The sequence below is a fragment of the Caballeronia sp. LZ008 genome (assembly GCF_031451435.1).
Taxonomy (GTDB): Bacteria; Pseudomonadota; Gammaproteobacteria; order Burkholderiales; family Burkholderiaceae; genus Caballeronia; species Caballeronia zhejiangensis.
Genome location: NZ_JARUXK010000001.1, coordinates 1,645,262 through 1,702,932, shown reverse-complemented (window position 1 = coordinate 1,702,932; position 57,671 = coordinate 1,645,262). Strand labels below are relative to the sequence as shown.

Genomic DNA, 57,671 nt, shown 5'->3' with positions numbered 1-57,671 from the left:
AAGGCTTCAAGTTCAACAATCCGAACGCGAAGGACGAATGCGGCTGCGGCGAATCGTTCCGCGTCTGACGGGAATGACGCCGGCGGTATCGGCAAAAGAGGCGGCGCGTGCCGCCTTTTTCATTCGCGCACACTGAATTCACAGACATAGCATGGCCACGCTCACCGACAGTCACTTCGATCTCTTCGATCTGCCGCAGACCTTCGCCGTCGACCAGCAGAAGCTCGACGACGCTTATCGCACCGTGCAGGCGCAAGTGCATCCGGACCGTTTCGCCGCGGCCGGCGATGCGCAGAAGCGTCTCGCGATGCAGTGGGCCACGCACGCGAACGAGGCGTATCAGACGCTGCGCGATCCGCTGAAGCGCGCGCGCTATATGCTCGCGCAGCGCGGCATCGACGTCGGCGCGGAGAACAACACCGCGATGGAGCCGGCGTTCCTGATGCAGCAGATGGAATGGCGCGAAAATATCGAGGATGCGGCGAACGCGAAGAACATCGGTGCGCTCGAAGCGCTGCTCGACGAACTGCGCGACGAAGAGCGCATTCGCTTCACCAAGCTCGAGGCGCTGATCGACAGCAAGTCGGATCAGGCGGCGGGCGAGGCCGTGCGTCAGTTGATGTTCATCGAACGCGTGGCGCATGAAATCGGCGCGCAGATCGAACGGCTCGAACACTAAAGGCAAACGCGCCGCATACAACCCCATAAGACCAACGATGGCTTTACTGCAAATCTCAGAACCCGGCATGGCGCCGGCGCCGCATCAAAGGCGCGTGGCGGTCGGCATCGATCTCGGCACGACGAACTCGCTCGTCGCGGCCGTGCGCAGCAGCGTGCCCGAAGCGCTGCCCGACGAGGACGGCCACGTGCTGCTGCCGTCGGTCGTGCGCTATCTGGAGAACGGCGGACGGCGCATCGGCCGCGCCGCCAAGGAAGAAGCGGTCATCGATCCGCGCAATACGATCGTCTCGGTCAAGCGTTTCATGGGCCGCGGCAAGAGCGAGGTCGAGGGCGCGGAGAACGCGCCGTACGATTTCATCGACGCGCCGGGCATGGTGCAGATTCGCACCGTCGACGGCGTGAAAAGCCCGGTCGAAGTATCGGCGGAAATTCTCGCGACGCTGCGTTATCGCGCGGAAGACACGCTCGGCGAGGATCTCGTCGGCGCGGTGATCACGGTGCCCGCCTATTTCGACGAAGCCCAGCGTCAGGCGACGAAGGACGCGGCGAAGCTCGCCGGCCTGAACGTGCTGCGCCTGCTCAACGAGCCGACCGCAGCCGCGATCGCTTACGGTCTCGATAACGGCGCGGAAGGCCTCTACGCCGTCTACGACCTCGGCGGCGGCACATTCGATCTGTCGATTCTCAAGCTCACGAAAGGCGTCTTCGAAGTGCTCGCGGCGGGCGGCGATTCCGCGCTCGGCGGCGACGATTTCGATCACGCGCTGTATCGGCACGTCTTGACGGCGGCGGGCGTGTCGGTCGATGCGCCGGAAGACGTGCGCCTGCTGCTCGATCTCGTTCGCAACGCGAAGGAAGCGCTGTCGTCGACGAACGAAACGCGCGTCCAGGCGACGCTCTCGACCGGCCAGCAGATCGATGTCGCCGTGACCGAAGCGGAGTTCGCCGCGCTGACCGAGGCGCTCGTCGCGCGCACGCTCACGCCGACGAAAAAGGCGCTGCGCGATGCGAAGGTCGCCGCGAAGGACATCAAGGGCGTCGTACTGGTTGGCGGCGCCACGCGCATGCCGGTGATCCGCCGCGCGGTCGAAACGTTTTTCGGCCAGCCGCCGCTCATCAATCTCGATCCAGATCAGGTCGTCGCGCTGGGCGCTGCGATTCAGGCCGATCTGCTCGCGGGCAACCGTCGCGGCGAAGGCGACGACTGGCTGCTGCTCGACGTGATTCCGCTGTCGCTCGGCGTCGAAACGATGGGCGGCCTCACCGAGAAAATCATCCCGCGCAATTCGACGATCCCGACCGCGCGCGCGCAGGATTTCACGACCTTCAAGGACGGCCAGACCGCGATGGCGATCCACGTCGTGCAGGGCGAGCGCGAACTCGTGTCCGATTGCCGGTCGCTCGCGCGCTTCGAGTTGCGCGGCATTCCGCCGATGGCGGCGGGCGCGGCGCGCATTCGTGTGACCTATCAGGTCGACGCGGACGGTCTCTTGTCCGTGTTCGCGCGCGAGCAGATGTCGGGCGTGGAGGCGTCGGTGGTCGTGAAGCCGTCGTACGGACTCGCCGACGACGAAGTCGCCCGCATGCTCGAAGAGAGCTTCAAGACCGCCGAGACGGACATGCGCGCGCGTGCGTTGCGCGAGGCGCAGGTGGAAGCGGAGCGTCTCATCGAAGCGACGCACGTTGCGCTCGAAACCGACGGCGAACTGCTCGACGACGATGAACGCGCGCAAATCGTCGCGCTCGTGACCGAACTGGCGGCGCTCGCGAACGGCGATTCGGTCGAGAAGATCGAAGATGCGACGAAGACGCTCGCCACCGGCACCGATGAATTCGCCGCGCGCCGCATGAACAAGAGCATCCGCCGCGCGCTCGCGGGCCGCAAGCTCGACGACGTCTAAATCATCCTATTCGAGAAATTACGAAACATGCCTCAAATCGTTGTGCTGCCTCACGTGGAGCTTTGCCCGGACGGCGCGGTGATCGACGCCGACATCGGCAAGAGCATCTGCGACAATCTTCTGGATCACGGCATCGAGATCGAGCACGCCTGCGAGAAATCGTGCGCGTGCACGACGTGCCACGTCATCATTCGCGAGGGCTTCAACGCGCTCGAGCCGTCCGAGGAAGACGAGGACGATCTGCTCGATAAAGCGTGGGGTCTCGAACCGACATCGCGGTTATCATGTCAGGCAATGGTGCCTGCCGACGAGGATCTGGTGGTCGAGATCCCGCGGTACTCCATCAATCACGCCAAAGAAAATCACTGACAGGAGGCTCGCCCATGAAGTGGACAGATACCCAGGAGATCGCGATGGCACTCACCGACGCGCATCAGGATGTCGATCCCCAATATGTGCGTTTCACTGACCTGCATCGCTGGATCACCGAACTCGACGGTTTCGACGACGATCCCGAAAAGTCCAACGAGAAGATTCTCGAGGCAATCCAGGCGGCCTGGATCGAGGACGCGGACTACTGACCGGTTCTAATTCGCCATGACGGCGGCTTCGTGAGAAGCCGCCGTTTTGTTTTGCGGGCATTCTTTGCGCCGATGCTTCGCATTGCAGAAGTTCAGACCTTCGCGCCGCGCTCCGCGAGCTGTCGCTGCAACGTCGGCCACATTTTGGCGACGGCTTCCTCGCCCGCGAGAATCGATGCATTGCGCTGGCTGAAATCGCTGCTGCTCATCGCGTTGAGGTTGGGGCGGACGACCGCGTTCGCGTATTTGTCGAGCTCGTAGGCCTTGATGGTCTGGCCCATGATCGTGAAGGTCTGCATCAGCACGTCGAACGAGCTCGATGTCAGCCCGCTTTCCGGCCGCGCCGAAATATCGACGGCGATCACATAATCCGCGCCCATCTTGTGCGCGAACGCCGCTGGCACCGGACTCACGAGCCCGCCGTCGACATACTCGCGATCGCCGATCTTCACCGGCTCGAAAATCGACGGCACGCTGCACGACGCCCGCACAGCGACGCCCGTGTTGCCGCGCTGAAAGAGAATCGGCTGGCCGCTCTTCAGATCCGTGGCGACGATGCCGAGCGGCTTCGCCATCTTTTCGATCGGACGGTTGTCGAGCGTCCTGTTCAGGTAGTTCTGCAGCGCGACGCCTTGCAGGATGCCGCGCGCGCGAAAGGGCATCGCCCAGTCGCTGATCGAGGCTTCGTCCATCGTGAGGGCGAGCTTGTTGATCGCGATGCCGCTCATCCCCGATGCGTACAGCGCCGCGATGACCGAGCCGGCGCTCGTGCCCGCGACGAGATCCACGCGCACGTTGCGCGCCTCGAGCGCCTTGATCACGCCGATATGCGCGAAGCCGCGCGCGGCGCCGCCGCCGAGCGCGAGCCCGATACGCATCGGTTGTTGCGGTTCTGCCTTCGGCGGCGCCGGCGGCGTGACGATTGCCGTTTCGCCTGAATTGCCGCCGCTCGTGGTGGTGCAGGCGGCGAGAACGGACGACGCGGCCGCGAGCGAAAACGCGCGGCGCGAAAGACGGGGTGACGATGAACTCAAAGTGTGCTCCAGCGGTGCGGCGGGTTCCGGCAGGCCCGTCGATGCGGGCGGTCGGGGAGATCTTGAAAAGCGCGCACATCATAAAACAAAAGGCGCGCGGACCGGCGCGAAGCGGGCGGCGAGTATAATTTCGTCTCATTTTGCGCGGCATTTCAGCGCCTGGCGCACTGCCATTCATCGAGTAAACAGCAATGACCACCCAAGTCCGCACACGCTTCGCTCCGAGTCCGACCGGCTTCATCCATCTCGGCAACATCCGCTCCGCGCTCTATCCGTGGGCGTTCGCGCGCAAGATGAAGGGCACTTTCGTGCTGCGCATCGAGGACACCGATCTCGAGCGCTCCACCGATGCGTCGGTCGATGCGATTCTCGAAGGCATGGCGTGGCTCGGGCTCGATTTCGACGAAGGCCCGTTCTATCAGATGCAGCGCATGGACCGTTATCGCGAGGTCATCGCGCAGATGATGGAAAAGGGGCTCGCGTATCACTGCTACATGTCGACGGAAGAGCTCGACGCGCTGCGCGAGCGTCAGCGCGCCGCGGGCGAGAAGCCGCGCTACGACGGTACGTGGCGCCCCGAGCCGGGCAAGGTGCTGCCGCCGGTTCCGGAAGGCGTGAAGCCTGTCGTGCGCTTTCGCAATCCGCTCTCGGGCACGGTCGCATGGGACGACGCGGTGAAAGGCCACATCGAAATTTCGAACGAGGAACTCGACGACCTCGTGATCGCGCGCCCCGACGGCACGCCGACGTATAACTTCTGCGTGGTCGTCGACGATCTCGACATGAAGATCACGCATGTGATTCGCGGCGACGATCACGTCAACAACACGCCGCGCCAGATCAACATTCTGCGCGCGCTCGGCGGCGAGGTGCCGGTGTACGCGCATCTGCCGACCGTGCTGAACGAGCAGGGCGAGAAGATGAGCAAGCGCCACGGCGCGATGAGCGTGACGGGCTATCGCGACAATGGCTATCTGCCGGAAGCGGTGGTCAACTATCTGGCGCGCCTCGGCTGGTCGCATGGCGATGCGGAGATTTTCTCGCGCGAGCAGTTCGTCGAATGGTTCGATCTCGAGCATCTCGGCAAGTCGCCCGCGCAGTACGACCACGACAAGCTGAACTGGCTCAACGCGCACTACATCAAGGAAGCGGACAACGCGCGTCTCGCCGAGCTGACGAAGCCGTTCCTGCTGCAGGCCGGTATCGATGCCGCGGCGATCGACGGCGGCGCGCCGCTCGATCAGGTGATCGGGCTCTTGAAGGACCGCGCATCAACGGTGAAGGAAATCGCCGATAACGCCGCCATGTTCTATCGCGAGCCGGTGATCGATGCGGATGCCTTCGCGCAGCACGTCACCGATGCGGTGCGTCCGGCTATCGCGGACCTGCGTGCGGCGCTGGCGAACATCGAGTGGACCAAGGAAGCGATCGCGGCCGCGCTCAAGGCGACGCTCGCCGCGCACAAGCTGAAAATGCCGCAACTCGCGATGCCGGTGCGCCTGCTGGTCGCGGGCACGACCCACACGCCGTCGATCGATGCCGTCCTGATGCTCTTCGGACGCGATGTCGTGTTGGCGCGTCTGGAAAAGGCGCCGGGTTGAGGTCCGCGCAATGGATCGCGGGGCGTGATCCATTGCGCGCATCGGCGTCTGTCGAGGCAAAAAGTTTCACTGAAGTCGTCAGAGGGTATTTACAACTTCGAAAACGCCCTATACAATCTCGTTTCTGTTCTGCAAGGGGGTATAGCTCAGCTGGGAGAGCGCTTGCATGGCATGCAAGAGGTCAGCGGTTCGATCCCGCTTACCTCCACCAAGAACAGCAGAAAGCAGTTGAAGTAGTGCGAAGCTTGTTCTCCGGAAACGGAAGTCGCAAAAAATACTTCACAAGTAACACGAAGTTGTATAGAATTTCGGTCTTCGCTGATCGGCGGCAAGTAGATCAGCGGAGCAGTAGTAAAGACAGAATCACAAGTTTCTGTCCCCTTCGTCTAGAGGCCTAGGACATCACCCTTTCACGGTGAGTACAGGGGTTCGAATCCCCTAGGGGACGCCAAAACATCGGCGGCTGCTAGTAGAAAGCGCTGCAAGTTCACAGGTGACACTGTGAACGGATGAAAAGAAGTGGAGCGGTAGTTCAGTTGGTTAGAATACCGGCCTGTCACGCCGGGGGTCGCGGGTTCGAGCCCCGTCCGCTCCGCCAACACTTGCGAGCAGAAACACTCCGGCTAATGAGAGCCGGTTTTTTTTCGCCGCAGGGTGTGCAGAAGTTGAAGTCCCCTTCGTCTAGAGGCCTAGGACATCACCCTTTCACGGTGAGTACAGGGGTTCGAATCCCCTAGGGGACGCCAGAACATCGGCGGCTGCTAGTCAAAAGCGCTGCAAGTTCACAAGTGACACTGTGAACGATGAAAAGAAGTGGAGCGGTAGTTCAGTTGGTTAGAATACCGGCCTGTCACGCCGGGGGTCGCGGGTTCGAGCCCCGTCCGCTCCGCCAAGCTGTTTTAAGGAAATCCAGCCTTCGGGCTGGATTTTTTTTGCCCGCTTTCCGCCGCTCGCCATATCCGATTCCCTTTCGTACGCGTTCCCTGCGCATTCGACCGTGATAATGGCCATTGCCAGCCCGCGCACACTGTCTTAGTGTTTAGGCACCTGTTTCTCGTGCCCGTGCGATGCTCGACCCGACCGAAGACCTCTCGCTCTATCAACTGCGCCAGGCGAACATGGCGGACTTCGCCTTCGCCGAAGCGCTCACGCACGACAACATGGTGGGCTACTATCGGCGTCACAATCTCGTGTGGCGCGGCGATCTTTTCCTTTCCAGCTGGCGCGAGTCCGAAAATTTCATCCTGCAGGCGGATGGCGTTCCCATTGGCGTCATGCGTGTCACCGAGGAAGACAATTCGCTGCATATTCGCGACGTTCAGATCGCGAAGGGCTATCGTGGACACGGCGCCGGGACCTTTCTGCTTAACACGGCGCATCGATGGGCGAGGGCGCGCGGGCTCGCCGAATGTCAGTTGCGCGTGTTCGTCGATAACCCCGCGGCGCGTCTTTACATTCGGCTCGGATACCGGCCGGCTGGACCGCGGCTCGCGCAGTTCGGCGCAATCCGGCACATGGTGCGGCGCGTCTGAAGAAAGCGCGCACACGCGCTAAGAGCCGTCGATGTCGCGCTCGTCGCGGCCATCGCGGGCGAAAAATGCGCGCGGGCTTTCGCCGAACGCACGGCGAAACATCGCGGAGAATGCGCTCTGGCTCTGATAGCCCAGTTCACGCGCAACTTGCGCGAGCGGACGGCCCTGGCTGAGCAGCGGAATGGCGCGCGCAAGAACGGCCTGCTGACGCCACTGGGAAAAACTCACGCCGAGTTCGCGTCTGAAAAGCCGCGCGATGGTGCGCGAACTCGCGCCGGCCTCCGATGACCACCGCTCCAGATCGGAATGCGACGGATCGGCGAGCACGGCGTTGCACAGGGCGCGCAGGCGCTTCTCGTTCGGCATCGGCACGGAGAGCGGCAGCGGCTGCGAGCGGATGATTTCATCGAGCGCGAGCGTGCCCAGCAGTCGCTCGCGCTGACGCGAGATCGGTTCTTCATCGAGCGCCGCGATGACTTCGCGCAAAAGCGGCGACACCTCGACGACCCGACACGCGCCGAGACCCGCCGGCACGACGCTCGCGTCGACGTAAAGCGTCCGCAGATAAGCGTCCTCGACGATCACGACCTCGTGCGTGACATTGGGCGGCACCCAGATCGCGCGCGAAGGCGGCACCATCCAAGTCGAATCCGCTGTCGCGACACGCAAGACCCCGCGCGACGTATAGGCGACCTGCGCCCACGGATGCGTATGCAGCGCGATCCGCACGCCGTAGGGAACGGGCCGCGAGCGCACGCGAATCGGATGATCGAGCGTCGGCGAATGCTCGACGGGAATGTCGAGATGCTCGACTTCTTCGCCCGACGAGTTCGATTCGACAAACGTGGCCATGTTCGCTCGAGTTGATGGTTGCAGGCGGCCGGATTCATCGACCGCCACGCGCCGATGGTAGCCGAAAGCGCTCGCCCGGGCGCACCGCGAATATTGCCCGGCGCATAATGCCCGTCGTCACCTTTTGCGACAACAGGAGCGTTCTTCCCAATGCAATACGTTTTTGTCTACGGCACGCTGCGCGCGGGCGAGGCCAACGATATCAACCACGCAGCCGCGCGAAACGGCATCGCTACGCCCGAATGGATCGGTGCCGCCCACGTTCGGGGTCAGCTTTTCGACTTCGGCAACTATCCGGGCCTCGTGATCGATGAGAAGGGCGCGCCGATTCGCGGCGATGTCTACCGGATCGAGGACGCGCTCGTGCCCGTGCTCGACGAGATCGAACATGTGTATCCGGGCGTGGAAGGCTTATTCCGCTCGCATCGCCTGCATGTGGAGGTGGAAATCGAGGGGAGAAAGGATCGGGTCGATTGCCTGATCTATCCCGTCGGGGCTGCGTCCGCTGCCGGGCTGCCGTGCATCGAAGGCGGCGACTGGGTGACGCATCGCGCCGAACGCGCCTGAATGCGCGAAGCAGGGAAACTGATTTTGCTCGCGCCGCGGTGAGCCGATGCGTCGACTCACCGCGGCGTGAATGGCCCCGCGCCTTGCAGCGGGAACCGGCTTACTGGCTCGGGGCCGCCGGCTTGCTGTGCGATTTCTTGTGATGCATCGACTTGTGCGAAGAAGGCGTCTGCTCGGTCATCTTTTGGCTTTCCTGACGCGACTGCAGAGCCTGCGCGCGCGACTCGACATCAGCGATTTTGGCGGGATCGGTGCTCATGGTCACGCCTTGATCGCTCTGGGCATACGCGGCCGATGCGACCGCGCTGAGGGACAACAGAACAGCCAGGGACACTTTCTTCATTGTTACCTCCGAGTGGCAGTTGGAACCTGGGAATCGTCTGTCCGATCCGTTGGAACGACACTTGTGTCTGAGCAAAAATCGCTCCCGCTGTGCGGGTAGTCAGCCGCTAACCTCGCGCGTCTGACGATCAGACAACCTGAATCATAAGCCTTGAATCGGGCAAGGGTGTGTCGTGCGTCTGTCCGAAAAGCGGACGCGCATGATCGAGCACAAGCGTCGAATTATTTTCCAGTGCTTATCAATGCGCTTCGCTCCCGAATCACGAGGCGCTAATAGAGATGCAGCCAGCGATACACGTCGAAGCGCGCGAGCCCGACGAGTTCGTGCATCGCGAGCTCGCTGTTCGTGAAGCCCCGCACACGGGGAAAGAACGTCGGGCGAGTGGGCCATACATCCGACACATACGGCACCGGCGCATAGCCGAAAGCCTCGAAAGCACGCAACGCGCGGCGCATGTGATACGCGGATGTGACGACGATCAAACGGTTGTCATGTGCGTGGCCGAGAATACCGGCCACGTTTCGCGCGTTCTGGTAAGTATTGAGGCTTTGATTCTCGCGCACGAGGTCGTCCGCAGCGACGCCTTGCGCAAGCACGTATGGCGCGTAATTGTCGGCTTCGGCCTGCCCGTGATGTTCCGGATCGCCGCCGCTCAGAATCACCTTGCACGACGCGCCGGTTTCTCGGCATTCGCGATACAGCGTTGCCACGGCGTCGATGCGCCGCACCGCGTTGGACTTCGGAACGAGCCCCGCTTCGCTGCGATGCGTGCCGCCGCCCATCAGCACGATCGTCGTCTTCGGTGCGAACGAAGGCACGTCCGTGTGACGATAGCCGTGCTGGGCGAGATCGAGCAAAGGCGTTGCGAACCATCCCGCGCCGATCGCCCATGCGAGCGCCGCCACGATGATCGCAATCTGGATGCGGCGGCGTCGCCATAGTGCGAATAACGCAAAAAAAAGCAGCAATAAAGTGAATAGAACCAATTTGATTGGGGTAACGTATTGGTTTAAGGGCAATTCGTTCCGTCATCGCGTGCTTCGGAACGCATCGGCGGATGTCGCAGCAGAGCGCGTGATTAGCGCGCTGTCAACGGGGGCTTGTAATAGAAAGCAGCACCTAACGCAAGCGGTGGCCAAACATTCGGCTGCGAGTCGTTCGTCGCAATCGGAATTCGGCGCGCCGCGTTTAGTCGACGTCGCGGACCGTCTTGCGACCGTCACGAGCGTCGTCATGGCTGCACAGGAAGAAACAACGAGATGACCACGTATTCCAACGAAGTTGTACTCGAAGCACTTCGCCGAGCGCAGTATCGTCAGGTTCCTTGGGCGAAACGCCCCAACGTTTTCGATCTCTTGCGCGCGCTCGGTTTGCTCGAACTCGCCCGGCAGCGCACCGTGGCGCCCGCGCCCGGATTTCACGCACCGGTCGATATCGCGGTCGTGACCGAACGCGGCAAGCACGAATTCACGCGTCTTTCGCGCGACGAACGTGGCAGCGACTGGGACTTGCGCCGCATGGAACCTTATACGTTCGGTGGTCAGGAGGCGGTCCTGGAGGCGCGAGTCTAGCACTGCCGGACACGTCGGCAGCGAGGCCGGCAGCGGTCGACAGTCGACGCATGGGTCGAGGGAGCGTTGTCGTCGGATGAAAGAGCCGACAATCTGCCTGCAGCCAACGGCAATACCCCAAAAAATTGCCCGTATCGCGAACGACACGGGCATACCGGATCTCACTGTCGCCATGCTGTGCTCATGGCACGAGGTGTGACTGCCGCGCGCCGGAGTGGTTCCGTCAAACGCGCATCGTTCAGACGAACTCAATGATGTTGTGAACGGGCATCGCGTTCGGTATCGGGACGCGCGCGCACGTTGCTCGCGATATCGCCGCGCAGGTCGCCGCGTGGCGCGGGCGGCGTCGCATCGCGATTGCGGCCGGCATTCTGCGGCGCGGCCATCGAAGCCTTCGTGCTGACGTGAAAGTCGGATGCGGGAGGTGGCGGCTGCGCCTGGCTCATCGCCGCAGTGCTCGTCAGCGCGACGAAGGCGCCATGAGCGAGCAGAGTCGATGCCTTCATGGTGAAATCCTCGAAGCCTTCGTGGGGCTTGTTCGATTAATCACCAAGCTATGCCGCGATCCGCCGGGGCGCTGTAAGGAATCGTAAAGAGTTGTTTCGTCGACGACGCAGTGCGCGCGACTGTGCTACGACATCCGAATGCGACAACGCAAAGGGGAGAAAGATTCGCGCAGGCCGCGGCCTGCGCGAGAGGTGAAATGTCTGGGTGAAGCCAGCGAGCGCCGGCTTCGGTCGATGCAAAGAACCGTTCAGGCCATCTTGGCCGGAGCGCGCCACGATTCCGGGTTCGTCCAGAACGCGCCACGCAGGCGATCGCGGCTCGGCGGCGCGGGCGGTTTGGCGGCGCTGGAACCGATGCGTCCGCGCAGCGACACTTCACGGCCGTTGCTGGACAGGCGCTTCACGATCTCGGCCAGCGTGCCGTCTGCCTGCCACTCGTCGAAGCGGCGGCGGCAGGTCGGCGGGGACGGGTAGCGTCCGGGCAGCTTCGACCAGCCTTCGCCCGTCGACAGCACCCACAAAACCGCGTTGACCACGGCCCGCGCTTCGACGCGCGGACGGCCGCGCCGTTCGCTGCGCGCCGGCTCGGAACAGAACAACGCCTCAACCAGCGCCCACTCGTTATCTCTCAAATCGTCGAACAGCACCATATCTCACCTCAGCGAAGCTAACCCCGGTGCGCTGCCCCGCGCCGCGCACTCTGGTCGGAATCCGATGAACGAATACCTGGGAAGGCCAGAGCGATTGCGGCGGACGATGTTCGATGTAACCGCGAATGGCTCCAACCTCTGTGCGCAATGAAATGCGAGAACCGTGCCATGCTTGTTGCTAAATCCGGGAAACCCGCATGGCAGTAGGCTGACGCGATGCCAGCATGGCCCGTATCAGACCCGAAACACACTGATTAAGAAATCGGGACAATCACCAATCAAGTGCAATAGGCCCATCCAGCGTGCGTCGTGAGGATTTGCTGCACCGCAGCGAAACGCGCGTTCGGGCATGAGTTCAGACCAATGCTCGCTATAATTCGTGCATGAATTGTGGATATTGATGAGCATTCTGAATGAACGCGCCATTGAACGTGACGTTGCGGCAACTGCGCGTCTTTATAGCAGTATCGAGGCTGCGCAGCTTCAGCCGCGCAGGCGATGAAATCGGCCTCACGCAGTCGGCGGTCAGCCGGTGCGTGCGCGAGCTGGAAGGGGAGATTGGTCTCAAGCTGATCGACCGGACGACGCGCGAAGTTCAGCTGACCGATGTCGGCGTGAATCTCGTCGGCACGGTGTCGCGCCTGCTGGCCGACCTGGACGAAGCGCTGCGCGAGGTCCGCGATCTCGGCCAGCAGCGCCGCGGACGCGTGATCGTCGCGGCGAGTCCGACGGTCGCCTGCCGGCTGATGCCGCGCGTGATCGCGTCGTGCTTGCGGCAGTTTCCGCTCATCACGCTGAGTCTGCGCGACGACGTCCAGTCAGATGTCCTGCGCAAGGTGAAGTCGGGCGAGGTCGATTTCGGCGTCGTGATCGGCCCGTTTTCCTCCGACGAACTCCACGGCGAACCCGTGATGACCGATTCGTTCTGTCTCGTCGCGCGGCGCGATCATCCGCTCGGGCGCGAGACGGCGGTGCCGTGGGAAGCGCTCGCGGGCGAGCGGCTCGTGATGCTCGACTACGCGTCGGGCAGCCGGCCGATCATCGATGCCGTCATGCAGGAGCACGGCGTCGAGGCGCAAGTGGTGCAGGAACTCGGACACTCGGCGACGGTGTTCGGGCTCGTGGAAGCGGGCGTCGGCGTGAGCGTACTGCCGTGGCTCGCGCTGCCGCTGCCGGCGGATTCGTCGCTGGTCGCGTTGCCGCTCGAACCGCGCGCCGAACGGACCGTGGAGCTCGTGCGGCGGCGCGATCGCTCGCTGTCGCCCGCGGCGGAATCGGTGTGGTCGCTGATCGCCTCGCTGCCGCCGCGTGCGGAAGACCTCGGATAAGCCTCCGTTCATCGCGAAAATCACGGCGCGCGCGTTAGACTTCTTTTTTAAGACAAGACGACGGGGCGAGCGATGAGTGAATCGGAAGGCGCGGTGGTCAGCGAACTGAGTCAATTGGCGGGCGCGCACGCATCGGGTGCGCCGAATGCGCGCGACGCCGTGCGGGCGTTGAGGCCGTCGCAGATCCGCGAGGTCGCAAACGCGGGTTTCGGCGTCGCCGATGTGCTGCCGTTCTGGTTCGGCGAATCGGATCGCGTGACGCCGCAATTCATCCGCGATGCCGCAAGCCGCGCGCTTGCCGATGGCGCCACGTTCTACACGCACAATCTCGGCATCGCCCCGCTGCGCGAATCGCTCAGCCGCTACGTGAGCGCGCTGCACGGCGCGACGACGCCGGCGCACATCGCCGTGACGAGCGCCGGCGTGAACGCGCTGATGCTCGCGGCGCAACTCGTGGTCGGTGCGGGCGATCGCGTCGTCGCCGTGACGCCGCTATGGCCGAATCTCGTCGAGATTCCGAAAATCCTCGGCGCGAGCGTCGATACCGTTTCGCTGACTTACGGCCCGCGTGGCTGGACGCTCGATCTCGACCGCCTGCTCGCGGCGCTCACGCCCAACACGCGCATGCTGATGATCAACTCGCCGAACAACCCGACCGGCTGGACGATGACGCGCGATCAGCAGCGCGCCGTGCTCGCGCATTGCCGCCGTCACGGAATCTGGATCGTCGCGGACGAAGTCTACGAACGCCTGTACTACGGCGATGACGCTCGCGTCGCGCCGTCCTTTCTCGATCTCGCCGCGCGCGACGAGCGCGTGATCGCGGTGAATTCGTTTTCGAAGGCGTGGCTGATGACCGGCTGGCGCCTCGGCTGGCTCGTCGCCCCGACGCAACTGATGGACGATCTCGGCAAGCTGGTCGAGTACAACACGTCGTGCGCGCCGTCGTTCGTGCAGCAGGCGGGCGTCGTCGCGGTGGAAGAGGGCGAGCGCTTTACTCAGGCGCTCGTCGCGGATCTGCGCGCAAGCCGCGATCATCTCGTGCGGGCGCTTCAGGCGATCGAGGGCGTCGACGTGCGCACGCCCGACGGCGCGATGTACCTGTTTTTCTCGCTACCGGGCGCGCAAAACAGCCTCGAACTGGGCAAATCGCTGGTGCGCGAAGCCCGTCTCGGACTTGCGCCGGGCAGCGCGTTCGGCCCGGAAGGCGAAGGCTTCGTGCGCTGGTGCTACGCGTGCGATCCCGCACGGCTGGACGCGGGCGTCGAACGCCTGCAGCGATTCCTGACGGCGCGCGGCGTCGCCTGAGCCGTGCCGATCGACGTCGGCCGCGCACGACCGGCGTCGAGTGAGTCCGGGCGCCGATCAATCGATCACCTTTACGCCCCGGTTGTTTTTGCGTAATATGGCGCTCAGTCACGCGCTTTCGCCTAGGAAAGCGCCACCTCGTCCGGCTGGATGGCCCGGCGTTCGCTCACCGATCGCCCTTTACGCCTCTCCCCGGTGCGTGCTCCCAATCAATATGACCGATTACAATCGGGCGAGCGCGTCTTGAAACTCCGCGTCCAGCTTTATCGTTCGCACCATTTTGGTGGCGTTCGGTCCTGCGCAAGCTCGATTTGAATTGAATCATTGACCATATAGGGTTGACCCAAGCTGCATGAATACCCAAGAGGCGAAGATCGTCCTCGAGACTGCTTTGATTTGCGCGCAGGAACCGCTGAGGCTGAATGAATTGCGCAAGCTGTTCGCCGACGACATTTCGGCGGATACCGTTCGCACGTTGCTCGAAGCGCTCAAGGCCGACTGGTCGGGACGCGGCGTGGAACTGGTCGCGCTTGCCTCGGGCTGGCGTTTTCAGAGCAAGCCCGCGATGCGGGCCTATCTCGACAGGCTGCACCCGGAAAAGCCGCCCAAGTATTCGCGGGCCGTACTCGAGACGCTGGCGATCATTGCCTATCGGCAACCAGTGACGCGGGGCGATATCGAAGAGATCCGCGGCGTGACGGTGAACACGCAGGTCGTGAAGCAACTGGAGGACCGTGGCTGGATCGAGGTGATCGGTCATCGCGACGTGCCGGGCCGCCCGGCACTGTACGCGACGACCAAGCAGTTTCTCGACGATCTCGGACTGACCGCGCTCGACGAGTTGCCCGCGCTGGACAATCCGTCGGCGCAGCTCGAAGCATCGCTGCTCGCGCAGCATTCGATCGAATTTCCCGACAGCATCGCCGGGAATGCGCCGCCGGCGGGCATCGAGCCGCCGGCCACGCCACAAGCGTCGAATGACGGGGAACCTGACGCCCCGGCGCAGGTCTTCGCCGTTGAAGCGCTGGAATCGGCGGAATCCGCCGAACCCGACGCTTCCGCCGATGAGCGCGCGGCCGCCGGGCCGGCGGAGCAAGAACAGACAGAAGAACAGCAGGAAAGACTCGGAACGGAACGTGCGGATGCGCTGGACGAGCGCGCCGCGTCGACAGCCGGGATTCACGCACAGCCTTTGGGCACCGCGCACGATGCGCCCGTTCCGATGCCGCGTGAAGACGAAAGAGATGCGAGTCCATCGAACGAAGCCGAACTGGACGACGACTCCGAAGAACCGAAGGCGCGCCGCGCCTGATGCAATTTGCATGGCCCCTGATCTGGCAATCCGGCTCTCCATAAAGATTATTTCGAGACGACCAGCCGGACCGGTCAGCGGATTTTTTGACGCGCCCGCGACGGGCGCGCGATTCGACATTTGAGGTTGTTTTGACACACTCCCACGACAGCGATTCGCCTGAATCCGCGCGCCCCGTGCACGCCGCGGACGCACCTGAGTCGGCCGATGCCGGCGACAGCACGCGCACCGACCGCGCCGATGAAGGCGGCGAGGGCGATGACCGTCCGCGCCGCGGATTGCGCCGCGGGCCGCGCAGCCTGATCGCACGGCGTCGCGCTGTCGCGAAGACCAAGGGCGCCGACGCTGCGCCAGGCGCGCCGGGCGCCGTCAACGAGACGCCGCCCGATGGCGTCGTGGCGGCACAAGTGCGTACCCCGCGCAAGGATCCGGGCGCGAAGCCGCGCAAGGGCGAAGGGGCGAGTCCGCGCGGCCGCAAGAGCGCGCGCGCGGAAGCGGGCGAAACCGGCGTCGAAGCAGCGGACGAGGCCGGCGTACAGGCCGCCGCGCCCGCGCCGCGCGAAGGCGGCCGGCGCAAGAATCCGCCGCAGCAAAAGCGCGGCAAGCGCAGCGACGCGGGACCGGCGACCGTCGAGAGCGCGGCTGCTGCAGCCGTCGACGACGTGTTCGCCTACGTGACCTCGCCGGCCTTCGACGCCGACAACGGTTCGGCCGGCGTGCGCGCCCCGATGCTGCGACGCGGCCGCAATGCACCGCAAAAGCGCGTGCTGGAACCGGACGAAGACGCGCCGAAGCTGCACAAGGTGCTCGCGGATGCGGGCATGGGTTCGCGGCGCGACATGGAAGAGTTGATCATCGCCGGGCGCGTATCGGTGAACGGCGAGCCGGCGCATATCGGCCAGCGCATCATGCCGACCGATCAGGTGCGCATCAACGGCAAGCCGCTCAAGCGCAAGCTCGCGAGCAAGCCGCCGCGCATCCTGCTGTATCACAAGCCGACGGGCGAGATCGTCAGCCATGCCGACCCGGAAGGGCGTCCGTCCGTGTTCGACAAGCTGCCGTCGATGAAAACCGCCAAATGGCTCGCGGTCGGGCGTCTCGACTTCAATACGGAAGGCCTGCTGTTGCTCACGACGTCCGGCGATCTGGCGAACCGCTTCATGCATCCGCGCTACAGCGTCGAGCGTGAGTACGCGGTGCGCGTGGTCGGACAACTGTCCGAGGCGATGAAGCAGAAGCTGCTGAAAGGCGTCGAGCTCGACGACGGTCCCGCCAACTTCCTGCGCATCCAGGACGGCGGCGGCGAAGGCACGAATCACTGGTATCACGTCGCGCTGGCGGAAGGCCGGAATCGCGAAGTGCGCCGTATGTTCGAGGCGGCCGGCCTGATGGTGAGCCGCCTGATCCGCACGCGTCATGGTCCGATCGCGCTGCCGCGCGGCCTGAAGCGCGGCCGCTGGGAAGAGCTCGAGGACAATCAGGTGCGCAGCCTGATGGCGTCGGTCGGGCTGAAATTGCCGACGGCCGAGAAGGGCGGACGCAGCGCCGCGCCGCGTGTGCAACCCGATCCGATGCAGACGTCGATGGGCTTCATCACGCGCGAGCCGGTGCTGAGCTCGCACTCGCGCATGACGCAGCAGCAGACGCCGGGACGCGGCGGCCGGCGCGGCCAGCCGGGCGGTGTGCCGGGCAGCTTCGGGCTCGGCGGCATGGGCGGATTCGGCGGCAACACGGGCAATGCAGGCAACGGGGGCGGCATGGGCCGTCGCGGCGGCCGGGAGCCGAACGGCAACCGCATCGGCAACGAGCCCAACGGTAATCGCGCTAACGGCGCACGGCCGGGTCCGCGCGGCGCGCGTCCGCAAGGCGGCGGTCCGCAGGGCGCGGGCGGCGCCGGCAAGCGTGCCGCCGGTGGCAACGCACCGCGGGGCAATCGCCAGGGCGGCGGACAGCAGGGCGCTGGCCAGAACAAAGCCGGCGGCGCGGGCCGGGGCGCGCGTAATCGCTCGCGCGGCCGCTGAGCGCGATATGTAAAAAATCGCAAAGACGTCGCCGGGAGAAGTCCAAAAGCGGGATGCGAAGCATCGGTCCGCCCCCGGCGACGAAAATCTCGCGTTTCGCTCTTTCTGATCGTTAGGACAAACCGGCGTGAAACCGGGTCCAACAGGGGCGAAAGTGCGCGTTACGTTTGCGTTTATCCTGAAAAATGGCTAAAATCATGAAGTCGCTGGGCACGTAGTTTTCTTTCGCTGCCCTGAGTGCGACCTCGGTTGAAAAATGTGGGCGTTGCGCCCATTTTTTTTTGGCTATTCGGTTCGGCATCTCGGGAGCAGGGGTGCGCGCCCGCATGAAGGCGCTCGCCCGCAGGTGTTTCGGCGTGGAGCGCGCGAACACCTTGGAGTTACTGTGCAACTGACGGAATTGATTGAAACCACGGTCTCGAGCCTTGGCTACGAGCTTGTCGATCTCGAGCGTTCGGGAGGCGGCATGCTGCGTGTCTACATCGACCAGCCGGCTGGTATCGCGATCGAAGACTGCGAGAAGGTCACCCGTCAGCTCCAATATTTGTTTGAAGTCGAGAACATCGACTACGACCGGCTCGAAGTATCGTCGCCGGGGCTCGACCGCCCGCTCAAGAAACTGGCGGATTTCGAGCGCTTCGCGGGGAGCGAAGTCGCCATTACATTGAAGAAGCCGCTGGACGGGCGCAAGTCGTTCCGCGGCATCCTGCACGCCCCTGACGGCGAAACGATCGGATTGGAATTTGAAGGGAAGGACGGCGCTGCGATGCTCGATTTCACGCTCGCGGACCTCGATAAGGCACGTCTCGTCCCCAAGGTTGACTTTAGGAGCCGCAAACAATGAGTCGCGAAGTATTGATGCTGGCGGATGCGCTGGCACGCGAAAAGAACGTCAACAAGGACGTCGTGTACGCAGCGCTGGAAGCTGCGCTTGCTTCGGCAACGAAGAAGCTCTTCGAGGAAGACGTGGATATTCGTGTCGCCATCGACCGTGAGAGCGGCGAACACGAGACTTTCCGCCGCTGGCGCGTCGTGCCGGACGAGGCCGGCCTGCAAGAGCCGGATCAGGAAATCCTGCTGTTCGAAGCGAAGGAGCAAAAGCCCGACGCGCAGGTGGACGAATTCATCGAGGAGCCGATTCCGTCGATCGAATTCGGCCGTATCGGCGCGCAGGCCGCCAAGCAGGTGATCCTGCAGAAGGTGCGCGACGCCGAGCGCGAACAGATTCTGAACGACTTCCTCGAGCGCGGCGAAAAGATCATGACCGGCTCGGTGAAGCGCCTGGACAAGGGTAATTTCATTGTCGAGTCGGGCCGTGTCGAAGCGCTGCTGCGCCGCGACCAGCTGATTCCGAAGGAAAACCTGCGCGTGGGCGACCGCGTGCGCGCGTACATCGCGAAGGTCGACCGCACCGCGCGCGGCCCGCAGATCGAACTCTCGCGCACCGCGCCCGAGTTCCTGATGAAGCTGTTCGAACTCGAAGTGCCGGAAATCGAGCAAGGTCTGCTGGAAATCAAGGCCGCCGCGCGCGATCCCGGCGTGCGTGCGAAAATCGGCGTGATCGCCTACGACAAGCGCATCGATCCTATCGGCACTTGCGTCGGCATCCGCGGTTCGCGCGTGCAGGCCGTGCGTAACGAGCTCGGTGGCGAGAACGTCGACATCGTGCTATGGTCGGAAGATCCCGCGCAGTTCGTGATCGGCGCTCTCGCGCCGGCAGCCGTCCAGTCGATCGTCGTCGATGAAGAAAAGCATTCGATGGACGTCGTCGTGGACGAAAACGAGCTCGCCGTCGCCATCGGCCGCGCCGGCCAGAACGTGAGGCTCGCGAGCGAACTCACCGGCTGGCAAATCAATATCATGACGCCGGACGAGTCCGCGCTGAAGCAGAACGAAGAGCGTGGCAAGTTGCGCGACCTGTTCATGGCGCGTCTGGATGTGGACGAGGAAGTCGCCGACATCCTGATCGACGAAGGCTTCACGAGTCTCGAAGAAATCGCCTACGTGCCGCTCAACGAAATGCTCGAAATCGAAGCGTTCGACGAAGACACCGTGCACGAGCTGCGCAATCGCTCGCGCGACGCGCTCCTCACGATGGCGATCGCCAACGAAGAGAAGGTGGAAGGCGTCGCGCTCGATTTGAAGAGCCTCGACGGCATGGACAACGAGCTTCTCGCAAAGCTCGCCGAGCACCAGATTCAGACCCGCGACGATCTCGCGGAGCTGGCAGTAGATGAACTGGTCGAAATGACCGGAATGCAAGAGGATGCCGCTAAGGCGTTGATCATGAAAGCACGTGAACACTGGTTCCAGTGAGAAATGACCATGGCGCACTGATATTTGGCGGCCTGTCTGGCCGCGTGACCCCGATCTAACCGCAAGGATTGGTCCTTGCATCAAGAGGAATGAATGGCGAGTAACAACGTAGCCCAATTTGCCGCGGAACTCAAAATGCCTGCGGGCGTCCTGCTCGAGCAGTTGCAGGCGGCTGGCGTCCAGAAAGCGAGCGCGAACGACGACCTGTCCGAGACGGACAAGGCGCGTCTGCTCGATCATTTGCGCAAGTCGCACGGTTCCGCCGACGCCGACAAGCGCAAGATCACTTTGACCCGCCGGCATACGTCGGAAATCAAGCAATCCGACGCAACGGGTAAAGCTCGCACCATTCAGGTCGAGGTGCGCAAGAAGCGTGTTTTCGTGAAACGCGACGAAACCGGTGTGGAGCAGGCCGAGGCCGCGCCGAATCACGTCGAAGAGCCGGAAGTCGACGAAGCCGAACTGCAGCGTCGCGAGGAAGAAGCGCGCCGTGCCGCCGAGCAGCTCGAGCGCGAAGAGCGCGAGCTGAAGGAACAGCAGGCGAAGCTGGAGCGCGAAGAAGCCGAGCGCCGCGCTCGCGAGGAAGCGGCGGAAGCCGAGCGCAGGAAGCAGGAAGAGGAAGCGGCGCGCCGCGCGGCGGCTGCGGCTCAGGCTGCCGAAATCTCGCGTGCGGCGCAGGCTGCGCGTCAGGAAGCGCGCACGCAACCGGCCGTCGAAGCGAAGCCGGAACCGAAGCAGGACGACACCGCGCAGCGCGAAGCCGCCGAAAAGGCAGCGGAAGAGAAGGCTGCGAGCGAGCGTGCCGCGCAGCGTGAAGCCGCGAAGAAGGCGGAAGAAGACGCGAAGGCGAAGGCCGAAAAGGCTCGCCTCGAGCAGGAAGCCATCGCGAAGCGCCGTGCGGCGGCGGAAGCCGAAGCCCGCGCGATCCGCGAAATGATGAACACCCCGCGCAAGGCGCAAGTAAAGGCGCCGGAACCCGCGCCCGCACCGAAGCCCGCCGAAGCGGCGAAGGCCGCCGAAGCGAAGGGCACGCTGCACAAGCCCGCGAAGCCGGAAGGCGCGCAGGCGGCACGTCCCGCAGCGGCGAAGAAGCCGGCTGCAGGCGCGCCGGCACCCGCATCGACGGCTCCCGCAGGCGCCGGCGACAAGAAGAAGGCTGGCAAGGGCGGCTGGCAGCAGGACGACGCATCGAAGCGTCGCGGCATGAAGACGCGTGGCGATTCGAGCGGTGGTGTCGATCGCGGCTGGCGCGGCGGTCCGAAGGGTCGCGGCAAGCATCAGGAACAGACGTCATTCCAGGCGCCGACCGAGCCGATCGTCCGTGAAGTGCACGTGCCGGAAACCATTTCCGTCGCGGACCTCGCGCACAAGATGTCGGTGAAGGCTTCGGAAGTCATCAAGGTGATGATGAAGCTCGGCCAGATGGTCACGATCAACCAGGTGCTGGACCAGGAAACGGCGATGATCGTCGTCGAGGAACTGGGCCATCGCGCGGTCGCGGCGAAGCTGGACGACCCGGAAGCGTTGCTGATCGAAGGCGAAACCACCGAGGAAACGGCAGAGAAGCTGCCGCGTCCGCCGGTTGTCACCGTCATGGGTCACGTCGACCACGGCAAGACCTCGCTGCTGGACTACATCCGTCGCGCGAAAGTGGCGGCGGGCGAAGCGGGCGGCATCACGCAGCATATCGGCGCATATCACGTCGATACGCCGCGCGGCGTCATCACCTTCCTCGACACGCCGGGTCACGAGGCCTTCACGGCCATGCGTGCGCGCGGCGCGAAAGCGACCGACATCGTCATTCTGGTGGTCGCAGCCGACGACGGCGTGATGCCGCAGACGAAGGAAGCGATCGCTCACGCGAAGGCGGGCGGCGTGCCGATCGTCGTTGCGATCAACAAGATCGACAAGCCGGAAGCGAACCCCGACCGCGTGAAGCAGGAACTCGTCGCGGAAGGCGTGGTGCCGGAAGAGTACGGCGGCGATTCGCCGTTCATCGAAGTGTCGGCGAAGACCGGCCGGGGCATCGACGATCTGCTCGAAAACGTGTCGCTGCAAGCCGAAGTGCTGGAACTCACCGCGCCGGTGGAAGCCGCTGCGAAGGGTCTCGTCATCGAAGCGAAGCTGGACAAGGGCAAGGGCCCGGTCGCGACCATTCTGGTGCAGTCGGGCACGCTGAACCGCGGCGACGTGGTTCTCGCGGGCAGCGCCTACGGTCGCGTGCGAGCCATGCTCGACGAAACCGGCAAGCCGACGAAGACGGCGGGTCCGTCGATCCCGGTGGAAATCCAGGGTCTGTCGGAAGTGCCGGCGGCGGGCGAGGAAGTCATCGTGCTGCCGGACGAGCGCAAGGCGCGCGAAATCGCGCTGTTCCGTCAGGGCAAGTTCCGCGACGTCAAGCTTGCGAAGCAACAGGCCGCCAAGCTCGAGAACATGCTCGAGCAGATGGGCGAAGGCGAAGTGCAGAACCTGCCGCTCATCGTCAAGGCGGACGTGCAGGGCTCGCAGGAAGCGCTGGTCCAGTCGCTGCAGAAGCTGTCGACCAACGAGGTGCGCGTGCAGATCGTGCACAGCGCGGTCGGCGCGATCAGCGAATCGGACGTCAACCTGGCGACGGCATCGAAGGCGGTCATCATCGGCTTCAACACGCGTGCGGATGCTCAGGCGCGCAAGGTGGCCGAGGCGAACGGCATCGACATCCGCTACTACAACATCATCTATGACGCAGTGGATGAGGTGAAGGCGGCGATGTCCGGCATGCTCGCGCCGGAGAAGCGCGAAACGGTGACGGGCATGGTCGAGGTGCGCCAGGTCATCCGCGTGCCGAAGGTCGGCCTGATCGCGGGCTGTATGGTCACGGACGGCGTGGTCAAGCGTTCCTCGTCGGTGCGTGTGATCCGCAACAACGTCGTGATTCACACCGGCGAGCTCGATTCGCTCAAGCGCTTCAAGGACGATGTCAAGGAAGTGCGTCAGGGCTTCGAGTGCGGTATGTCGATCAAGAACTTCAGCGATATCGTCGAAGGCGATCAGTTCGAAGTCTTCGAAGTGACGGAAGTGGCTCGCACGCTGTAATGCGCTAGCCGCTGAAAAAAGGGCGGGGTGAGCCTTGCGGCTCGCTCCGCCCTTTTTGCTTCAGGCGGCGCGACAAGAATACGGAAACGAAATCATGGCTAAAAAACGGACATCCGCGAACCGCAACGTGCAGATTGCGGATCAGATCCAGCGCGATCTTTCGGAACTGATGCGCGAGGTGAAAGACCCGCGCGTCGGACTCGTGACGATTCAGAGCGTCGAGCTCACGCCTGACTACGCGCACGCGAAGGTCTACTTCACGACGCTGACGGGCGATCCGAAGCAGACGCAGGAAGGGCTCAATCATGCGGCGGGACATCTGCACAATATGCTGTTCAAGCGCCTGCACATCCACACGGTGCCGACGCTGCATTTCCACTATGACCAGACGATCGAGAAGGCCGTCGAGATGTCGCGCCTGATCGACGAGGCAAACGCGACGCGCGCAAAAGATGACGAAGAAGGTGCGTGAGTGAAGGGCGGTCCGAAGATTCCCCGTCGCGCGCTCGACGGCGTGCTCTTGCTGGACAAGCCGCTCGGGCTGTCGAGCAACGATGCGCTCATCAAGGCAAAGCGGATTTATCTGGCGAAGAAGGCGGGCCACACGGGTACGCTCGATCCGCTCGCAACCGGTCTGCTGCCGTTGTGCTTCGGCGAAGCGACGAAGTTCTCGCAAGACCTGCTCGATGCCGACAAGACTTACGAAGCGACGATGCGCCTCGGTATCCGCACGACGACCGGCGATGCCGAAGGCGAGGCGGTGGATACGCGCGACGTGACGTGCGACGAAGCTGCCGTCGTCGAAGCGATGACGCGGTTCATCGGCGAAATCGTGCAAGTCCCGCCGATGTACTCGGCGCTCAAGCGCGACGGAAAGCCGCTCTACGAATACGCGCGCGCCGGTCAGACGGTCGAGCGTGAGGGCAGGCAAGTGACGATTCACGCGCTGCAGTTGATCGCGTGCGCGCTGCCCCTCGTGACGTTTCGCGTGACGTGCAGCAAGGGCACTTACGTACGGACGCTGGCCGAGGACATCGGCGAAGCGCTCGGCTGCGGCGCGCATCTGACGGCGTTGCGGCGCACCGGTGTCGGCGCGCTGACGCTCGAACACGCGGTCACGCTCGATCAGCTCGCGAGCCTGAGCGAAGCGGAGCGCGACGAGCGGCTTCAGCCCGTCGATGCACTGCTATCCACGTTTCCCGCGGTTCAGTTGAACGACGAAGCGACGCAGCGCTTCCTGCACGGCCAACGTCTGAAGCTCGCGGACGTCGTGAAAACGCGTCTCGAAGCAGGCCGCGTGCGCGTTTATGCGCAAGAAGGCGGCCGTCTGCTGGGCGTGGCGCGCGCGGGCGAGGGTGTGCTCGCGCCGGAACGGCTCATCGTCACGGCGCAATGAAAAAGAGCCCGGTCGATGTCGACCGGGCTCTGTTCTTTTGGGAGCAGTCAGGCGATCAGTGCGCCGCCGATGCCGCCGCCGCCGAATCTCCACCGCCCGAACGCTCGGGCCGCGTGATCCAGATCAGCACGATCAGCGCGACGAAAATCCCCGCCGAAATATAGAACATGTCGTTCACGCCGAGCTGCGCGGCCTGCTGCGTCGCCATGCTGTTATAGAGGCCGACGGTCTGCTCGTGCGTCAGGCCGAGCGCGCCCATCTGCTGCATCGAATTCGCGAACACCGGGTTGTACGAATTGGCGCTTTCGACGAGTTGCGCGTGATGCACGATCGAACGATGCTCCCACGCCGTCGAGAAGATCGACGTGCCGATGCCGCCGCACATGATCCGCACGAAGTTCGACAGCCCCGACGCCGCCGGAATTCGATGTCCCGGCAAGCCCGACAGCGTGATCGACACGAGCGGAATGAAGAAGCCCGCCATGCCGATGCCCTGAATCAGCGTCGGTATCGTGAGCGCCCAAGTGTCGACGCCGGTCGTGTAGCGTGAACGCATCCAGAAACACAGCGCGAAGACGAGGAACGCGGCGGTCGCGATGTAACGCGGATCGGTGCGCGGCAGGAATTTGCCGGTGATCGGAGAAAGCAGGATCGCGAACACGCCGACGGGCGCCATCACGAGACCGGCGTTCGTCGCCGTGTAGCCGATATCCGTCTGCAGCCACAGCGGGAGCAGAACGAGATTGCCGAAGTAGAGCCCGTATCCGATCGACAGCGCGATCGTTCCGCCGGTGAAGTTGCGCAGCTCGAAGAGCGACAAATCCACGACCGGATGCTCCGCCGTCAGCTCCCACACGATGAAGAACGCGAACGCGATCACGGCGATGAGCGCGAGCACGACGATCGTCGTCGAGTTGAACCAGTCGAGATCCTTGCCTTTGTCGAGCATGATCTGCAGCGAGCCGACCCAGACGACGAGCAGCCCGAGCCCGACCGTGTCGATCGGCGCCTTGCGGATCGCGGAATCGCGGTCGCGGAAGATCGCGAACGTAGCGAGCGCCGCCGCGATGCCGACCGGAATGTTCACGTAGAAGATCCACGGCCACGAGATGTTGTCCGAGATCCATCCGCCGAGGACCGGCCCCGCGACCGGCGCGATCAGCGTGGTCATCGACCACATCGATAGCGCCATCGGCGCTTTTTCGCGCGGATAGCTCGCGAGCAGCAGCGTTTGCGACAGCGGGATCATCGGGCCGGCGACGGCGCCCTGGAATACGCGCGCGGCGAGCAGGAAGGGGAGCGTCGGCGCGAGACCGCAGAGCCACGACGCGATCACGAACAGGATGATCGAGCCGAGAAAGAGCCGCACCTGCCCGAGACGCTGCGTGAGCCAGCCGGTCAACGGCACCGAGATCGCGTTGGCGACCGCGAACGACGTGATGACCCACGTGCCCTGATCCGACGACACGCCGAGATCGCCGGAGATCGACGGAATCGAGACGTTCGCGATCGACGTGTCGAGCACGTTCATGAACACCGCGAGCGATACGGCGATCGTCCCGATGACGAGCTTTCCGCCCGACAGCGGCGGATGTACGACGTTTTGCGAAGACATGTGGCGAGTCCGCTTACATCAGCTTGGCGGCCGACGCGGACTTCGTCGCGCGCCCGTGCGCCGGCGACGCGCTCTGCGCCGACGACCCTGCGCCCGCACCCGTACCCGCGTTCTGCTGGATGATGCGCGCGATTTCCTGATCGGCCTGCGCGCCGTAGTTATCGAACACATTCGTCTGGTAGACCGTGTTCTGCGCGTTGCCGAGCTGGCCGCCTTGCTCGTCCTTGATGGTGACGTCGACGTTCATCGACAGGCCGATACGCAGCGGATGCGCTTCCAGTTCCTTCGGATCGAGCTGGATGCGCACCGGCAGGCGCTGCACCACCTTGATCCAGTTGCCGGTCGCATTCTGCGCGGGCAGCAGCGAGAAAGCCGAGCCCGTGCCGGCCGAGAAACCGACCACCTTGCCGTGATACACGACGCCCGAACCGTACAGATCGGCCGTCAGCTCGACCGGCTGGCCGATCCGCATGTGCTTGAGCTGCACTTCCTTGAAGTTCGCATCGACCCACACGGCGTTGAGCGGCACGATCGCCATCAGCGGATTGCCCGGCGACACGCGCTGGCCGACTTGCACCGAGCGCTTGGCGACATAGCCCGTGACCGGCGCGGGCAGCGTGTTGCGCGCGTAGTTGATGTAGGAATCGCGGACCTTCGCGGCGGCGGCGAGCACGTTCGGGTGATCGGCGATCGTCGTGTTGGCCGTGAGCGAGCGGTTCGACGCGAGCTCCTGCTCGGCGGCGTCGAGCGCGGCCTGCGCGCTGCGCACCGCGTCGCGGGCGTGCGAGATTTCTTCCTGCGAGACCGCACCCGTCTGCGCGACCTGCATGCGGCGCTTCAAATCGTCCTGCGCGCGCGACAGATCGGACCGGCGCAACGCGATCTGCGCTTCGTACTGGTTGTTGTTGACGAAGAACGTGCGTACCTGGCGCACAGTCTGCGCGAGATTTGCCTCGGCCTGATCGAGCGCGACCTTGGAGTCGGCCGGATCGAGCGCGACGAGCGGATCGCCTATCTTCACGGTCTGCGTGTCGTCGGCGTTCACCGAGATCACCGTGCCCACGACCTGCGGCGTGATCTGCACGACGTTGCCATTCACGTAGGCGTCGTCGGTGGCTTCGTGGAAGCGCGCGACGAGGAAGTAGTACAGCCCGTACGCGATAGCCGCGATGATGATGACGAGCACGATCAGCGTCATCAGCGCTCGGCGTTTGCCGTTGCTCTGTTTCGGCGCGGGCGCGGCGGCCGCGGCTGCGTTTTGTTGAGGGTCGCTCATGAAAGACTCCGAAAATTCCGTTTTTGGTCCGATGCGTGTTCTTGTGGGCGCTTAGTTCGACGGCGTGGCCTGATTGGCCGCCTGCGTCGTCGTCTGACTTTGTCCGCTGCCGCCGATCGCGAGATTGCTGCTCGTCGCGTCGAATCCGCCGCCGAGCGACTTGATCAGCGCGATCTGCAGATCGGTGCGCTTCAGGCGCAGATTCGTCACGGTCTGCTCGTTGGCGAGGCGGTTTTCGTCGGCGTTGAGCACCTGCAATTGCGGCGACAGGCCGGCCTTGTAGCGGATCACGGCGAGCTGATACGCGCTCGACGCCGCCGCGAGCGCGCGCTGGGCGTCGGCCATTTGCTTGTCGAGCGAGCGGATTGCGGAGATGTTGGTCGCGACATCGTTCATCGCGTTGATGAGCGTCTGGTTGTAGTTCGCGACGTCGCCTTCGAAGTCCGCGTAACGGCCTTTCAACTGCGCGCGCAAGGCGCCGGCGTCGAAGATCGGCAGATGGATCGCCGGACCGGCCTGGATCTGGCGGCTGCTCGCCTGCAGGAAGCGGCTCCAGCCGAACGCGTCGAAACCGAAGGCCGCCGCGAGGTTGATGTCCGGGAAGAACTCGGCCTTCGCTTCCTTGATGTTGTGGGTCGCGGCTTCGACCTGCCAGCGCGCGGCGACGATATCCGGGCGGCGCGCGACGAGATCGGCGGGCACGTTGTCGGGCAGCGTCACGTTGACGTTCGGGTCGATCACGGGTTTCGCGATCTTGAGGCCGCGATCCGGGCCTTTGCCGAGCAGCGCCGCGAGCTGATAGCGGACGGTTTCGATCTGGCCGTCGAGTTCCGTCGAGTTCGTCTGGCTCGTCGCGACGTTGCCCTCCGCCGTGCGGCGCTCGACGTTGGTGTCGAGCCCGGCCGCGACACGCCCGTTCGTGATGCGTCCGACGTCCTGACGGTTCGCGATTTCGCGTTGCGCCACGTCACGCAGCGCGTAGAGCAGCGCGAGCTGGTTGTACGTGCGCGCGACCGACGCCGCAAGCGTCACGCGCGCCTGCTGCATGTCGGCTTCGGCGGCTTTCTGCTGCGATACCGCCATGTTGAGGCGCGAGCGGTTCTTGCCCCACAGATCCAGTTCCCACGACGCGCTCGCGAGCACGTTGTTCTCGCTGAACCACGTCCCGCCATAAGGCGGCGGGAAGAGGGCGTTGGCGGAATAGAGTTCGCGCGTCCACGAATACGAGCCGGTGACCTTCGGATAAAGCGCCGAGCGCGACGTCTCGATATACGACGACGCCTTCGCGATGCGCGCTTGCGCCTGCGCGATGCTCGGATTGTCGGCGAGCGCTTCGTCGATCAGTTGCGGCAGTTGCGGATCGCCGAACTGCTTCGCCCAGTCGAGCGTGGGCCATTGGCCGCCTTGGCCCGGCACGCTTTGCGTGGCCTCGAAGTTTTCCGGCGCGGCGATCTGCTTGTCGCTCGAAATGCCCGAATAGTTCGCGCAGCCGGCGAGCGCAAGCGCGGCCACCGCGGCGGCGACGGCGCGCTTCGCACGGCTTTCGCCGCGCATGGCGGACAGGAAGTGCTGGTTCATATCTCGTCTCTCGAGATGCAAATTAAAGGTGGACGTTGCAATCTTTTTGTAGGGTTGCGATGACGAATTTGCTTGTCATCGCAATGACGTACCAGGCTTATCGTTGCCGCCCAGCAGTGGCGCGACGGATGGATCGCACGAGTTCGCGAGAATCCGCCGCAGCATGCTTTTGAGGAAGCCGACTTCCTCCGGCGTGAAACCGGCAAGCAGGTTGTCCAGTACGCGCGTGAAGATGGCGGGTATCTTTTCCGCGGTCGCGTGACCTTCGTCCGTCAGCGCGAGGCGCACGACGCGCCGGTCTTCCTCGCTGCGCACGCGCGAAAGCAGGCCGCGCTTTTCCAGTCTGTCGATGAGACGCGTGACCGCGCTCGCATCGATGCCGTATTCGCGGGCAATATCCGCCGCCGTCAGGCATTTGCCGACCGCCAGCATGAACAGGATGCTTGCCTGCGTGCTCGTGATGCCCAGTTCGGACGTCGTGTGTTGCGTGACCATGTTCCACATGGTCGAGCGGACCCGGCTGATCAGATAGCCGACGCTCTCGGCGAGCACGTAGTCGCCGATCGCCGCGGATTTCGGAGCGTCGCTCATGAGGATATTTGTGCGATTGCAATAGTTGACTAGGCAGGATTATAGGGAGGCGTTTCGCGGCGTGCAAGGATCTTTTCTGAATATGCTTAACAATCCGCCCGCGCCCGGCCTGCGGTTCGTCGCGACCCGAGGCCGCGGACATGCGGCGGTGCTGGCCCGATTTACGGGTTGAGTCCTATTGCCAGGTTTAGACATCCGTGCGTGCTATACTCTTCGGTTCTCACCGCGCCGGGCCCGCGTAGTCATGCTTGCATGACGCTTTCCAGAGGGGGCTTGCCGAGCCACGGAGTCTCGCAACAGAAGGGACTCGCTCTTACGGCGCACAACCAAGACACTTTCTATGACTCGCGCCCTCCGCAATATCGCCATCATTGCCCACGTCGACCACGGCAAGACCACGCTCGTCGACCAGTTGCTCCGCCAGTCGGGCACCTTCCGGGAAAACCAACAGGTCGCCGAGCGGGTCATGGACTCGAACGACATCGAAAAGGAACGTGGCATCACGATCCTGGCGAAGAACTGCGCCGTCGAATACGAAGGCACGCACATCAACATCGTCGATACGCCGGGACACGCGGACTTCGGCGGTGAAGTGGAGCGCGTGCTGTCGATGGTCGACTCCGTGCTGCTGCTCGTCGACGCCGTCGAAGGCCCGATGCCGCAAACGCGCTTCGTCACGAAGAAGGCGCTGGCGCTCGGCCTGAAGCCGATCGTCGTCGTCAACAAGGTGGACCGTCCGGGCGCGCGTATCGACTGGGTGATCAACCAGACCTTCGATCTGTTCGACAAGCTCGGCGCGACCGAAGAGCAGCTCGACTTCCCGATCGTCTACGCGTCGGGTCTCAACGGCTTCGCCGGCCTCGAACCCGATGTCCGCGAAGGCACGATGCGCCCGCTGTTCGAAGCCATTCTCGAACACGTTCCCGTGCGTCCGGCCGATCCGGACGGTCCTTTGCAGCTTCAGATCACGTCGCTCGACTACAACTCGTACGTCGGCCGTATCGGCGTGGGCCGTGTCGCGCGTGGCCGTATCCGCCCGGGCATGCAGGTCGCCGTGCGCTCGGGTCCGGACGGCGCGATCCTGAATCGCAAGATCAATCAGGTGCTGTCGTTCCACGGCCTTGAGCGCGTGCAGGTGGAAGAGGCGCAGGCCGGCGATATCGTGCTCATCAACGGTATCGAGGAAATCGGCATCGGCGTGACCATCTGCTCGCCGGACAATCCCGAAGCGCTGCCGATGATCACCGTTGACGAGCCGACGCTCACGATGAACTTCCTCGTGAACTCGTCGCCGCTCGCAGGCAAGGAAGGCAAGTTCGTGACGAGCCGCCAGATCCGCGATCGTCTGACGAAGGAACTGAATCACAACGTCGCGCTGCGCGTGAAAGACACCGGCGACGAAACGACGTTCGAAGTGTCGGGCCGCGGCGAACTGCATCTGACGATTCTCGTCGAGAACATGCGCCGTGAAGGTTACGAGTTGGCCGTGTCGCGTCCGCGCGTGGTGCTGCAGGAAATCGACGGCGTGAAGTGCGAGCCGTATGAAAACCTGACGGTCGATATCGAAGACCAGCATCAGGGCGGCGTGATGGAAGAGCTCGGCCGCCGCAAGGGGGAAATGCTCGACATGACCTCGGATGGCCGTGGCCGCACGCGTCTCGAGTACAAGATTTCGGCGCGCGGGCTGATCGGCTTCCAGAGCGAGTTCCTGACGCTCACGCGCGGCACGGGCCTGATGAGCCACACCTTCGATTCGTACGCGCCGGTGAAGGAAGGCTCGGTCGGCGAGCGCCGTAACGGCGTGCTGATCTCGCAGGACGATGGCGCTGCCGTCGCCTATGCGCTGTGGAAGCTGCAGGATCGCGGCCGCATGTTCGTGTCGCCGGGCGATGCGCTCTATGAAGGCATGATCATCGGCATTCACAGCCGCGACAACGACCTGGTCGTGAATCCGATCAAAGGCAAGCAGCTGACGAACGTGCGCGCATCGGGCACTGACGAAGCCGTGCGTCTTGTTCCGCCGATCCAGCTTTCGCTCGAATACGCGGTCGAGTTCATCGACGACGATGAGCTCGTCGAAGTCACGCCGCAGTCGATTCGTCTGCGCAAGCGTCATCTGAAGGAACACGAGCGTCGCCGCGCAAGCCGCGAAGCCAACGCCGAATAAGCTGCGCATGCATCTGTGAGCAACGTCGGAACAAAAGCCGCCTTCGGGCGGCTTTTGTCATTCTTCAGCGCGCTGCACGAGACCCTTGCTTATCTCAGAATAGCCCGCACATCCTTGTTGCGTAAAGGATGGCGAGGCGACGACGAGGCGAGGGCACATGCGGCGATACGTCATATGACTATTCGTTCTGTGCTATGCTTCTCGGATTAGCTGTCGCTTTTTAGGTCCTTCCAAGCAGACTTGATTCGCGCAATCCGCTAAACGGTCAGGCCGTGGCGCGGAAGGTTTCGTAACCCGCACTTCCTCGAGAAACTCGAAGAAAGGTGAGCGTAAAATGATGAAGCAATTCCAGTCGAACTCTTATCTGTTCGGCGGTAATGCTCCGTACGTCGAAGAGTTGTACGAGCAATATCTCGATAATCCCGCGTCAGTGCCCGAGACCTGGCGCGCCTACTTCGACGCGTTGCAGAACGTGCCCGCTTCGGACGGCACGGCTCACAACGACGTGGCTCACGGCCCCATCGTCGAATCTTTCGCTCAGCGCGCGAAGGCGAACGCCTTTCTGCCGCGCGAAAGCACCGGTGATCTGACCACCGCGCGAAAGCAAGTCTACGTCCAATCGCTGATCGGCGCGTATCGCTTCCTTGGCACGCAATGGGCCAATCTCGATCCGCTCAAGCGCCGCGAGCGTCCCCCCATTCCCGAACTCGAACCCGGCTTCTACGACTTCACCGAAGCCGACATGGATCAGGTGTTCAACGCGAACAACCTGTACTTCGGTTTCGAGCAGGCATCGCTGCGCGACATCGTCAAGGCGCTGCGCGACACGTACTGCGGCACGATCGGCGCCGAGTTCATGTACATCAGCGATCCGGAACAGAAGCGCTGGTGGAAGGAGCAGCTCGAGTCGATTCGCTCGACGCCGAATTTCTCGAACGACAAGAAGAAGCACATCCTGAATCGCCTGACGGCTGCCGAAGGCCTCGAGCGTTTCCTGCACACCAAGTATGTCGGCCAGAAGCGCTTCTCACTGGAAGGCGGCGAGAGCTTCATCGCGTCGATGGACGAAGTCGTGCGTCACGCGGGCAAGAACGGCGTGCAGGAAATCGTCATCGGCATGGCGCACCGCGGGCGTCTGAACGTGCTCGTCAATACGCTCGGCAAGATGCCGGCGGACCTTTTCGCCGAATTCGAAGGCAAGCACGTCGATGACCTGCCGGCCGGCGACGTGAAGTACCACAAGGGCTTCTCGTCGGACGTCGCCACGGAAGGCGGCCCGGTTCACCTGTCGCTCGCATTCAACCCGTCGCACCTCGAAATCGTGAATCCGGTGGTCGAAGGCTCGGCCAAGGCGCGTATGGATCGTCGCGGCGACGAAGAAGGCCTGCAAGTGCTGCCGGTGCAAGTGCACGGCGACGCGGCCTTCGCGGGCCAGGGCGTCGTGATGGAAACGCTGAACCTCGCGCAGACGCGCGGTTACGGCACGCACGGCACGCTGCACATCGTCATCAACAACCAGATCGGCTTCACGACGTCGGATCCGCGCGATGCGCGCTCGACGCTGTATTGCTCGGACGTCGTCAAGATGATCGAGGCGCCGGTGCTGCACGTGAACGGCGACGATCCCGAAGCCGTCGTGCTGGCGACGCAGCTCGCCATCGACTTCCGCATGAAGTTCCACAAGGACGTGGTCGTCGACATCATCTGCTTCCGCAAGCTCGGTCACAACGAGCAGGACACGCCGGCGGTCACGCAGCCGCTGATGTACAAGACGATTGCGAAGCATCCGGGCACGCGCGCCGTCTACGCCGAAAAGCTGGTGCAACAGGGCGTCATCACGGCCGAGGAAGCGGACAACTTCGTCAAGGAATATCGTCAGGCGATGGACGAAGGCCATCACACGATCGATCCGGTGCTCTCGAACTACAAGAGCAAGTACGCGGTCGACTGGGTGCCGTTCCTGAACCGCAAGTGGACCGACGCGGCCGACACGGCGGTGCCGCTCGCGGAACTCAAGCGTCTGGCCGAGCGCATCACGACCATTCCGGAAAACTTCAAGGTTCACCCGCTCGTCGAGCGCGTCATCAACGACCGCCGCGCGATGGGTCTCGGCGAAGCCAAGCTCGACTGGGGCATGGGCGAGCACCTCGCGTTCGCATCGCTGGTCGCATCGGGCTATGCCGTGCGTCTGACGGGCCAGGACTCGGGCCGCGGCACGTTCACGCACCGCCACGCCGTTCTGCACGATCAGAACCGCGAGCGCTGGAACGACGGCACGTACATTCCGCTGCAGAACATCGCGGAAGGCCAGGCCAAGTTCACGGTGATCGACTCGGTGCTGTCGGAAGAAGCGGTGCTCGGTTTCGAGTACGGTTATTCGACCGCTGAACCGAACACGTTCGTCGCGTGGGAAGCGCAGTTCGGCGACTTCGTGAACGGCGCGCAGGTCGTGATCGACCAGTTCATCTCGTCGGGCGAAGTGAAGTGGGGCCGTGTCTCCGGTCTCACGATGATGCTCCCGCACGGCTACGAAGGTCAGGGTCCGGAGCACTCGTCGGCGCGTATCGAGCGTTTCCTGCAACTGTGCGCGGATCACAACATGCAAGTGGTCCAGCCGACGACGCCGGCGCAGGTTTTCCACCTGCTGCGCCGTCAGATGATCCGCCTGTTCCGCAAGCCGCTCATCATCTTCACGCCGAAGTCGCTGCTGCGTCACAAGGAAGCCGTGTCCGATCTGTCGGAACTGGCGAAGGGCTCGTTCCAGCCGGTCATCGGCGAAACGGACGAAGCCATCGAGGCGAAGAAGGTCAAGCGCGTGATCGTGTGCTCGGGCCGTGTCTATTACGACCTCATCGCGCATCGCCGCGAAGCGAAGAGCAACGATGTCGCGATCGTGCGTATCGAGCAGCTGTACCCGTTCGCGCACAAGCAGTTCGACGCGGAACTCAAGAAGTACGAGAACGCGACCGAAGTCGTGTGGGTGCAGGACGAGCCGCAGAACCAGGGCGCCTGGTTCTACGTCGAGCACCATCTGCGCGAAGGCATGCGCGAAGGCATGAAGCTGGCCTACAGCGGCCGTCCTGCATCGGCATCGCCGGCGGTCGGCTACTACGCGAAGCACTACGAGCAGCAGAAGGTGCTCGTGGAAGGCGCGTTCGGCCGCCTCAAGGGCGCGCAGGTCATCGCGAAGTAAGCATTGCTTGATCGAAACCGGGCGAACGGACGTTCCCCGGTTTCGCTGCTCGTACACACAGACACGCATCAGGAAAATACAGAAATGGCTATCGTAGAAGTCAAGGTTCCCCAGCTTTCCGAGTCGGTCTCGGAAGCGACCATGCTGCAGTGGAAGAAGAAGCCGGGTGAGGCTGTCGCCCAGGACGAAATCCTCATCGAAATCGAGACCGACAAGGTCGTGCTCGAAGTGCCGGCTCCGTCGGCCGGCGTGCTGGCGCAAGTCATCAAGCACGACGGCGATATCGTCACCGCCGACGAACTCATCGCCAAGATCGACACCGAAGCGAAAGCGGGCGAAGCGCCTGCCGCCGTCGCCGCTGCCGGCGACGCCGAAGTGAAGCCCGCGCCGGTCGCGGAAACCGCCGCTGCCACGTCGGCTCCGGCTGCTGCGCAAGCATCGGCGGGCGGCGCCGCATCGCCGGCCGCGACGAAGATCTTGGCCGAGAAGGGCGTGTCGGCGGATCAGGTGTCGGGCTCGGGCCGCGACGGCCGCATCACGAAGGGCGACGCGCTCGCCGCTCAAGCCGGCGCACCGGCTGCCGCACCGGCCAAGCCCGCTGCCGCACCGGCTCCGGCCGCCGCGCGCGCCGCGAAGCCGTCGCTGCCGCAAGTCAGCGCACCGGCATCGGCCGATCAGTGGCGGAAGGACCGCCCGGAACAGCGCGTGCCGATGTCGCGTCTGCGCGCGCGCATCGCCGAACGTCTGCTCGAATCGCAGCAAACCAACGCCATCCTGACGACGTTCAACGAAGTCAACATGGCGCCGGTCATGGATCTGCGCAACAAGTACAAGGACCGCTTCGAGAAGGAACACGGCGTGAAGCTCGGCTTCATGTCGTTCTTCGTGAAGGCCGCCGTCCACGCGCTGAAGAAGTTCCCGCTCGTGAACGCATCGATCGACGGTAACGACATCGTCTATCACGGCTACTTCGACATCGGTATCGCGGTCGGTTCGCCGCGCGGTCTCGTCGTGCCGATCCTGCGCAATGCGGATCAGATGAGCCTCGCCGACATCGAGAAGAAGATCGCCGAATTCGGCCAGAAGGCGAAGGACGGCAAGCTGTCGATCGAAGAAATGACCGGCGGCACGTTCTCGATCTCGAACGGCGGCGTGTTCGGCTCGATGCTCTCGACGCCGATCATCAACCCGCCGCAATCCGCGATTCTCGGCGTGCACGCGACGAAGGAACGCGCGGTCGTCGAAAACGGCCAGATCGTGATCCGTCCGATGAACTACCTCGCGCTGTCGTACGACCACCGCATCATCGACGGCCGCGAAGCCGTGCTGTCGCTGGTCGCGATGAAGGACGCGCTGGAAGATCCGGCTCGTCTGCTGCTGGACCTGTAATACAAGCTTAGTTGCCTCGATGCGCGCGATAGGCTCGCGCGCATCGCAAGAGGCTGCTCCGCAAAAGCGGAGACACACCAAGGAAAGTCATGTCCAAAGAATTTGATGTCGTCGTGATCGGCGCGGGCCCTGGCGGCTATATCGCGGCGATTCGCGCAGCGCAGCTCGGCAAGTCGGTTGCGTGTATCGAGAAGTGGAAGAACCCGGCAGGCGCATTGAAGCTCGGCGGCACGTGCCTGAATGTAGGCTGCATTCCGTCGAAGGCGCTGCTGGCGTCGTCGGAAGAATTCGAGAATGCGTCGAAGCATCTGGCCGATCACGGTATCAGCGTGTCGGACGTGAAGCTCGATGTGTCGAAGATGCTCGCGCGTAAAGACGGCATCGTCGAAAAGATGACGAAGGGCATCGAGTTCCTGTTCCGCAAGAACAAGATCACGTGGCTCAAGGGTCATGGCAAGTTCACCGGGAAGAACGCGGCCGGCGTGCAGATCGAAGTGTCGGGCGAAGGCGAGACCGAAGTCGTCACGGCGAAGAACGTGATCATCGCGACGGGTTCGAAGGCGCGCCATCTGCCGAACATTCCGGTCGACAACAAGCTGATCGCCGACAACGAAGGCGCGCTGTCGTTCGATTCCGTGCCGAAGAAGCTCGCCGTGATCGGCGCGGGCGTGATCGGTCTGGAGCTCGGCTCGGTGTGGCGTCGTCTCGGCGCGGAAGTGACCGTGCTCGAAGCGCTGCCGCAATTCCTCGGCGCGGCGGACGAGTCGCTCGCGAAGGAAGCCGCGAAGCAGTTCAAGAAGCAGGGTCTCGACATTCACCTCGGCGTGAAGATCGGCGAAGTGAAGACGAGCGCCAACGGCGTTTCGATCGCTTACACGGACAACGCAGGCAACGCGCAGACGCTGGAAGCGGATCGTTTGATCGTGTCGATCGGCCGCGTGCCGAACACCGATAACCTCGGTCTGGAAAGCATCGGCCTGAAGGCGAACGAGCGCGGTTTCATCGACGTGGACGATCATTGCGCGACGAGCGTGCCGGGCGTGTACGCGATCGGCGACGTGGTGCGCGGCCCGATGCTCGCGCACAAGGCGGAAGACGAAGGCGTAGCGGTGGCGGAGATCATCGACGGTCAGAAGCCGCACATCGATTACAACTGCGTGCCGTGGGTCATCTACACGGAACCGGAAATCGCGTGGGTCGGCAAGACCGAGCAGCAGCTCAAGGCCGAAGGCCGCGAGATCAAGACCGGCCAGTTCCCGATGATGGCCAACGGCCGCGCGCTCGGCATCGGCCGTGCCGAAGGCTTCGTCAAGATGATCGCGGACGCGAAGACCGACGAAATCCTCGGCGTGCACGTCATCGCTGCGGACGCGTCGGATCTGATCGCGGAAGCGGTCGTGGCGATGGAGTTCAAGGCGGCGTCGGAAGATATCGGCCGCATCTGCCATCCGCATCCGTCGCTGTCTGAAGTGATGCGCGAAGCGGCGCTCGCCGTCGACAAGCGCGCGTTGAACATGTAATACCGTTTGCCTTGGCAGTAAGGCAGCACAACAAAGGCGAGCGGGTTGATCCGCTCGCCTTTGTCACATCGAACGGCCGAAGATGAACGTCACCGAATACTACGAAAACGAACTGCGCACGCGGGGTTATCAATCGGACGAGGCGCAGCTCGCGGCGGTCGCGCGTCTTCAACAGTGCTATGAAGAGTGGGTCGCGTACAAGGCGCGCCGCTCGAACGCGCTCAAGAAGTTTCTCGTGCGTCCCGAGTTGCCGCGCGGCGTCTACATGTGGGGCGGCGTCGGGCGCGGCAAGAGCTTCCTGATGGACAGCTTCTATGCGGTCGTGCCGGTGCAGCGCAAGACGCGTCTGCATTTTCACGAATTCATGCGCGAGGTGCATCGCGAACTGGAGGAGCTGAAAGGGCAGTCGGATCCGCTGGACGAACTCGCCAAACGCATCGCGAAGCGTTATCGGCTGATCTGTTTCGACGAGTTTCACGTCTCCGATATCGCCGACGCGATGATCCTGTATCGCCTGCTCGACCGTCTTTTCAAGGCCGGCGTGCAGTTCGTGATGACGTCCAATTACCAGCCCGACACGCTGTATCCGGAAGGGCTGCATCGCGATCGTCTTCTGCCCGCGATCGAGCTCATCAAAGAGCATCTCGACGTGCTCAACGTCGATGCCGGCACCGATTACCGCAGGCAAACGCTCTCGACGGTGAAGGCGTATCACACGCCGCTTGGTGCGTCGGCGAGCGAGGCGTTGCGTGCGGATTTCGCGAAACTCGCGGCCGTGCCCGACGAAAGCCCGATCCTGCACATCGAGAAGCGCGAGATCAAGGCATTGCGCAAAGCCGACGGTGTCGTTTGGTTCGACTTTGCGACGCTATGCGGCGGCCCGCGCTCGCAGAACGACTATCTCGAACTGGCGAACCGCTTTCACGCGGTCATCTTGTCGGACGTGCCGCAAATGACGCCGCGCATGGCATCGGAAGCGCGCCGCTTCACCTGGCTCATCGACGTGTTCTACGACCACAAGGTCAAGCTGCTGATGTCGGCGGCCGTGCCCGCGGAAGAACTGTACGTCGAAGGGCCGATGGCCAACGAGTTCACGCGCACGGTGTCGCGTATCGTCGAGATGCAGTCGAAGGAATATCTGGAGGCGCCGCGCCGCGTCACCGATATTTCGCTGACCTAATACGAGTATCAAAAATCTGCGGTAGGCCAATCGGCATAAGGTTTTGCGAGCAATTTCAAGATTCGGACCACTCCGATTTGCTGGCTTTCAGGTACTCGGTATCGTCGATACCGGTTATCAGTCAGTAAATTGGAGAAACTACCGTGAAGCCCTATCGCGACATGTCCGACGAAGAATGGCAGATGGTTGCACCGCTGCTTCCCGAACTGCGTCCGCGTTCGGAGTTGCGGGGCCGGCCGCTCGCCAATACCCGCGCCGTGCTCAACGGTGTGCTCTGGGTCATGTACAGCGGGGCGTCATGGTCCACGCTGCCGCGCAAATATCCGTCGTATCAGACGTGCCATCGGCGCTTCAAGGCGTGGCACGAATCGGGCGTCCTGCTGCGCGTCATGACGCAGTTGTTCGGGCCGGCCGGCGAATCGCTCTATGCGTTGATGACATCGCGCATGCGTGTGCCGGGGGAATTCAAGCCGGAAGAGCCGAACCTGCCCGCCGAAGCACAAGCGGAAGAGGCGCAACATCGTCACGCCGCATGATTGCTCGAAGCGTGCTCGCGAGATGAGCAAAGCCGGTCGAAGATCGACGTCTTCGACCGGCTTTGTCTTTATATAAAGCTATTGCTGGCGCACCCAGGTTTGCGAGCGCCCCAGCAGCGAAACGCCGATATACCCGCGCACGACGAGCTTCTTGCCACCGTCTTCCAGTTTCATGTTGCACTTGTAGAGCTTGCCGCTGTCCGGGTCGAGAATCTGGCCGCCTTCCCACTCGTCGCCGTCCTGACGCATGCCGGTGATGATCGTCATGCCCTTGATCAACTGATCCTTGCGTTCGTCCGTGCAGGCCGTGCAGCGCCGTTCCGGATGATCGAATTCGCCGATGCCACGCACGACCTTGCCCGACAACTGCCCGTTGCCGTCGTCGGCGATCTGGATGATCGCTTTCGCTTTGCCGGTCTGATCGTCGATGGTCTGCCAGGTGCCGACGGGCGTCGCCTGCGCGAAAACGCTCGCGGCGAAAGTGGCGCACAGCGCGCCGAGCGTCACGCGTGCGCCGCGCGAGCCGATGAAACGGGTCATGTCGTCTCCTTGTCGTGAACGGCCGAGCATACGAGAAAGCGACCGTTCCCGTCTGAGAAGAATCGTTCTAGACGCGCGCGGACCGAAAACTCAGACGGCGCGTTTAAGACCCGCTTCGAGCGTGGCGAACGTGCGCTCGTCGGTGCGATCGAAATGGAGCGGCGTGACCGACACGCTGCCTGCCGCCACCACCGCCGTTTCGCTATCGGGCGAATTCGGGCGCGGGCCACGCTGAAAGCGCAGCCAGTGATAGTCGATGCCGCGCGGATCGACGAGCGGCAACACGTCGATGCCTTCCACGAGCCCGATGCCTTGCCGCGTCACGGTGAGCGGACCCGCGGCAGACGCGTCGCAATCGGGGAAGTTGACGTTCAGGCACGTCGGCGCCTCGTGGGAAATCGAGAGCAATTGGCGGATCACGCCCGGCGCCAGCGCGCGCGCCGTGTCCCAGCGCACGTTCTCGCGGTCCGTGAAAGCCTGACTGAGCGCGATCGACGGCAAGCCGAGCAAGAGGCCCGTCATCGCCGCGCCGACGGTGCCGGAGAACATCGTTTCGACGCCGAGATTCGCCCCGCGGTTGATGCCGGACAGGACAAGTGTGGGCGGCGCGTCTTTCATGATGTGGCGCACGCCCATCACGACGCAGTCGCCTGGCGTGCCCTGTACGCCGAAGCGCCGTTCGCCCTGACGCGAGATGCGCAGCGGCGAATGCAGGCTGATGGAATGCGAAGTGCCGCTCTGATCGTGCTCGGGCGCGATGACCCAAACTTCGTGCGCGAGTTCGGCGGCGACCGCTTCGAGCACGGCGAGGCCGGGCGCGTCGATGCCGTCGTCGTTGGTGATGAGCACACGCTGCACGATGGGTAAGAGGGCGGACATCGCGAATCACTCCTTGGTCGGTGATGAAAAAGTATCGACCGATTATTACAGAGTTCGCGTTCCCGGGCGTCCGCGGCCCGTATCGAAATGAAGCCTTACTTGACGCCGAGCCCGCGCAGCACGGCGTTGCCGTCTTCGGTCAGGCGCACTTTCGGGGTGCCGGCGTCCGGCGACACGATCTCGACATAGCCGTATTCCTGCAGCGAGGCGACATCGGGCGTGGCGGCCATCACATCGATCGGCGCGTGCATCAGCAGGAGCAGCGTGGCGATTTCGTGATGGCTCAGAAGCTTTTTGATGGCTCGCACGGGTGCGGAAGCCGGACGGCGGAGGTTCATGAACGATGTCCTCAGGTTTGCATGACGATGTGCGGCGCTTTCGGCTTGACGCTTCGCGCGGACCTTGATGTCGATGGAGTGCGGGCAGGTTATCGGCCGACTCTTAGGCGAAACTTAAAACGCGCGCCGCGCGGTGCGACGAGTTGTTACACGGGATGTCACGAAGTCAGCGCGCGCTTCAAATCAGAAGGAAATCAGAAGCGATAGTCGGGATTTTTCGGGTCGAACGTCAGGTCGTCGAAGGGTTTCGTCTCGATGCGCTCGAACACGACGCTTTCGAAAATCTCGCCGTCGTTGTCGTACGACTCCAGCGTGCGGAAAACCGGCCGTTCGAGGTCGAGTCCGAGCACTTCCTTTTTCGCATAGAAGGTGGGTTGGCCTTCGACCGTTTCGTAGGTGAGCGCGATCACGCGCAGTCCGTCGACGTTCTTCACTTCGATGTTCGTTGGTTTCGTGATGCCCGCTTCGGCGAACTTGCGCCCTTCGTCGATGAAGCGTTGCGTGATCGCGTCGATGCCGAGCTCGCGGATCGAATGATTCGACTGCGCGCGGGCGAGCGCGCCGTTCACCGATGCCCACATCGGCACGACGCCCAGAAAGCCGCCGAGATGACCGTAAAGCTGATCGGAACGCTTCGAATCGTCGTAGATGACTTCCTGGCCCGCGTGCCCGCCATCCGGCAGCCATTTCGCGTAGATGCGCAGCGGCTCGCGCGTGACGCGCACGAGCATGTGATCCGCGCGCTTCGGCCATTTGCCTTTGATGCGCTCGCGGCGGCGCATCGTGAACTCGCACGAATCGAAATCGCGTAAGCCGTCTTGCAGATAGCGCGGCAGCGTGCGCGCGTCGAGCGAGCGGAAGAGGGCGACGAGTTGCGCATCGTCGAGACTGGCGAGCGCGCCGCTTCCCGCCGATCGCGACAGCCATTGCACCTGCTGCTCGACGCCGAGATCGCCGATGCGCGCAACGTCATCGGATGGATCGGCGCGTGCCGCGAAAGACGCGAGCGCGAGACACAACAGGCTCGCGCAAGCGAACCGCAAGCCGGAAGCCGAGCGCGGCATGGGTATCTCCGTGAGGGCTAGCCCTGCGATGTGGATCCGGCGTCGCGCAGTTCGCGCCTGAGCACCTTGCCGATCGGCGTGAGCGGCAGCGCGTCGCGGAACTCGACATAAGCAGGCACCTTGTAGCCGGTCAGGTGTAAACGCGCGAACTTCAGCAGTTCTTCCACCGTGAGCGTGTCGTCGCGACGCACGACGAATGCCTTCACGCGCTCGCCCGTCACCGGATCGGGCACGCCGACGGCCGCGACCGCGCGCACTTTCGGATGCGCCGCGAGCACGTCCTCGATTTCGTTCGGATACACGTTGAAGCCCGACACGATCATCATGTCCTTCTTGCGGTCGATGAGCCGGATGATGCCGCGCGCATCCATCACGCCGATGTCCCCGGTCGCGAGCCAGCCGTTCGCGTCGATGGCTTTCGCCGTGTCTTCCGGACGGTTCCAGTAGCCCTTCATCACTTGCGGACCCTGGACGCAAAGCTCGCCCGGTTCGCCGACGTTCGCCCACGCGCCATCTTCGCGGCGCAGGCGCACGAGCGTGGACGGCACCGGCACGCCGATGGTTCCATCGAAAGCGCTGTCGCCGTGCGTATCGAGCGGCGTCGCGGCGACGAGCGGCGAACACTCGGTCAGGCCGTAACCTTCGACGAGCGTTTTGCCCGTCAGCGCCCTGAAGCGCTCGGCGATCACCCGCTGGGTCGCCATGCCGCCCGCCATCGCGAGCTTGAGCGACGAGAAGTCGCGCTGACGGAAGGCTTCGTTGTCCATCAGCGCGCTGTAAAGCGTGTTGAGCGCGGTGATCGCCGTGAAATTCTCGCGACGCAGCGCGCGCACGAGGCTGCCGATATCGCGCGGATTGACGATCAGCACGTTGCGCGCGCCGATCGCAAGAAACGCGAGCGCATTCACCGTGAGCGAATAGATGTGATACAGCGGCAACGGCGTGACGACGGTCTCTTCGCCCTCGACGAGCCGCGCGCCCGCCCATGCAAGCGCCTGCATCAGATTGGCGATCACGTTGCGATGCGTGAGCATCGCGCCCTTGGCGATGCCTGTGGTGCCGCCGGTGTACTGAATGAACGCGATATCGCCGTGACCGACGCGCACCGGCTCGAACTTGCGCCGCGCGCCGAGCGCGAGCGCTTGCGGCAGGCGCACGGCATCGGGCAGCGCGTAGGCGGGCACCTGCTTTTTCACATAGCGCAGGATCAGATCGATCGCGCGGCCTTTCACGTTGAGACCGCTGCCGAGCAGATCGCCGAGCCCGGTCACGACGATGTTCCTTACGCGCGATCCCGGCCGCGCGTCCTGCACGGTCTTGGCGAAATTCTCGAATACGACGATCGTCTGCGCGCCGCTGTCCTTCAACTGAAGGCCGAGCTCGCGCACCGTATAGAGCGGATTCACGTTGACGACGATCGCGCCCGCGAGCAGCGTGCCGAAGAGCGTCACCGGATAGACGAGCGTGTTCGGCATCATCAGCGCGACGCGATCGCCGGGCTTCACGCCGATGCCCTGCAGATACGCCGCGAACGCATGCGCCTTCTCGCCGAGCGTCGCGAACTTCAGTTCCGAGCCGAGGCTCACGAACGCGACATGACCGGCAAAACGCGCGACGCATTCGTCGAAGAAATGCGCGAGCGAGCGATAGCGCGAAGGATCGATCTCATGCGCGACATCCGGCGGATACGACGCATACCAGATGCCGTCTGTCGCGTGCGGCTCGGAAGTCCCGCGCGGCGCTGCCTGTCCCGGGCTCATGTGGTGTCTCCGTCGGCTTGTATTTTTTTGGCCGATATTTCCGGCTACCGCTCCAGTATCGCGACGACGCCTTGTCCGCCCGCCGCGCAGATCGAGATCAGTCCGCGCAACGGCTTGCCGTCGCTGAGCGCGGGCGCGTTCGCGAGCATCTTCGCCAGCGTGCCGATAATGCGCCCGCCCGTCGCCGCGAACGGATGCCCCGTCGCGAGCGAGCTGCCGTTCAGGTTCAGACGCGCGCGGTCGATCGAACCGGGCGGCGCGTCGAGTCCGAGCGCGGTGCGGCAGTATTCGTCGTCTTCCCACGCGGCGAGCGTGCACAGCACCTGCGCCGCGAATGCTTCGTGGATCTCGTAGAAATCGAAGTCCTGCAATGCGATTCCGGCGCGCGCGAGCATCGGCGGGACCGCGTAGACGGGCGCCATCAGGAGGCCTTCGCGCTTGTCGAAGAAATCGACGGCGGCGGTCGCGGAAAACGTCAAGAACGCCTGCACCGGCAAGCCACGCTCGGCGGCCCATTGCTCGGACGCGAGCAGCACCGCCGATGCGCCGTCGGTGAGCGGCGTCGAGTTGCCCGCGGTGAGCGTGCCCGCGTCGCGATCGAAGACGGGCTTGAGCGCCGACAACTGATCGAGCGATACGTCGGGCCGCAGCGTGTTGTCGCGCGCGAGGCCTTTGTACGGCGTCATCAGATCGTTGAAAAAGCCGCGCCCGTACGCCGCCGCGAGCTTGCGATGACTCTCCTGCGCGAGCGCATCCTGCGCCTCGCGCGAAATCTTCCAGCGCTTGGCCATCAGTTCGCAGTGCTCGCCCATCGAAAGGCCCGTGCGCGGTTCCGCATTGCGCGGCAGGAGCGGCCTGAAGAACATGCCGGGCCGCAGTTTAGCGAGCGCGCCCACGCGCTGTCCCGCCGAGCGCGAGCGATTCGCTTCGAGCAGGATTCTGCGCATGCGCTCGTTCACCGCGATGGGCGCGTCCGACGCCGTATCGACGCCGCCCGCGATGCCCACGTCGATCTGTCCGAGCGCGATCTTGTTCGCGACCAGAATCGCCGTTTCAAGGCCGGTGCCGCAGGCTTGCTGCACGTCGTAGGCGGGCGTTTCCTTCGCGAGCGTCGTCGACAATGCGGCTTCGCGCGTCAGATTGAAATCGCGCGAATGCTTGACGACCGCGCCCGCCGCCACTTCGCCGAGGCGCATGCCGTGCAGGTCGAAGCGATCGACGAGTCCTTGCAGCGTGAAGCTCAGCATGTCCTGATTCGACGCGCTCGCGTACGCCGTGTTCGAGCGCGCGAACGGAATGCGATTGCTGCCGATTACCGCGACACGACGCGCTTCGCTCATGGCAGCTCCCATTCGAAATGGCCACGCAGATGCGGCCGGTCGCCGGCGAGATCGCGCACTTCGAAATCGCGCGCGACGGGCGAGGGCGCGGCGGTCCACAGCGTCGCATCGCCGGGAATGTATAGCGGCGTCGTGAAATCGCCGTGGGCGTAACCGGAAGCCAGCGCCTTGACCGGATGCAACGCGGCGAGCGTGCGCGCGAGCGTCCACATGCCATGCGCGATGGCGCGTGGAAAACCGAACGCTTTCGCGCTCAGCATGTGCAGATGGATCGGATTGAAGTCGCCCGACGCCTTCGCGTAGTCGCGTCCGAGTTGCGGCGGAAGCTGCCAGCGCGCTTCGCGCGCGAGCAGCGGCACGCGTACGTCGGCGGCATTGGCGATCTCGATCGACGGCGCCGCGCGCTCGCTGCGCGCGCCGCGCTTCAGATACACGCTGTCGCCGTCCCACACCGCCTCGCCGCGCCGATAGATGCGCGTATGCAGCGTGAACGCCTGGCCCTTCTGATGCGGCACGAGCGGCCCGCATTCCACTTCGATGCGCAACGCCTGACCGGCCGCGAGCGGACGCCGCAGCCGCACGCTGTTCGACAGATGCACGACGCCGAGCGCGGACCACGGAAACGACGGATCGGTGAGCATCATCAGATGCAAGGGAAAAGCGAGAACGTGCGGAAACGTGAGCGGCACGCCGTGCTCGGGAATGAAGCCGCACACGCGCGCGTATCGGCCGACCTGTTCGGCGTCGATCCTCACATTCGGGCGCACGAGCCGCAACGCGGGCAGCTCCGGCGCACGCGCGCGCCGGAAAAGCGCGGGCAGCGCGCGGCCGTAGAGCTTCGCGGGCGGCGGCAGCGTTTCGACGACGACGGTGCGGGCGCGCGGCATGGTCGGTGCGTGCATCGCGTTCTGCCTCCTCACGCGCCGATCAGGCTCTGGCCGCACACGCGCACCACGTTGCCCGTGATGCCCGCGCTGCCCGGACTCGCGAGCCACGCGACGGTCTCGGCGACATCGACGGGCAAGCCGCCTTGTCCCATCGAATTGAGGCGTCTGCCGGCCTCGCGCACGCCGAAGGGCATACGCGCGGTCATATGCGTTTCGATGAAGCCCGGCGCGACCGCGTTGATCGTGATGCCGCGCTCGCGCAGCAACGGCGCCATCGCGTGCACGCGGCCGATCACGCCGGCTTTCGACGTCGCGTAATTGGTCTGCCCGCGATTGCCCGCGATGCCGCTGATCGACGACACCGCGACGATGCGCCCGCCCGCGCGCAACACGTTCTGCGCGAGCAGCACGTCGTCGATGCGTTCCTGCGCGAGCAGATTGATGTCGATGACGCTGTCCCACATGTCGGCGGTCATGCGCGCGATGGTCTTGTCGCGCGTGATGCCCGCGTTATGCACGACGATATCGATGCCGCCCGACGCAGCCAGCGCCGCCGCGATTTCGGCGGGCGCTTCGGGCGCGGCGATATCCGCGACGAGCGCCGCGTGCGCGCCCGATGACGGCGACGCGTCTTCGATCGCGAGCATGGTCTGATCGAGCGCATCGCGGGCGGCGTCGATATCGAGCCCGGTGACGATCGCGCCGTGCTCGGCCAGCACCGCCGCGATCGACGCGCCGATGCCGCGCGCCGCGCCCGTCACGAGCGCGCGTTTGCCGGCGAGCGGCTTGGCCCAGCTTGGCGGCGCGTCGGCGGGCGCATCGATGGTCACGACTTGGCCCGAGACATAGGCCGAGCGTGGCGAAAGGAAAAAGCGCAGCGCCGACTCGACATCCGCGCCATCGGCTGCGCGCAGCAGATTCGACGTAATGCCGTTGCGCGCTTCCTTGCCGAGCGAGCGGACCATGCCTTCGAGCGCATGCTGCGCGGTCGCGGCGCGGACGCTCGAGCGCGTGGCGGGCGGACGCCCGAGCACGACGATGCGCCCGTTCTTCGCGAGCGAACGCAGCGCATCGTGGAAGAACGCGTAGAGCGAATGGAGTTGCGCGCTTTCGCCGATGCCGGTCGCATCGAAAATCAGCGCCTCGACGCGGTCGGTCGCGGAAGCGTCGCGCGAGCGCGGCTCGAAGCGGCCGCTCATCGCGCCGTGCCGCGCGGCGACCGGCAGCCAGCCGGACGCGCTTTCGTGCGCGATGCCCGTCATGCCGATCGCCGACAGCACGGCCATCAGATCGTCGAAGAGCGCGGGCGACGGCCCCGCGCCGATGGCGGCCATGCCGCCGAATTCGGCCTGATCCGCGCGATGGCGGCGCAAAACCTCGGGACGCGGAAGGCCGAGCGAGCGTGCAATGCTCGTGCCGAAGGGCGAATTGACGAAGTCGAGATAGCGGTCTTTCATCGATTGTCGATCGGTCGTCGGGCGCGCGGGGCGGTGCCTTTGGTCCTGAATGCTTCAGGCAATGGCTTCGGGCAAGTGCCGCTCGAGCGCCGCGCTGCGCTTTTGCAATGCTTCGAGGATACCGAAGTCTGCGGAAAAATCATCGACTTTCACCGCTTCCTTCGCATGAGCGGCCCATTCGGCGAGCAGCGCGCGTTCGTTTTCGTCGATGAGACCGCGCGCCGCCGCCGTCTGCGACCAGGCTTCGATGTCGTGCGGGCTTTGCGGCAGCGGGGCGGCGGCGCCCGCCTTGACGGCGTCCCGCAGACGCGCCTCTAGCGCCGCGACGGCAGGCGTGAGCGCGAGCAGCTTTTCGCCGCGCGCGATCGGATCGTCTTCGAGCGCCGAAACGTGCGAGCCTGCGACGAGGCGCTCGCGCGCGTCGCCGGGTGCTTGCATCAGCATCGCGACGTCGTTGCCGAGCGCATCGACGCTAGGGGCGTGCGGCAAGCCGAACGGGAACGCGACGATGCGCAGAAACGCCGCCGCCGCGCGGTTCGGATAGTTCGCGAGCAAGCCCTCGAACGCGGCGCGCGCCTGATAAAGCGCGTCTTCGGCGCCCCAGCGCACGAGCGGCAGATCGCTTTCAGGGCGGCCATCGTCCTCGAAACGCTTGAGCGTCGCGGAGAGCAGATACAACTGCGAGAGGATGTCGCCGAGACGCGCCGAAAGACGTTCGCGGCGTTTCAGCTCGCCGCCGAGCGTGAGCATCGACACATCGGCGAACAACGCGAACGCGCTCGACAGACGCGTGGCCGCGCGATAGTACGGCACGAGCCGCGCATCGGCGCGCGCGGGCTTCGCGACGAACACGCCGCCGCCGCATGCGTACACGAAGGCGCGCATCGCGTTCGATGCCAGAAACGCCGCGTGTCCGAAGAACGCGGCGTCGAACGCGCGCAGATCGTTGTCGCGCGTTGCGGCCATCTCCTTCAGCACGTAGGGGTGACACCGGATCGCGCCCTGTCCGAAGATGATGAGACAGCGCGTCAGGATATTCGCGCCTTCGACGGTGATCGAGATCGGCATCTGCTGATACGCCCGCGCCAAAAAATTCGACGGTCCCATGCAGATGCCCTTGCCCGCGACGACATCCATGCCGTCGTTGATGACCTTGCGCGCGCGTTCGGTGATGTGATACTTCGCGATCGCCGAGATGACGGACGGCTTCTCGCCGAGATCGACGGCCTGCGCGGAAAGACGCCGCGCCGCGTCCATCACATAGAGATTGCCGCCCATGCGCCCGAGCGCTTCCTGTATGCCTTCGAAGCGGCCGATCGGCGTGCGGAACTGACGGCGCGCGGCGGCATACGCGCCGGTGCCGCGCACCGCGAGCTTCGCCATGCCGACGTTCGACGAAGGCAGCGAGATCGCGCGGCCGGCGGCGAGGCATTCCATCAGCATGCGCCAGCCGTTACCCACTTGCGCGCGTCCGCCGATGACCCAGTCCATCGGGACGAACACGTCCTTACCCCAGTTCGGGCCGTTCTGGAACACGGCGTTGAGCGGCCAGTGCCGCCGTCCGATGTTCACGCCGGGATGGTTCGTCGGAATGAGCGCGCAGGTGATGCCGGGCGCGTCGTCGTCGCCGAGCAGGTGATCGGGATCGAGCGCGCGAAAGGCGAGGCCGAGCACGGTCGCGATCGGACCGAGCGTGATGTAGCGCTTTTCCCACGTGACGCGAAATCCGAGCGTCTCGCGGCCCTCATGCACGCCGCGACACACGATGCCGATATCCGGGATCGCCGCGGCATCCGATCCGGCGTATGGGCTGGTCAGCGCGAAGCACGGAATTTCATCGCCGCGCGCGAGCCGCGGCAGATAGTGATCTTTTTGTTCCTCGGTGCCGTAGTGCAGAAGCAGCTCGGCGGGACCGAGCGAATTGGGCACCATCACCGATACGGCCGCCGCCGACGAATGCGTCGCGAGCTTCATGATGACCTGCGAGTGCGCGTACGCGGAGAAAGCCTTTCCGCCATAGCGCTTCGGAATGATCATGCCCAGAAAGCCCTGTTCCTTGAGGTAAGCCCACGCTTCTGGCGACAAGTCTTGCCAGATGGCGGTCGTATCCCAGTCGTTCGACAGGTCGCACAGACGCGCGCATTCGTTGTCGATGAAGCTTTGCTCTTCCTGCGTGAGCTTCGGCGTGCCGTGTACGAGCAGGCGGTCCCATCGCGGGCGGCCCGAGAAAAGCTCGGCGTCCCACCAGACCGTGCCGGCTTCGATGGCGTCACGCTCCGTCGACGACATCTCCGGCAGGATCTTGCGAAACACGGCGATTACACGGCGGCTGACGAGCGCGCGACGCATCGGTGTCAGCGTGAGCGCGAGCGCCGGAAGCACGAAGACGATCGCGAGCAGCGTCGCGCCGAGCGGGCCCGTCAAACCGGTCAGCGCGCCGGCGGCGACCCAGACCGCGAACCCGGCGAGCCATGCGAGCGCCGGCGCTTGCAGGAAGGCGAGCGTGCCGGCGAGCAGGAGGAAAGCGATGACATACAGGGCAGGCATCACGAATCTCCGGTATTTGAACACTCGGAGCACACACCATGCCACAGAATAAACAAGAGCATAACGACCGATTAGAACTCTAATTCGGAAGTCTCATTCTTTAGGATGTGTCCACTTCAAGGATTCGAGATTCGGGCGTTATGCTTTTGTTTCGCATTAGCACCGACAAAATCGAATGATTAGTTCGATTTACTAAACAAAATTAAAGCGATTGGATTCTTGACACCCCGCAGTACGCGGGGCGTCAAAGGGGCTGTGGGTCGTTCTTCGCGGGATGCGCCACAGCAGGTCACATCGGAGGGCTTCTAGTGTGACCACCTGCCACGCGTACGGTGGCCATAGGAGCATATTTGGAAATGGAGACGAGAGATCACTTAGTCAGGCTAAGCATGGGCGCCGTTCCTGATGACATCGGTGTTTCTGACTGGATGCTGCTTACGGGGGATGTGCTGTATTTGCTGGCCCGTTGCAGTGGAGAGGTCAGTTATCTGCGTGTGCCGCTGGATCTGGAACTGCTCAATAACGTGCGGAAGTCGACCATGCGAAAGGGAGATGGCGTGTATCGGAATAGTCGAGGTGAGCCGACACTGCTTGCCACGTATCTGGCCTTCGTTTTTCTGCAGCGGGACGTGCCGATTCAGGCTATCAGGCGCGAACTCGGCCTGTCCGAAGCGATGATGAATCTATTGCTCGTTGTCTGGCATTTTGCCGTCGGCGTCATCGATTGCGGTAGCCGATTGCAACTGATTCCCCCGCTGCCGTTCGAGGGAAACGGAGATGTCTAGCTCGTGGGAACGTCGGCAGCGCCAATTCGGAAACATCTGGTGGGGATGGCCGTGAAACGAGCTAAAAATATCGAGAACTCGCACCGCGATTGCCCTGGTCGAGGGGTGCGAGCGAGTATCGGTCCTGACTCCGCTCAGGCGAAGCCAGGACGCGTAGGAATGCCGTGATCGGGTTTGCAGACCCGCGCACGACGATCGCAAACTACAGTCGTCTCCTGTAGGCAGCAATCACCTGCCGTTAACAATCGGCAACAGGAGAGTAAGTGTTCCTAAATAAATGTGTTTACCGAGTCGAGCTAAAAATAAACTCGCTGTACAGAGAGACCGCGCCGATCGATCGGAGCTACGTTTTCGACAGCAAGCTCTATCTCTTCAGCAACGGCACGGACGGCTATAGCTATCGGTCCATATCGCTGGACTGCTCGGCGCCCAGGAGATTGCGCAAGGAGTTTCGGGTCGTCGAGGCGTCGCCGGGCGGCGGCGTCCGAGGACGCGTCGACTTCAAGAGGAAATTCCAGGCGCTGGCATTGCTGCACGATGGCGCGCCGGTCGTCGAGGTTTCGCGCGAGGTCAACTTGTCGGTGACGACGGCTTATCGCTATCGCAGGGAACTGCACGGCCTCGTCGCATTGCGCCCGCAGAACACGAATTCGCTGCTGCGGATGCTTGCCTTTCGGGGCGACGAAGCGCGATAAGCGAGGCGCGTCGGACGCGAGCCGGGTGGCGGAGAAACGCAGCTATTCGTCGCGCCGGCTTCTTGCGCAAAGCGGGTCATATCGACGCCCCTGCGCTCGCGGCTGAAGAAAGTGAACGCCGCGAGCACTGGCGCGTCGCAGTGTTCGCACGAATATGAATCGGCGAACGCAGATTCGTTTCGATTTCAATTCGACATCCGGGGACCGAATCGGAAACGGAATTGCGAACGGAAAACGAAGGCGGAAAGCGAAGGCGGAAAACAAAAAACCCCGCGACGATGCGCGGGGTTTTTGCGTGCGATGCGCTCGAACGAGCGTCTCGCGAAAGAGGGACCTTGGTGCCCAGGAGAGGACTCGAACCTCCACGGTGTTGCCACCGCTAGGACCTGAACCTAGTGCGTCTACCAATTCCGCCACCTGGGCCAAGGGGTACAGCAAGCCCGCTATTCTAGCGGGAACGGGCGCCGTGTCAATCGAAAAGTCATACGACTCGTCTACGACAAAAACACGGTCTCCGCATAAAAAGAAAAAGCCACCCGAAGGTGGCTTTTTCAAACATCTGGTGCCCAAGAGAGGACTCGAACCTCCACGGTGTTGCCACCGCTAGGACCTGAACCTAGTGCGTCTACCAATTCCGCCACCTGGGCAAGGGTGCGTGTTACTTCAAATCTGCTGTGCTTTACTGTCGTTCGACTGACTGTTAAGCAGCAGAGAACGCAATTATAGCGAGCCTGACGCATCTGTCAAGCGTTTCGATGCGATGCCTGTAACGAGCCGCGAAGCGCGCCGCGTCGGCGTCTCGCGCCCGTGGCGCTTAAAAGACGGGTGTTAGAATGACCCGCAACGATGACCGCATTATTGGTTGCAAAGCACCGCAAAAGTCCCGTCCAACGAGAAAAAACACGACTACGCCCTTGAGCAAATATCCGTATCCGATTCCGAGCCGCGAAGAAATTCTCGGCGTGCTGCGCACGAGCGAGACACCGCATGCCGCGAACGACATCGCCGAAGCGTTGTCGATCAAGCGCCAGGAGCGCGAAGGATTTTTCAAGCGACTGGCGGCCATGGAACGCGACGGGCAAATCCGCCTCGACAAGCGCGGCCACTATCAACTCACGCATCCGTCGAATTTTGTTGCGGGGCGCGTCCAGGGGCATCGCGACGGCTTCGGCTTTCTGATCCGCGATGACGGCCAGGACGATCTCTTCCTCCCCAATGGCGAAATGCAGAAGGTCATGCACAACGATCGCGTGCTCGCGCGCATCGTCGGCTATGACCGGCGCGGACGGCCGGAAGGGCACATCGTCGAGGTCACGGATCGCGCGAACAAGCGCGTCATCGGGCGCCTCGTCAACGAGAACGGCGCGCTGATTCTCGTGCCCGAAGACAAGCGCATCGGGCATGACATCCTCATCACGCAAAATCCGAAGAAGGCGAAGGTCGGGCAGGTCGTGTCGGTCGATCTGACGGATTTCCCGAGCCGCCATTCGCAGCCGCTCGGACGCGTGGTCGAAGTGATCGGCGATATCGACGATCCCGGCATGGAAATCGAAATCGCGGTGCGCAAGTACGGCGTGCCGCACGAATTCAGCGACGCCGCGCTCGCCGCCGCCGCCAAGCTGCCCGACGAAGTGCGCGCGGCGGATATCCGTCATCGCGTCGATCTGCGCGACGTGCCGCTCGTCACCATCGACGGCGAAGATGCGCGCGATTTCGACGACGCCGTGTATTGCGAGCCGGTCGCCGTCGGACGTGGTCAGGGTTTTCGTCTGCTGGTCGCGATCGCGGACGTATCGCATTACGTGCGTCCGAACGAAGCGCTCGATATCGATGCGCTCGATCGCAGCACGTCGGTGTATTTCCCGCGCCGCGTGATTCCGATGCTGCCGGAGAAGCTGTCGAACGGCCTGTGCTCGCTAAACCCCGATGTCGATCGCTGCGTGCTCGTGTGCGACATGGTCATTACCGCGCGCGGCGAGATCAAGGCGTATCAGTTTTATCCCGGCGTGATGCACTCGGCGGCGCGCCTGACATACACCGAAGTCGCGGCCGTGCTCACCAACACGAAGGGTCCGGAAGCGGCGAAGCGCGCCGATATCCTGCCGCAGCTGCAGAACCTCTACGGCGTCTACAAGTCGCTGCATGCCGCGCGCCAGAAGCGCGGCGCCATCGACTTCGATACGACCGAGACGTATATCGTCGTGAACTCGCAGGGCAAGATCGAGCAGATCGTGCCGCGTCATCGCAACGACGCGCATCGGCTGATCGAAGAATGCATGCTGGCCGCGAACGTCTGCGCGGCCGACTTTCTGAAGCGCAACAAGCATCCCGGTTTGTATCGCGTGCACGCGGGGCCGACGGAAGAGAAGCTCGAAAACCTGCGCGCGTTCCTGCGCGGCGTCGGCTTGACGCTCACCGGCGGCGACAAGCCGCACGCGAGCGATTACGCCGCCCTCATCGCGCAGATTCGCGACCGGCCCGACGCGCAGATGCTGCAATCGATGGTGCTACGTTCGATGCAGCAGGCTGTCTATAGCCCGGACAACATCGGCCATTTCGGCCTCGCTTATGAGGCGTACGCGCACTTCACGAGTCCGATCCGGCGCTATCCCGACTTGCTCACGCATCGCGCGATCTACGCGATCTTGCAGGGAAAGAAGTATCTGCCGGACGTCGGCCACGATGTTTTCCTGAGCACGGGCCTCACGAAAGCCGCGCGCGAACTGCAGAAGGCCGACGACTCCGCGCGTGGCCGCGCTCGCAACAGCGTCGCGATCTGGGAAGAGCTCGGGCTGCATTGCTCGTCGAACGAGCGTCGCGCCGACGAAGCCTCGCGCGACGTCGAAGCGTGGCTCAAGTGCTACTTCATGCGCGACAAGCTCGGCGAGGAATACGGCGGCATGGTGAACGGCGTGACGTCGTTCGGCATTTTCGTGCAACTGGATTCGCTCTTCATCGAAGGACTCGTGCATGTGACCGAGCTCGGCTCGGACTATTTCCAGTACGACGAGATCAAGAACGAACTGCGCGGCGAGCGCACGGGCATTCGCTACCGGATGTCCGATCGCGTGCGCGTGCAGGTGAGCCGCGTGGATCTCGATGCGCGCAAGATCGATTTCCGGCTGGTTCGCGATACGCCGGTGAAGCCGCCGTCGCCGCGTCCGTCGACCGGTGCGAGCGATGCAGCGGCTGCCGGCATCGGCGCGGGACCGCGTATCCGTCCGTTCGGCGACGACGACGCCCCGAGCACGCGCGCGCGCGGCGGCACGAAGAAGGGCGCGGCGCTTGCGGCGAGTCCGCGCGGCGGCGCGGCGAAGAAGCGCGGAGCGGCGTCGAAGTCGGCATCGCAGGGACGGCCGGCGCGCAAGAAACGTTAGGGCGGCGCGTCAATACAGCCGCCATCGAATACGCGCGGTCCGATGCTTCGTGCTTCGGACCGCGTCGTGCTTTTCAAGTTTTCACCGAAGGTTCGAATCAGTCATGTCACGTCTCAAGGTTCTATACGGATTTCACGCAGTGACCGCACGTTTGCGCGCGGATGCATCGTCGATCGAGGAGGTGCTGTACGACCCCACGCGCAAGGATCGGCGCATGCAGGACTTTCTGCGGACCGCGAAGGAAGCGGGCGTGCGGCTGATCGCGGCCGATGAAGCGCGTCTCTGGGGGCTGTCGGGCAACGTCCAGCATCAGGGCGTGGTGGCGCGCGCGCACGATTTGCCGCTCGCGCAGAATCTGGCCGAACTGCTCGATGGCATTTCGGGCACGCCTTTGCTGCTGGTGCTCGACGGCGTCACCGATCCGCATAATCTCGGCGCGTGTCTGCGCGTCGCGGATGCGGCCGGCGCGCATGCGGTGATCGCGCCGCGCGATCGCTCGGCGGGCCTGAACGCGACGGCGGCGAAGGTGGCGAGCGGCGCGGCGGAGAGCGTGCCGTATATCACCGTGACGAATCTGGCGCGCGCGCTGCGCGAACTCAAGGAGGCGGGCGTCTGGGTGATCGGCACGGCGGGCGAGGCGACGGCATCGCTTTACGAGACCAAGCTGGATGGTCCGGTGGCGATCGTCGTCGGTGCGGAGGGCGAGGGCATGCGTCGCCTGACCCGCGAGACGTGCGACGAAATCATGAATATCCCGATGGCGGGGACGGTCGAGAGTTTGAATGTGTCGGTGGCGTCGGGGGTTTGTTTGTTTGAGGCGGTGAGGCAGCGGGCGGTGAAGAAGTAAGGGTCAGGGTCCAACGTCATTCATGGCTTTGAAGCGACTTAGTGATCCTTCGGCGGTTCATGCCGCGCTGGAAGAATTCGATCGGATCGGCCGATCCGCGTTTTTGGATAAATACGGTTTCAGGGAAGCGCGAGACTATTTTGTCGTCTTGAATGGGCGACGCTACGATTCGAAGGCCGTCGCTGGCGCGGCTTGCGGCTACCAGTTTCCCGCCGTCGGACCGTTGCGTGCGAAAGATTTCAGTGGCGGCGCGCTCACGGTCGCGCGCAGGCTCGAAAGCTTGGGATTCCAGGTTTCGAGCCCGGGAGCGAATCCGGGCGCTTCGCAGCGAGTAAGCAGTACGTTCGCGCAAGCGGAATGCGAAGCCCGGGCGCGGGCAGAATCGAGCGGCGCATTCGATCCATCGTGCATCGAAGACGCCCGCAAGAAGACACTCGTTTCCATCGTCGTAAGGCAAGGCCAACCCGCGTTTCGCAATGGACTGCTCAAAGCCTACGAGCGCCGTTGCGCGCTCACGGACTGCGCGGTCGAAGCGGTTCTCGAAGCCGCGCATATCTGCGGCTACATGGGCACTGAAACCAACGACGTTCGAAACGGCCTTTTACTTCGCGCGGACTTGCACACGCTTTACGACCGCATGCTGATTACGATTGACCCTGCGACCTATGAAGTGTCGATTTCGCCGGAACTGAAGGGCAGCGAGTACGCCGCGCTAGCCGGCAAAAGGCTTCGGCTTCCGAAAGATCCCAAAAGCCAGCCGAGCCGCGACGCGCTTCTCACCCACTGGATGCACGTGCATTCGCTTCGAGAAATGCAATCGTGACGAGCACCACACGCGCGATTCGTCTTGCCGCAGCAATCTCCGCATGCCTGCTCACCGCCTGCACCGCGATGCAAGACCGCACCACCTACATCGCCGACACGCAGTACCACGCGAAGAACGCCGATTCCCGCATCCGTTTCCTCGTGATGCACTACACGGAGATCGACGAAGCGGGATCGCTCGCCGTCCTGACCGGCGACGAAGTCAGCGTGCACTACGTCGTCCCCGACGCCCCGCGCATCGAGAAAGGCGAGCCGGTCGTCTATCAACTGGTGCCGGAAGACAAGCGCGCCTGGCACGCCGGCGTGAGCTCGTGGCAGGGCGCGACGGAGCTGAACGCGTCGTCTATCGGCATCGAGAACGTGAATCTCGGTCCGATCGGCCCGTCGAGCGATGGAAAATGGCAGCCGTATCCGCCCGCGCAAGTCGATGCGCTCATCAAGCTCTCCCGCGATATCGTCGCGCGCTACCACATCCCGCCGACGCGCGTCGTCGGCCATAGCGACATCGCGCCGCAACGCAAGATCGATCCGGGTCCGCTTTTCCCGTGGCATGCGCTATACGACGCCGGCGTGGGCGCATGGCCCGACGACGCGGCTGTTGCCACGCATCTCGCGGGCCGCGATCCGAAGGCGCCATCGGACGTGCGCGCGCTGCAGGAAAAGCTGAAGCGCTACGGCTACGAAGTCGCGACCGACGGCGTGCTCGACGC

At 63.7% G+C, this 57,671-nt stretch carries 49 protein-coding genes, 7 tRNA genes and 1 pseudogene (2 of these 57 running past the window's edge); 36 read left to right on the top strand and 21 right to left on the bottom strand.

Annotated elements, in window-relative coordinates; genetic code table 11:
- From iscA to iscX, 5 genes are all read left to right on the top strand, one after another.
- Positions 1–68, top strand: partial view of an iron-sulfur cluster assembly protein IscA gene (gene iscA, locus QCE49_RS07950; protein ID WP_008349207.1) — the final stretch only. It extends 256 nt beyond the left edge of the window; the window shows 68 of its 324 coding nt (coding positions 257–324); its start codon lies off the left edge, out of view; the stop codon is at positions 66–68.
- An 83-nt stretch (positions 69–151) separates the two neighbouring features.
- Entirely contained in the window at positions 152–679 is a 528-nt protein-coding gene (gene hscB, locus QCE49_RS07945) for a Fe-S protein assembly co-chaperone HscB (protein WP_175982302.1), read from the top strand.
- Positions 680–716: 37 nt separating this feature from the next.
- Entirely contained in the window at positions 717–2,582 is a 1,866-nt protein-coding gene (gene hscA / locus QCE49_RS07940; protein WP_250434865.1) for a Fe-S protein assembly chaperone HscA, read from the top strand.
- 27 nt (positions 2,583–2,609) lie between these two features.
- A complete protein-coding gene (fdx, locus tag QCE49_RS07935; RefSeq protein WP_008349211.1) occupies positions 2,610–2,951 on the top strand; it encodes an ISC system 2Fe-2S type ferredoxin in 342 nt (113 codons plus the stop codon).
- Between the two features lie 14 nt (positions 2,952–2,965).
- Positions 2,966–3,163, top strand: a complete 198-nt coding sequence (iscX, locus tag QCE49_RS07930) for a Fe-S cluster assembly protein IscX (protein ID WP_008349212.1) — start codon at positions 2,966–2,968, stop codon at positions 3,161–3,163.
- A gap of 92 nt (positions 3,164–3,255) precedes the next feature.
- Here iscX and QCE49_RS07925 read toward each other — a convergent pair whose 3' ends face one another.
- Entirely contained in the window at positions 3,256–4,230 is a 975-nt protein-coding gene (locus QCE49_RS07925; protein WP_409017209.1) for a patatin-like phospholipase family protein, read from the bottom strand.
- A gap of 158 nt (positions 4,231–4,388) precedes the next feature.
- Here QCE49_RS07925 and gltX point away from each other — a divergent pair, with 158 nt between their 5' ends.
- From gltX to QCE49_RS07890, 7 genes are all read left to right on the top strand, one after another.
- Complete coding sequence (gltX, locus tag QCE49_RS07920) at positions 4,389–5,798, top strand: glutamate--tRNA ligase (RefSeq protein ID WP_250457728.1); 1,410 nt, start codon at positions 4,389–4,391, stop codon at positions 5,796–5,798.
- Between the two features lie 135 nt (positions 5,799–5,933).
- Positions 5,934–6,009 (top strand) — tRNA-Ala (locus QCE49_RS07915).
- 164 nt (positions 6,010–6,173) lie between these two features.
- Positions 6,174–6,249, top strand: a tRNA-Glu gene (locus QCE49_RS07910).
- A 70-nt stretch (positions 6,250–6,319) separates the two neighbouring features.
- Positions 6,320–6,396 (top strand) — tRNA-Asp (locus QCE49_RS07905).
- A 72-nt stretch (positions 6,397–6,468) separates the two neighbouring features.
- Positions 6,469–6,544: transfer RNA gene (locus QCE49_RS07900), tRNA-Glu, on the top strand.
- Between the two features lie 69 nt (positions 6,545–6,613).
- Positions 6,614–6,690, top strand: a tRNA-Asp gene (locus tag QCE49_RS07895).
- A gap of 175 nt (positions 6,691–6,865) precedes the next feature.
- Positions 6,866–7,330: a GNAT family N-acetyltransferase gene (locus QCE49_RS07890; protein ID WP_250457729.1), complete on the top strand. Its 465-nt coding sequence runs from the start codon at positions 6,866–6,868 to the stop codon at positions 7,328–7,330.
- An 18-nt stretch (positions 7,331–7,348) separates the two neighbouring features.
- On the opposite strand, the gene QCE49_RS07885 is transcribed toward QCE49_RS07890, so the two are convergent.
- Positions 7,349–8,182: a helix-turn-helix domain-containing protein gene (locus QCE49_RS07885; RefSeq protein WP_008349217.1), complete on the bottom strand. Its 834-nt coding sequence runs from the start codon at positions 8,180–8,182 to the stop codon at positions 7,349–7,351.
- Positions 8,183–8,332: 150 nt separating this feature from the next.
- Here QCE49_RS07885 and QCE49_RS07880 point away from each other — a divergent pair, with 150 nt between their 5' ends.
- Positions 8,333–8,749, top strand: coding sequence for a gamma-glutamylcyclotransferase (locus tag QCE49_RS07880; RefSeq protein WP_034473211.1), 417 nt, complete (start codon positions 8,333–8,335; stop codon positions 8,747–8,749).
- A 100-nt stretch (positions 8,750–8,849) separates the two neighbouring features.
- Here QCE49_RS07880 and QCE49_RS07875 read toward each other — a convergent pair whose 3' ends face one another.
- Both QCE49_RS07875 and QCE49_RS07870 read right to left on the bottom strand, forming a co-directional pair.
- A complete protein-coding gene (locus tag QCE49_RS07875; RefSeq protein WP_008349220.1) occupies positions 8,850–9,092 on the bottom strand; it encodes a hypothetical protein in 243 nt (80 codons plus the stop codon).
- A gap of 269 nt (positions 9,093–9,361) precedes the next feature.
- Positions 9,362–9,997, bottom strand: a complete 636-nt coding sequence (locus QCE49_RS07870) for a YdcF family protein (RefSeq protein WP_235366243.1) — start codon at positions 9,995–9,997, stop codon at positions 9,362–9,364.
- Between the two features lies 1 nt (position 9,998).
- On the opposite strand from QCE49_RS07870, the gene QCE49_RS07865 reads away from it, so the two are divergent.
- Together QCE49_RS07865 and QCE49_RS07860 are read left to right on the top strand one after the other, a co-directional pair.
- Positions 9,999–10,355, top strand: a complete 357-nt coding sequence (locus QCE49_RS07865; protein WP_162483413.1) for a hypothetical protein — start codon at positions 9,999–10,001, stop codon at positions 10,353–10,355.
- On the top strand, positions 10,352–10,663 hold the full coding sequence (locus QCE49_RS07860) for a hypothetical protein (RefSeq protein ID WP_008349222.1): 312 nt from the start codon (positions 10,352–10,354) through the stop codon (positions 10,661–10,663). Before QCE49_RS07865 ends, QCE49_RS07860 begins: the two co-directional genes overlap by 4 nt.
- Positions 10,664–10,911: 248 nt before the next feature.
- Here the strand turns inward: QCE49_RS07860 and QCE49_RS07855 are convergent, their stop codons facing one another.
- Both QCE49_RS07855 and QCE49_RS07850 read right to left on the bottom strand, forming a co-directional pair.
- Positions 10,912–11,169, bottom strand: coding sequence for a hypothetical protein (locus tag QCE49_RS07855; protein ID WP_008349223.1), 258 nt, complete (start codon positions 11,167–11,169; stop codon positions 10,912–10,914).
- Positions 11,170–11,417: 248 nt separating this feature from the next.
- Positions 11,418–11,819 (bottom strand): transposase, encoded by a 402-nt coding sequence (locus tag QCE49_RS07850; RefSeq protein WP_008349224.1) that lies wholly within the window; start codon positions 11,817–11,819, stop codon positions 11,418–11,420.
- A gap of 425 nt (positions 11,820–12,244) precedes the next feature.
- On the opposite strand from QCE49_RS07850, the gene QCE49_RS07845 reads away from it, so the two are divergent.
- The 9 genes and pseudogenes from QCE49_RS07845 to truB all read left to right on the top strand — a co-directional run bounded on the left by QCE49_RS07845 (position 12,245) and on the right by truB (position 24,575).
- Positions 12,245–13,147 (top strand): LysR family transcriptional regulator, encoded by a 903-nt coding sequence (locus tag QCE49_RS07845; protein ID WP_250457759.1) that lies wholly within the window; start codon positions 12,245–12,247, stop codon positions 13,145–13,147.
- A gap of 72 nt (positions 13,148–13,219) precedes the next feature.
- On the top strand, positions 13,220–14,455 hold the full coding sequence (locus QCE49_RS07840) for a pyridoxal phosphate-dependent aminotransferase (protein ID WP_250434860.1): 1,236 nt from the start codon (positions 13,220–13,222) through the stop codon (positions 14,453–14,455).
- A 352-nt stretch (positions 14,456–14,807) separates the two neighbouring features.
- A pseudogene (gene scpB / locus QCE49_RS34525) lies at positions 14,808–15,378 on the top strand (SMC-Scp complex subunit ScpB); the annotation flags it as partial.
- Between the two features lie 520 nt (positions 15,379–15,898).
- A complete protein-coding gene (rluB, locus tag QCE49_RS07830; protein WP_034473207.1) occupies positions 15,899–17,788 on the top strand; it encodes a 23S rRNA pseudouridine(2605) synthase RluB in 1,890 nt (629 codons plus the stop codon).
- Between the two features lie 385 nt (positions 17,789–18,173).
- A complete protein-coding gene (gene rimP, locus QCE49_RS07825; RefSeq protein WP_008349230.1) occupies positions 18,174–18,632 on the top strand; it encodes a ribosome maturation factor RimP in 459 nt (152 codons plus the stop codon).
- Entirely contained in the window at positions 18,629–20,104 is a 1,476-nt protein-coding gene (nusA, locus tag QCE49_RS07820) for a transcription termination factor NusA (RefSeq protein ID WP_008349231.1), read from the top strand. The genes rimP and nusA overlap by 4 nt, the downstream gene beginning before the upstream one ends.
- Positions 20,105–20,197: 93 nt before the next feature.
- Positions 20,198–23,179 (top strand): translation initiation factor IF-2, encoded by a 2,982-nt coding sequence (gene infB, locus QCE49_RS07815; protein ID WP_250457730.1) that lies wholly within the window; start codon positions 20,198–20,200, stop codon positions 23,177–23,179.
- A gap of 94 nt (positions 23,180–23,273) precedes the next feature.
- Positions 23,274–23,651 (top strand): 30S ribosome-binding factor RbfA, encoded by a 378-nt coding sequence (gene rbfA / locus QCE49_RS07810; protein ID WP_008349233.1) that lies wholly within the window; start codon positions 23,274–23,276, stop codon positions 23,649–23,651.
- Complete coding sequence (gene truB / locus QCE49_RS07805) at positions 23,652–24,575, top strand: tRNA pseudouridine(55) synthase TruB (RefSeq protein WP_008349234.1); 924 nt, start codon at positions 23,652–23,654, stop codon at positions 24,573–24,575. It abuts the gene before it with no gap.
- Positions 24,576–24,630: 55 nt separating this feature from the next.
- Here the strand turns inward: truB and QCE49_RS07800 are convergent, their stop codons facing one another.
- The 4 genes from QCE49_RS07800 to QCE49_RS07785 form a co-directional block, all read right to left on the bottom strand.
- Positions 24,631–26,190, bottom strand: a complete 1,560-nt coding sequence (locus tag QCE49_RS07800) for a DHA2 family efflux MFS transporter permease subunit (RefSeq protein WP_034473204.1) — start codon at positions 26,188–26,190, stop codon at positions 24,631–24,633.
- Between the two features lie 13 nt (positions 26,191–26,203).
- Positions 26,204–27,466, bottom strand: a complete 1,263-nt coding sequence (locus tag QCE49_RS07795; protein WP_008349236.1) for an efflux RND transporter periplasmic adaptor subunit — start codon at positions 27,464–27,466, stop codon at positions 26,204–26,206.
- A gap of 51 nt (positions 27,467–27,517) precedes the next feature.
- The gene (locus tag QCE49_RS07790; protein WP_175982296.1) at positions 27,518–29,044 is read right to left on the bottom strand and encodes an efflux transporter outer membrane subunit; all 1,527 of its coding nucleotides are present in this window, start codon (positions 29,042–29,044) and stop codon (positions 27,518–27,520) included.
- A 75-nt stretch (positions 29,045–29,119) separates the two neighbouring features.
- On the bottom strand, positions 29,120–29,635 hold the full coding sequence (locus QCE49_RS07785; RefSeq protein ID WP_008349239.1) for a MarR family winged helix-turn-helix transcriptional regulator: 516 nt from the start codon (positions 29,633–29,635) through the stop codon (positions 29,120–29,122).
- Positions 29,636–29,975: 340 nt separating this feature from the next.
- Here QCE49_RS07785 and typA point away from each other — a divergent pair, with 340 nt between their 5' ends.
- The 6 genes from typA to QCE49_RS07755 all read left to right on the top strand — a co-directional run bounded on the left by typA (position 29,976) and on the right by QCE49_RS07755 (position 39,620).
- The gene (typA, locus tag QCE49_RS07780) at positions 29,976–31,802 is read left to right on the top strand and encodes a translational GTPase TypA (protein ID WP_008349240.1); all 1,827 of its coding nucleotides are present in this window, start codon (positions 29,976–29,978) and stop codon (positions 31,800–31,802) included.
- 334 nt (positions 31,803–32,136) lie between these two features.
- Positions 32,137–34,995: a 2-oxoglutarate dehydrogenase E1 component gene (locus QCE49_RS07775; protein ID WP_008349241.1), complete on the top strand. Its 2,859-nt coding sequence runs from the start codon at positions 32,137–32,139 to the stop codon at positions 34,993–34,995.
- Between the two features lie 84 nt (positions 34,996–35,079).
- Positions 35,080–36,384 carry a 2-oxoglutarate dehydrogenase complex dihydrolipoyllysine-residue succinyltransferase gene (odhB, locus tag QCE49_RS07770; protein WP_250457731.1) on the top strand — a complete coding sequence of 435 codons (1,305 nt, stop codon included), beginning with the start codon at positions 35,080–35,082 and terminating at the stop codon, positions 36,382–36,384.
- Between the two features lie 89 nt (positions 36,385–36,473).
- Positions 36,474–37,904, top strand: coding sequence for a dihydrolipoyl dehydrogenase (gene lpdA / locus QCE49_RS07765; protein WP_008349243.1), 1,431 nt, complete (start codon positions 36,474–36,476; stop codon positions 37,902–37,904).
- Positions 37,905–37,986: 82 nt separating this feature from the next.
- Positions 37,987–39,084 (top strand): cell division protein ZapE, encoded by a 1,098-nt coding sequence (zapE, locus tag QCE49_RS07760; RefSeq protein ID WP_034473201.1) that lies wholly within the window; start codon positions 37,987–37,989, stop codon positions 39,082–39,084.
- A gap of 143 nt (positions 39,085–39,227) precedes the next feature.
- Entirely contained in the window at positions 39,228–39,620 is a 393-nt protein-coding gene (locus QCE49_RS07755; RefSeq protein ID WP_008349245.1) for a transposase, read from the top strand.
- 78 nt (positions 39,621–39,698) lie between these two features.
- Here QCE49_RS07755 and QCE49_RS07750 read toward each other — a convergent pair whose 3' ends face one another.
- The 9 genes from QCE49_RS07750 to QCE49_RS07710 all read right to left on the bottom strand — a co-directional run bounded on the left by QCE49_RS07750 (position 39,699) and on the right by QCE49_RS07710 (position 50,432).
- A complete protein-coding gene (locus QCE49_RS07750; RefSeq protein ID WP_250457732.1) occupies positions 39,699–40,160 on the bottom strand; it encodes a DUF2147 domain-containing protein in 462 nt (153 codons plus the stop codon).
- Between the two features lie 90 nt (positions 40,161–40,250).
- Complete coding sequence (gene surE, locus QCE49_RS07745; protein ID WP_250457733.1) at positions 40,251–41,039, bottom strand: 5'/3'-nucleotidase SurE; 789 nt, start codon at positions 41,037–41,039, stop codon at positions 40,251–40,253.
- 95 nt (positions 41,040–41,134) lie between these two features.
- Entirely contained in the window at positions 41,135–41,377 is a 243-nt protein-coding gene (locus QCE49_RS07740; RefSeq protein ID WP_008349248.1) for a hypothetical protein, read from the bottom strand.
- A gap of 194 nt (positions 41,378–41,571) precedes the next feature.
- Positions 41,572–42,441, bottom strand: a complete 870-nt coding sequence (locus QCE49_RS07735; RefSeq protein ID WP_250457734.1) for a DUF1571 domain-containing protein — start codon at positions 42,439–42,441, stop codon at positions 41,572–41,574.
- Positions 42,442–42,458: 17 nt separating this feature from the next.
- Positions 42,459–44,201 (bottom strand): AMP-binding protein, encoded by a 1,743-nt coding sequence (locus tag QCE49_RS07730; RefSeq protein ID WP_250457735.1) that lies wholly within the window; start codon positions 44,199–44,201, stop codon positions 42,459–42,461.
- A 44-nt stretch (positions 44,202–44,245) separates the two neighbouring features.
- Entirely contained in the window at positions 44,246–45,541 is a 1,296-nt protein-coding gene (locus tag QCE49_RS07725) for an acetyl-CoA C-acetyltransferase (RefSeq protein WP_250457736.1), read from the bottom strand.
- The gene (locus tag QCE49_RS07720) at positions 45,538–46,443 is read right to left on the bottom strand and encodes a MaoC family dehydratase (RefSeq protein ID WP_250457737.1); all 906 of its coding nucleotides are present in this window, start codon (positions 46,441–46,443) and stop codon (positions 45,538–45,540) included. The genes QCE49_RS07725 and QCE49_RS07720 overlap by 4 nt, the downstream gene beginning before the upstream one ends.
- Before the next feature lie 14 nt (positions 46,444–46,457).
- Entirely contained in the window at positions 46,458–47,885 is a 1,428-nt protein-coding gene (locus tag QCE49_RS07715; protein ID WP_250457738.1) for a 3-oxoacyl-ACP reductase, read from the bottom strand.
- A 54-nt stretch (positions 47,886–47,939) separates the two neighbouring features.
- Positions 47,940–50,432 carry an acyl-CoA dehydrogenase gene (locus QCE49_RS07710; RefSeq protein WP_250457739.1) on the bottom strand — a complete coding sequence of 831 codons (2,493 nt, stop codon included), beginning with the start codon at positions 50,430–50,432 and terminating at the stop codon, positions 47,940–47,942.
- A gap of 356 nt (positions 50,433–50,788) precedes the next feature.
- Between QCE49_RS07710 and QCE49_RS07705 the strand changes: the two genes are divergently transcribed.
- Together QCE49_RS07705 and QCE49_RS07700 are read left to right on the top strand one after the other, a co-directional pair.
- Positions 50,789–51,217 carry a hypothetical protein gene (locus QCE49_RS07705; RefSeq protein WP_250434848.1) on the top strand — a complete coding sequence of 143 codons (429 nt, stop codon included), beginning with the start codon at positions 50,789–50,791 and terminating at the stop codon, positions 51,215–51,217.
- Positions 51,218–51,654: 437 nt separating this feature from the next.
- Positions 51,655–51,912, top strand: coding sequence for a helix-turn-helix domain-containing protein (locus QCE49_RS07700; RefSeq protein WP_008349260.1), 258 nt, complete (start codon positions 51,655–51,657; stop codon positions 51,910–51,912).
- 336 nt (positions 51,913–52,248) lie between these two features.
- On the opposite strand, the gene QCE49_RS07695 is transcribed toward QCE49_RS07700, so the two are convergent.
- Together QCE49_RS07695 and QCE49_RS07690 are read right to left on the bottom strand one after the other, a co-directional pair.
- Positions 52,249–52,335: transfer RNA gene (locus tag QCE49_RS07695), tRNA-Leu, on the bottom strand.
- A 137-nt stretch (positions 52,336–52,472) separates the two neighbouring features.
- Positions 52,473–52,559: transfer RNA gene (locus tag QCE49_RS07690), tRNA-Leu, on the bottom strand.
- A 267-nt stretch (positions 52,560–52,826) separates the two neighbouring features.
- On the opposite strand from QCE49_RS07690, the gene rnr reads away from it, so the two are divergent.
- From rnr to QCE49_RS07670, 4 genes are all read left to right on the top strand, one after another.
- Entirely contained in the window at positions 52,827–55,289 is a 2,463-nt protein-coding gene (rnr, locus tag QCE49_RS07685) for a ribonuclease R (protein WP_250457740.1), read from the top strand.
- A 103-nt stretch (positions 55,290–55,392) separates the two neighbouring features.
- Entirely contained in the window at positions 55,393–56,136 is a 744-nt protein-coding gene (rlmB, locus tag QCE49_RS07680) for a 23S rRNA (guanosine(2251)-2'-O)-methyltransferase RlmB (protein ID WP_008349264.1), read from the top strand.
- 22 nt (positions 56,137–56,158) lie between these two features.
- A complete protein-coding gene (locus QCE49_RS07675; RefSeq protein WP_241814145.1) occupies positions 56,159–56,959 on the top strand; it encodes an HNH endonuclease in 801 nt (266 codons plus the stop codon).
- Positions 56,960–57,027: 68 nt separating this feature from the next.
- A protein-coding gene (locus QCE49_RS07670) for an N-acetylmuramoyl-L-alanine amidase (protein ID WP_250457760.1) crosses the window boundary here: on the top strand, positions 57,028–57,671 show its 5' portion. 124 nt of this gene lie beyond the right edge of the window; only the first 644 of its 768 coding nucleotides appear in the window; its start codon is at positions 57,028–57,030; its stop codon lies off the right edge, out of view.

Bases quoted from the DNA above. Each gene is read 5' to 3' on its own strand.
- hscB (WP_175982302.1), top strand. From the start codon at position 152: ATGGCCACGCTCACCGACAGTCACTTCGATCTCTTCGATCTGCCGCAG.
- hscA (WP_250434865.1), top strand. From the start codon at position 717: ATGGCTTTACTGCAAATCTCAGAACCCGGCATGGCGCCGGCGCCGCAT.
- fdx (WP_008349211.1), top strand. From the start codon at position 2,610: ATGCCTCAAATCGTTGTGCTGCCTCACGTGGAGCTTTGCCCGGACGGC.
- iscX (WP_008349212.1), top strand. From the start codon at position 2,966: ATGAAGTGGACAGATACCCAGGAGATCGCGATGGCACTCACCGACGCG.
- gltX (WP_250457728.1), top strand. From the start codon at position 4,389: ATGACCACCCAAGTCCGCACACGCTTCGCTCCGAGTCCGACCGGCTTC.
- QCE49_RS07890 (WP_250457729.1), top strand. From the start codon at position 6,866: ATGCTCGACCCGACCGAAGACCTCTCGCTCTATCAACTGCGCCAGGCG.
- QCE49_RS07885 (WP_008349217.1), bottom strand. From the start codon at position 8,182: ATGGCCACGTTTGTCGAATCGAACTCGTCGGGCGAAGAAGTCGAGCAT.
- QCE49_RS07880 (WP_034473211.1), top strand. From the start codon at position 8,333: ATGCAATACGTTTTTGTCTACGGCACGCTGCGCGCGGGCGAGGCCAAC.
- QCE49_RS07875 (WP_008349220.1), bottom strand. From the start codon at position 9,092: ATGAAGAAAGTGTCCCTGGCTGTTCTGTTGTCCCTCAGCGCGGTCGCA.
- QCE49_RS07865 (WP_162483413.1), top strand. From the start codon at position 9,999: ATGATCGCAATCTGGATGCGGCGGCGTCGCCATAGTGCGAATAACGCA.
- QCE49_RS07860 (WP_008349222.1), top strand. From the start codon at position 10,352: ATGACCACGTATTCCAACGAAGTTGTACTCGAAGCACTTCGCCGAGCG.
- QCE49_RS07855 (WP_008349223.1), bottom strand. From the start codon at position 11,169: ATGAAGGCATCGACTCTGCTCGCTCATGGCGCCTTCGTCGCGCTGACG.
- QCE49_RS07850 (WP_008349224.1), bottom strand. From the start codon at position 11,819: ATGGTGCTGTTCGACGATTTGAGAGATAACGAGTGGGCGCTGGTTGAG.
- QCE49_RS07840 (WP_250434860.1), top strand. From the start codon at position 13,220: ATGAGTGAATCGGAAGGCGCGGTGGTCAGCGAACTGAGTCAATTGGCG.
- nusA (WP_008349231.1), top strand. From the start codon at position 18,629: ATGAGTCGCGAAGTATTGATGCTGGCGGATGCGCTGGCACGCGAAAAG.
- infB (WP_250457730.1), top strand. From the start codon at position 20,198: ATGGCGAGTAACAACGTAGCCCAATTTGCCGCGGAACTCAAAATGCCT.
- rbfA (WP_008349233.1), top strand. From the start codon at position 23,274: ATGGCTAAAAAACGGACATCCGCGAACCGCAACGTGCAGATTGCGGAT.
- QCE49_RS07800 (WP_034473204.1), bottom strand. From the start codon at position 26,190: ATGTCTTCGCAAAACGTCGTACATCCGCCGCTGTCGGGCGGAAAGCTC.
- QCE49_RS07795 (WP_008349236.1), bottom strand. From the start codon at position 27,466: ATGAGCGACCCTCAACAAAACGCAGCCGCGGCCGCCGCGCCCGCGCCG.
- QCE49_RS07790 (WP_175982296.1), bottom strand. From the start codon at position 29,044: ATGAACCAGCACTTCCTGTCCGCCATGCGCGGCGAAAGCCGTGCGAAG.
- QCE49_RS07785 (WP_008349239.1), bottom strand. From the start codon at position 29,635: ATGAGCGACGCTCCGAAATCCGCGGCGATCGGCGACTACGTGCTCGCC.
- typA (WP_008349240.1), top strand. From the start codon at position 29,976: ATGACTCGCGCCCTCCGCAATATCGCCATCATTGCCCACGTCGACCAC.
- QCE49_RS07775 (WP_008349241.1), top strand. From the start codon at position 32,137: ATGATGAAGCAATTCCAGTCGAACTCTTATCTGTTCGGCGGTAATGCT.
- odhB (WP_250457731.1), top strand. From the start codon at position 35,080: ATGGCTATCGTAGAAGTCAAGGTTCCCCAGCTTTCCGAGTCGGTCTCG.
- lpdA (WP_008349243.1), top strand. From the start codon at position 36,474: ATGTCCAAAGAATTTGATGTCGTCGTGATCGGCGCGGGCCCTGGCGGC.
- zapE (WP_034473201.1), top strand. From the start codon at position 37,987: ATGAACGTCACCGAATACTACGAAAACGAACTGCGCACGCGGGGTTAT.
- QCE49_RS07750 (WP_250457732.1), bottom strand. From the start codon at position 40,160: ATGACCCGTTTCATCGGCTCGCGCGGCGCACGCGTGACGCTCGGCGCG.
- surE (WP_250457733.1), bottom strand. From the start codon at position 41,039: ATGTCCGCCCTCTTACCCATCGTGCAGCGTGTGCTCATCACCAACGAC.
- QCE49_RS07740 (WP_008349248.1), bottom strand. From the start codon at position 41,377: ATGAACCTCCGCCGTCCGGCTTCCGCACCCGTGCGAGCCATCAAAAAG.
- QCE49_RS07735 (WP_250457734.1), bottom strand. From the start codon at position 42,441: ATGCCGCGCTCGGCTTCCGGCTTGCGGTTCGCTTGCGCGAGCCTGTTG.
- QCE49_RS07730 (WP_250457735.1), bottom strand. From the start codon at position 44,201: ATGAGCCCGGGACAGGCAGCGCCGCGCGGGACTTCCGAGCCGCACGCG.
- QCE49_RS07725 (WP_250457736.1), bottom strand. From the start codon at position 45,541: ATGAGCGAAGCGCGTCGTGTCGCGGTAATCGGCAGCAATCGCATTCCG.
- QCE49_RS07720 (WP_250457737.1), bottom strand. From the start codon at position 46,443: ATGCACGCACCGACCATGCCGCGCGCCCGCACCGTCGTCGTCGAAACG.
- QCE49_RS07715 (WP_250457738.1), bottom strand. From the start codon at position 47,885: ATGAAAGACCGCTATCTCGACTTCGTCAATTCGCCCTTCGGCACGAGC.
- QCE49_RS07710 (WP_250457739.1), bottom strand. From the start codon at position 50,432: ATGCCTGCCCTGTATGTCATCGCTTTCCTCCTGCTCGCCGGCACGCTC.
- QCE49_RS07705 (WP_250434848.1), top strand. From the start codon at position 50,789: ATGGAGACGAGAGATCACTTAGTCAGGCTAAGCATGGGCGCCGTTCCT.
- rlmB (WP_008349264.1), top strand. From the start codon at position 55,393: ATGTCACGTCTCAAGGTTCTATACGGATTTCACGCAGTGACCGCACGT.
- QCE49_RS07675 (WP_241814145.1), top strand. From the start codon at position 56,159: ATGGCTTTGAAGCGACTTAGTGATCCTTCGGCGGTTCATGCCGCGCTG.